The sequence below is a fragment of the Pseudomonas viciae genome, from assembly GCF_004786035.1.
Taxonomy (GTDB): domain Bacteria; phylum Pseudomonadota; class Gammaproteobacteria; order Pseudomonadales; family Pseudomonadaceae; genus Aquipseudomonas; species Aquipseudomonas viciae.
In genome coordinates, this window is record NZ_CP035088.1 from 1,010,687 (window position 1) to 1,065,250 (window position 54,564).

At 61.4% G+C, this 54,564-nt stretch carries 58 protein-coding genes (2 of these 58 only partly in view); 31 read left to right on the top strand and 27 right to left on the bottom strand.

Features of this window, described 5'->3' with window-relative positions:
• Both gatA and gatC read right to left on the bottom strand, forming a co-directional pair.
• A protein-coding gene (gene gatA / locus EPZ47_RS04395) for an Asp-tRNA(Asn)/Glu-tRNA(Gln) amidotransferase subunit GatA (protein WP_135843688.1) crosses the window boundary here: on the bottom strand, nt 1-47 show its 5' end (the start). Its footprint begins 1,405 nt before the window's first position; the window shows 47 of its 1,452 coding nt (coding positions 1-47); the start codon lies at nt 45-47; its stop codon lies beyond the left edge, outside the window.
• 16 nt (nt 48-63) lie between these two features.
• Nucleotides 64-351, bottom strand: coding sequence for an Asp-tRNA(Asn)/Glu-tRNA(Gln) amidotransferase subunit GatC (gene gatC, locus EPZ47_RS04400; RefSeq protein ID WP_003197816.1), 288 nt, complete (start codon nt 349-351; stop codon nt 64-66).
• Nucleotides 352-565: 214 nt separating this feature from the next.
• On the opposite strand from gatC, the gene mreB reads away from it, so the two are divergent.
• The 8 genes from mreB to tldD all read left to right on the top strand — a co-directional run bounded on the left by mreB (nt 566) and on the right by tldD (nt 11,825).
• Nucleotides 566-1,603 carry a rod shape-determining protein MreB gene (gene mreB, locus EPZ47_RS04405; protein WP_002555108.1) on the top strand — a complete coding sequence of 346 codons (1,038 nt, stop codon included), beginning with the start codon at nt 566-568 and terminating at the stop codon, nt 1,601-1,603.
• Between the two features lie 142 nt (nt 1,604-1,745).
• Entirely contained in the window at nt 1,746-2,879 is a 1,134-nt protein-coding gene (mreC, locus tag EPZ47_RS04410; RefSeq protein ID WP_135843689.1) for a rod shape-determining protein MreC, read from the top strand.
• The gene (gene mreD, locus EPZ47_RS04415; protein WP_003197820.1) at nt 2,876-3,364 is read left to right on the top strand and encodes a rod shape-determining protein MreD; all 489 of its coding nucleotides are present in this window, start codon (nt 2,876-2,878) and stop codon (nt 3,362-3,364) included. The genes mreC and mreD overlap by 4 nt, the downstream gene beginning before the upstream one ends.
• A gap of 37 nt (nt 3,365-3,401) precedes the next feature.
• Complete coding sequence (locus tag EPZ47_RS04420) at nt 3,402-3,998, top strand: Maf family protein (RefSeq protein WP_135843690.1); 597 nt, start codon at nt 3,402-3,404, stop codon at nt 3,996-3,998.
• Nucleotides 3,999-4,053: 55 nt separating this feature from the next.
• Nucleotides 4,054-5,511, top strand: a complete 1,458-nt coding sequence (rng, locus tag EPZ47_RS04425) for a ribonuclease G (protein WP_025211842.1) — start codon at nt 4,054-4,056, stop codon at nt 5,509-5,511.
• Nucleotides 5,512-5,571: 60 nt separating this feature from the next.
• On the top strand, nt 5,572-9,375 hold the full coding sequence (locus EPZ47_RS04430) for a YhdP family protein (RefSeq protein ID WP_135843691.1): 3,804 nt from the start codon (nt 5,572-5,574) through the stop codon (nt 9,373-9,375).
• A 138-nt stretch (nt 9,376-9,513) separates the two neighbouring features.
• Complete coding sequence (locus tag EPZ47_RS04435; RefSeq protein WP_135843692.1) at nt 9,514-10,377, top strand: carbon-nitrogen hydrolase family protein; 864 nt, start codon at nt 9,514-9,516, stop codon at nt 10,375-10,377.
• Between the two features lie 5 nt (nt 10,378-10,382).
• Nucleotides 10,383-11,825 carry a metalloprotease TldD gene (tldD, locus tag EPZ47_RS04440; protein WP_135843693.1) on the top strand — a complete coding sequence of 481 codons (1,443 nt, stop codon included), beginning with the start codon at nt 10,383-10,385 and terminating at the stop codon, nt 11,823-11,825.
• A gap of 45 nt (nt 11,826-11,870) precedes the next feature.
• Here tldD and yjgA read toward each other — a convergent pair whose 3' ends face one another.
• Nucleotides 11,871-12,395, bottom strand: a complete 525-nt coding sequence (yjgA, locus tag EPZ47_RS04445) for a ribosome biogenesis factor YjgA (protein WP_135843694.1) — start codon at nt 12,393-12,395, stop codon at nt 11,871-11,873.
• A 108-nt stretch (nt 12,396-12,503) separates the two neighbouring features.
• Between yjgA and pmbA the strand changes: the two genes are divergently transcribed.
• The 6 genes from pmbA to EPZ47_RS04475 all read left to right on the top strand — a co-directional run bounded on the left by pmbA (nt 12,504) and on the right by EPZ47_RS04475 (nt 17,797).
• Nucleotides 12,504-13,850, top strand: a complete 1,347-nt coding sequence (pmbA, locus tag EPZ47_RS04450) for a metalloprotease PmbA (protein ID WP_135843695.1) — start codon at nt 12,504-12,506, stop codon at nt 13,848-13,850.
• A 179-nt stretch (nt 13,851-14,029) separates the two neighbouring features.
• Entirely contained in the window at nt 14,030-14,425 is a 396-nt protein-coding gene (locus EPZ47_RS04455; RefSeq protein ID WP_135843696.1) for a FagA protein, read from the top strand.
• Nucleotides 14,418-15,794, top strand: a complete 1,377-nt coding sequence (locus EPZ47_RS04460; protein ID WP_135843697.1) for a class II fumarate hydratase — start codon at nt 14,418-14,420, stop codon at nt 15,792-15,794. The genes EPZ47_RS04455 and EPZ47_RS04460 overlap by 8 nt, the downstream gene beginning before the upstream one ends.
• Nucleotides 15,795-15,820: 26 nt before the next feature.
• On the top strand, nt 15,821-16,261 hold the full coding sequence (locus EPZ47_RS04465) for a hypothetical protein (protein ID WP_135843698.1): 441 nt from the start codon (nt 15,821-15,823) through the stop codon (nt 16,259-16,261).
• 2 nt (nt 16,262-16,263) lie between these two features.
• The gene (locus tag EPZ47_RS04470) at nt 16,264-16,887 is read left to right on the top strand and encodes a superoxide dismutase (protein ID WP_135843699.1); all 624 of its coding nucleotides are present in this window, start codon (nt 16,264-16,266) and stop codon (nt 16,885-16,887) included.
• Between the two features lie 19 nt (nt 16,888-16,906).
• On the top strand, nt 16,907-17,797 hold the full coding sequence (locus EPZ47_RS04475) for a ZIP family metal transporter (RefSeq protein WP_135843700.1): 891 nt from the start codon (nt 16,907-16,909) through the stop codon (nt 17,795-17,797).
• Between the two features lie 193 nt (nt 17,798-17,990).
• On the opposite strand, the gene EPZ47_RS04480 is transcribed toward EPZ47_RS04475, so the two are convergent.
• The 10 genes from EPZ47_RS04480 to EPZ47_RS04525 form a co-directional block, all read right to left on the bottom strand.
• Nucleotides 17,991-18,266 carry an HPr family phosphocarrier protein gene (locus EPZ47_RS04480; RefSeq protein ID WP_135843701.1) on the bottom strand — a complete coding sequence of 92 codons (276 nt, stop codon included), beginning with the start codon at nt 18,264-18,266 and terminating at the stop codon, nt 17,991-17,993.
• Nucleotides 18,267-18,281: 15 nt separating this feature from the next.
• Nucleotides 18,282-19,139: an RNase adapter RapZ gene (rapZ, locus tag EPZ47_RS04485; RefSeq protein ID WP_135843702.1), complete on the bottom strand. Its 858-nt coding sequence runs from the start codon at nt 19,137-19,139 to the stop codon at nt 18,282-18,284.
• A gap of 2 nt (nt 19,140-19,141) precedes the next feature.
• Nucleotides 19,142-19,606 (bottom strand): PTS IIA-like nitrogen regulatory protein PtsN, encoded by a 465-nt coding sequence (ptsN, locus tag EPZ47_RS04490; protein ID WP_135843703.1) that lies wholly within the window; start codon nt 19,604-19,606, stop codon nt 19,142-19,144.
• Between the two features lie 12 nt (nt 19,607-19,618).
• Nucleotides 19,619-19,927, bottom strand: coding sequence for a ribosome hibernation-promoting factor, HPF/YfiA family (gene hpf, locus EPZ47_RS04495; RefSeq protein WP_135843704.1), 309 nt, complete (start codon nt 19,925-19,927; stop codon nt 19,619-19,621).
• 76 nt (nt 19,928-20,003) lie between these two features.
• A complete protein-coding gene (locus EPZ47_RS04500) occupies nt 20,004-21,497 on the bottom strand; it encodes an RNA polymerase factor sigma-54 (RefSeq protein WP_135843705.1) in 1,494 nt (497 codons plus the stop codon).
• A 164-nt stretch (nt 21,498-21,661) separates the two neighbouring features.
• A complete protein-coding gene (gene lptB / locus EPZ47_RS04505) occupies nt 21,662-22,387 on the bottom strand; it encodes an LPS export ABC transporter ATP-binding protein (RefSeq protein WP_135843706.1) in 726 nt (241 codons plus the stop codon).
• The gene (gene lptA, locus EPZ47_RS04510; protein WP_135843707.1) at nt 22,387-22,935 is read right to left on the bottom strand and encodes a lipopolysaccharide transport periplasmic protein LptA; all 549 of its coding nucleotides are present in this window, start codon (nt 22,933-22,935) and stop codon (nt 22,387-22,389) included. Before lptA ends, lptB begins: the two co-directional genes overlap by 1 nt.
• On the bottom strand, nt 22,922-23,491 hold the full coding sequence (gene lptC / locus EPZ47_RS04515) for an LPS export ABC transporter periplasmic protein LptC (protein ID WP_135843708.1): 570 nt from the start codon (nt 23,489-23,491) through the stop codon (nt 22,922-22,924). The genes lptA and lptC overlap by 14 nt, the downstream gene beginning before the upstream one ends.
• Nucleotides 23,492-23,498: 7 nt before the next feature.
• A complete protein-coding gene (locus EPZ47_RS04520) occupies nt 23,499-24,023 on the bottom strand; it encodes a KdsC family phosphatase (RefSeq protein WP_135843709.1) in 525 nt (174 codons plus the stop codon).
• On the bottom strand, nt 24,024-24,998 hold the full coding sequence (locus EPZ47_RS04525; protein WP_135843710.1) for a KpsF/GutQ family sugar-phosphate isomerase: 975 nt from the start codon (nt 24,996-24,998) through the stop codon (nt 24,024-24,026).
• A 275-nt stretch (nt 24,999-25,273) separates the two neighbouring features.
• On the opposite strand from EPZ47_RS04525, the gene EPZ47_RS04530 reads away from it, so the two are divergent.
• The 10 genes from EPZ47_RS04530 (at nt 25,274) to hisC (ending at nt 33,324) form a co-directional block, all read left to right on the top strand.
• The gene (locus tag EPZ47_RS04530; protein ID WP_135843711.1) at nt 25,274-26,083 is read left to right on the top strand and encodes an ATP-binding cassette domain-containing protein; all 810 of its coding nucleotides are present in this window, start codon (nt 25,274-25,276) and stop codon (nt 26,081-26,083) included.
• Entirely contained in the window at nt 26,083-26,880 is a 798-nt protein-coding gene (gene mlaE, locus EPZ47_RS04535; protein ID WP_135843712.1) for a lipid asymmetry maintenance ABC transporter permease subunit MlaE, read from the top strand. The genes EPZ47_RS04530 and mlaE overlap by 1 nt, the downstream gene beginning before the upstream one ends.
• Nucleotides 26,880-27,347 (top strand): outer membrane lipid asymmetry maintenance protein MlaD, encoded by a 468-nt coding sequence (mlaD, locus tag EPZ47_RS04540; protein WP_135843713.1) that lies wholly within the window; start codon nt 26,880-26,882, stop codon nt 27,345-27,347. Before mlaE ends, mlaD begins: the two co-directional genes overlap by 1 nt.
• A gap of 11 nt (nt 27,348-27,358) precedes the next feature.
• On the top strand, nt 27,359-28,012 hold the full coding sequence (locus tag EPZ47_RS04545; RefSeq protein ID WP_135843714.1) for an MlaC/ttg2D family ABC transporter substrate-binding protein: 654 nt from the start codon (nt 27,359-27,361) through the stop codon (nt 28,010-28,012).
• 8 nt (nt 28,013-28,020) lie between these two features.
• Nucleotides 28,021-28,326, top strand: coding sequence for an STAS domain-containing protein (locus tag EPZ47_RS04550; RefSeq protein ID WP_135847949.1), 306 nt, complete (start codon nt 28,021-28,023; stop codon nt 28,324-28,326).
• Nucleotides 28,327-28,515: 189 nt separating this feature from the next.
• Complete coding sequence (locus tag EPZ47_RS04555) at nt 28,516-28,755, top strand: BolA family protein (protein WP_135843715.1); 240 nt, start codon at nt 28,516-28,518, stop codon at nt 28,753-28,755.
• A gap of 22 nt (nt 28,756-28,777) precedes the next feature.
• Complete coding sequence (murA, locus tag EPZ47_RS04560; RefSeq protein WP_025211869.1) at nt 28,778-30,043, top strand: UDP-N-acetylglucosamine 1-carboxyvinyltransferase; 1,266 nt, start codon at nt 28,778-28,780, stop codon at nt 30,041-30,043.
• Nucleotides 30,044-30,172: 129 nt separating this feature from the next.
• Nucleotides 30,173-30,808 carry an ATP phosphoribosyltransferase gene (hisG, locus tag EPZ47_RS04565; protein WP_135843716.1) on the top strand — a complete coding sequence of 212 codons (636 nt, stop codon included), beginning with the start codon at nt 30,173-30,175 and terminating at the stop codon, nt 30,806-30,808.
• A 123-nt stretch (nt 30,809-30,931) separates the two neighbouring features.
• On the top strand, nt 30,932-32,275 hold the full coding sequence (hisD, locus tag EPZ47_RS04570; RefSeq protein WP_135843717.1) for a histidinol dehydrogenase: 1,344 nt from the start codon (nt 30,932-30,934) through the stop codon (nt 32,273-32,275).
• The gene (gene hisC, locus EPZ47_RS04575) at nt 32,272-33,324 is read left to right on the top strand and encodes a histidinol-phosphate transaminase (protein ID WP_135843718.1); all 1,053 of its coding nucleotides are present in this window, start codon (nt 32,272-32,274) and stop codon (nt 33,322-33,324) included. Before hisD ends, hisC begins: the two co-directional genes overlap by 4 nt.
• A gap of 151 nt (nt 33,325-33,475) precedes the next feature.
• On the opposite strand, the gene EPZ47_RS04580 is transcribed toward hisC, so the two are convergent.
• From EPZ47_RS04580 to algW, 3 genes are all read right to left on the bottom strand, one after another.
• Nucleotides 33,476-34,195, bottom strand: a complete 720-nt coding sequence (locus EPZ47_RS04580) for a DUF4198 domain-containing protein (RefSeq protein ID WP_135843719.1) — start codon at nt 34,193-34,195, stop codon at nt 33,476-33,478.
• 11 nt (nt 34,196-34,206) lie between these two features.
• Nucleotides 34,207-36,309, bottom strand: coding sequence for a TonB-dependent siderophore receptor (locus EPZ47_RS04585; RefSeq protein ID WP_135843720.1), 2,103 nt, complete (start codon nt 36,307-36,309; stop codon nt 34,207-34,209).
• Nucleotides 36,310-36,468: 159 nt separating this feature from the next.
• Nucleotides 36,469-37,629 carry a Do family serine endopeptidase AlgW gene (algW, locus tag EPZ47_RS04590; protein ID WP_135843721.1) on the bottom strand — a complete coding sequence of 387 codons (1,161 nt, stop codon included), beginning with the start codon at nt 37,627-37,629 and terminating at the stop codon, nt 36,469-36,471.
• Between the two features lie 104 nt (nt 37,630-37,733).
• Between algW and EPZ47_RS04595 the strand changes: the two genes are divergently transcribed.
• From EPZ47_RS04595 to cysN, 3 genes are all read left to right on the top strand, one after another.
• Entirely contained in the window at nt 37,734-38,492 is a 759-nt protein-coding gene (locus EPZ47_RS04595) for a Nif3-like dinuclear metal center hexameric protein (RefSeq protein ID WP_135843722.1), read from the top strand.
• Between the two features lie 252 nt (nt 38,493-38,744).
• Nucleotides 38,745-39,662, top strand: coding sequence for a sulfate adenylyltransferase subunit CysD (gene cysD, locus EPZ47_RS04600; protein ID WP_003178041.1), 918 nt, complete (start codon nt 38,745-38,747; stop codon nt 39,660-39,662).
• A 9-nt stretch (nt 39,663-39,671) separates the two neighbouring features.
• Nucleotides 39,672-41,570 carry a sulfate adenylyltransferase subunit CysN gene (gene cysN, locus EPZ47_RS04605; protein ID WP_135843723.1) on the top strand — a complete coding sequence of 633 codons (1,899 nt, stop codon included), beginning with the start codon at nt 39,672-39,674 and terminating at the stop codon, nt 41,568-41,570.
• A 118-nt stretch (nt 41,571-41,688) separates the two neighbouring features.
• Here the strand turns inward: cysN and EPZ47_RS04610 are convergent, their stop codons facing one another.
• From EPZ47_RS04610 to EPZ47_RS04620, 3 genes are read right to left on the bottom strand one after another with little or no spacing between them, the layout of a single operon-like run.
• The gene (locus tag EPZ47_RS04610) at nt 41,689-42,597 is read right to left on the bottom strand and encodes an acyltransferase (protein WP_135843724.1); all 909 of its coding nucleotides are present in this window, start codon (nt 42,595-42,597) and stop codon (nt 41,689-41,691) included.
• The gene (gene pta, locus EPZ47_RS04615; protein WP_135843725.1) at nt 42,598-44,697 is read right to left on the bottom strand and encodes a phosphate acetyltransferase; all 2,100 of its coding nucleotides are present in this window, start codon (nt 44,695-44,697) and stop codon (nt 42,598-42,600) included.
• 58 nt (nt 44,698-44,755) lie between these two features.
• Nucleotides 44,756-45,094 (bottom strand): DUF3565 domain-containing protein, encoded by a 339-nt coding sequence (locus EPZ47_RS04620; RefSeq protein ID WP_135843726.1) that lies wholly within the window; start codon nt 45,092-45,094, stop codon nt 44,756-44,758.
• On the opposite strand from EPZ47_RS04620, the gene EPZ47_RS04625 reads away from it, so the two are divergent.
• The 3 genes from EPZ47_RS04625 (at nt 45,063) to EPZ47_RS04635 (ending at nt 47,451) form a co-directional block, all read left to right on the top strand.
• Nucleotides 45,063-45,548 (top strand): FKBP-type peptidyl-prolyl cis-trans isomerase, encoded by a 486-nt coding sequence (locus EPZ47_RS04625; RefSeq protein ID WP_003178049.1) that lies wholly within the window; start codon nt 45,063-45,065, stop codon nt 45,546-45,548. The two genes, EPZ47_RS04620 and EPZ47_RS04625, sit on opposite strands and share 32 nt — an antisense overlap.
• Before the next feature lie 113 nt (nt 45,549-45,661).
• The gene (locus EPZ47_RS04630) at nt 45,662-46,144 is read left to right on the top strand and encodes a glutathione peroxidase (RefSeq protein ID WP_135843727.1); all 483 of its coding nucleotides are present in this window, start codon (nt 45,662-45,664) and stop codon (nt 46,142-46,144) included.
• Nucleotides 46,145-46,347: 203 nt separating this feature from the next.
• Nucleotides 46,348-47,451 carry an NADH:flavin oxidoreductase gene (locus EPZ47_RS04635; RefSeq protein ID WP_135843728.1) on the top strand — a complete coding sequence of 368 codons (1,104 nt, stop codon included), beginning with the start codon at nt 46,348-46,350 and terminating at the stop codon, nt 47,449-47,451.
• 118 nt (nt 47,452-47,569) lie between these two features.
• On the opposite strand, the gene EPZ47_RS04640 is transcribed toward EPZ47_RS04635, so the two are convergent.
• Complete coding sequence (locus tag EPZ47_RS04640; RefSeq protein ID WP_135843729.1) at nt 47,570-48,766, bottom strand: glycosyltransferase family 4 protein; 1,197 nt, start codon at nt 48,764-48,766, stop codon at nt 47,570-47,572.
• Between the two features lie 40 nt (nt 48,767-48,806).
• Nucleotides 48,807-49,562: a sulfate transporter CysZ gene (gene cysZ, locus EPZ47_RS04645; protein ID WP_135843730.1), complete on the bottom strand. Its 756-nt coding sequence runs from the start codon at nt 49,560-49,562 to the stop codon at nt 48,807-48,809.
• A 312-nt stretch (nt 49,563-49,874) separates the two neighbouring features.
• Here cysZ and trxB point away from each other — a divergent pair, with 312 nt between their 5' ends.
• Nucleotides 49,875-50,837: a thioredoxin-disulfide reductase gene (gene trxB / locus EPZ47_RS04655; RefSeq protein WP_135843731.1), complete on the top strand. Its 963-nt coding sequence runs from the start codon at nt 49,875-49,877 to the stop codon at nt 50,835-50,837.
• Between the two features lie 88 nt (nt 50,838-50,925).
• Here trxB and EPZ47_RS04660 read toward each other — a convergent pair whose 3' ends face one another.
• The 6 genes from EPZ47_RS04660 to folM all read right to left on the bottom strand — a co-directional run.
• Nucleotides 50,926-52,176 carry a 2-aminoadipate transaminase gene (locus EPZ47_RS04660; RefSeq protein ID WP_135843732.1) on the bottom strand — a complete coding sequence of 417 codons (1,251 nt, stop codon included), beginning with the start codon at nt 52,174-52,176 and terminating at the stop codon, nt 50,926-50,928.
• 299 nt (nt 52,177-52,475) lie between these two features.
• Nucleotides 52,476-52,814 carry a HopJ type III effector protein gene (locus tag EPZ47_RS04665; protein WP_135843733.1) on the bottom strand — a complete coding sequence of 113 codons (339 nt, stop codon included), beginning with the start codon at nt 52,812-52,814 and terminating at the stop codon, nt 52,476-52,478.
• A complete protein-coding gene (locus EPZ47_RS04670) occupies nt 52,807-53,103 on the bottom strand; it encodes a DUF1244 domain-containing protein (protein ID WP_076383573.1) in 297 nt (98 codons plus the stop codon). The genes EPZ47_RS04665 and EPZ47_RS04670 overlap by 8 nt, the downstream gene beginning before the upstream one ends.
• A 104-nt stretch (nt 53,104-53,207) precedes the next feature.
• Nucleotides 53,208-53,579, bottom strand: coding sequence for a dihydroneopterin triphosphate 2'-epimerase (gene folX / locus EPZ47_RS04675; protein WP_135843734.1), 372 nt, complete (start codon nt 53,577-53,579; stop codon nt 53,208-53,210).
• A complete protein-coding gene (gene folE, locus EPZ47_RS04680; RefSeq protein WP_135843735.1) occupies nt 53,580-54,140 on the bottom strand; it encodes a GTP cyclohydrolase I FolE in 561 nt (186 codons plus the stop codon).
• Nucleotides 54,141-54,160: 20 nt separating this feature from the next.
• Nucleotides 54,161-54,564: the 3' portion of a dihydromonapterin reductase gene (gene folM / locus EPZ47_RS04685; RefSeq protein WP_135843736.1), read on the bottom strand. 307 nt of this gene lie beyond the right edge of the window; 404 of the gene's 711 nt are visible here — the last part of the coding sequence; the start codon falls outside the window, past its right edge; it ends in the stop codon at nt 54,161-54,163.

Genomic DNA, 54,564 nt, shown 5'->3' on the forward strand with positions numbered 1-54,564 from the left:
TTATCGGCGAGTCCGCGGGCGATCTCGGCCAGGGTCATGTGATGCATGAGAGGCTCTTTCCCTTTAGTCGATGACTTTCGGAACCAGGTACAGGCCGTTTTCGACCGCTGGTGCGATGGACTGGTAGGCCTCGCGGTGATTGGACTCGGTCACGACGTCGGCGCGCAGGCGCTGGCTGGCTTCCAGTGGGTGGGCCAGGGGTTCGATGCCGTCGGTATTGACCGCCTGCATCTCGTCGACCAGCCCCAGAATGCTGTTCAGGGCAGAAGTGATATGTGGAAGATCGGCTTCATTGAGGCCCAGACAGGCCAGATGAGCGATTTTTTCCACGTCGGAGCGTTCAAGCGCCATGGGATTCTCCAGTGGAAAACAAAACGGACGCAGTCTGTCCGTGTGTTAGATTGTCGGAACACTACCGCATTTCTACGGCCTTACGGCCGCGATTGTGGGGTTTGGTGCACAGAAAAGCGGCCAATTTAACATATTGGCGCCTTGCCCAAAATCCCTGTCGTTGTTAGAGTTTGCCGCACTTTTTTACCCACGCGTTGCCTAGGGTCCCTTTCCCATGTTCAAGAAACTGCGTGGCATGTTTTCCAGCGATCTCTCCATTGACCTGGGCACTGCCAACACCCTTATTTACGTGCGCGAGCGCGGTATCGTCCTGAATGAACCCTCGGTCGTGGCCATCCGCACCCACGGTAACCAGAAAAGTGTCGTGGCTGTCGGCACCGAAGCCAAGCGCATGCTGGGCCGTACACCGGGCAATATTGCCGCCATTCGTCCGATGAAGGACGGCGTGATCGCCGACTTCAGCGTCTGCGAAAAAATGCTGCAGTACTTCATCAACAAGGTTCACGAAAACAGTTTCCTGCAGCCCAGCCCTCGTGTGCTGATCTGTGTTCCCTGCAAATCCACCCAGGTGGAGCGTCGCGCCATCCGTGAATCGGCCCTCGGTGCCGGTGCCCGTGAAGTGTTCCTGATCGAAGAGCCGATGGCCGCTGCCATCGGTGCCGGCCTGCCGGTCGAAGAGGCGCGCGGCTCGATGGTTGTCGACATCGGTGGCGGTACCACCGAGATCGCCTTGATCTCCCTGAACGGTGTGGTCTACGCCGAATCCGTACGTGTGGGCGGCGACCGTTTCGACGAAGCGATCATCACTTACGTGCGTCGCAACTACGGCAGCCTGATCGGCGAGTCCACCGCCGAGCGCATCAAGCAGGAAATCGGCACGGCCTACCCGGGCGGTGAAGTGCGTGAAGTCGACGTTCGCGGCCGTAACCTGGCCGAAGGCGTTCCACGGGCCTTCACCCTCAACTCCAACGAAGTGCTCGAAGCGCTGCAAGAGTCGCTGGCGACCATCGTCCAGGCGGTCAAGAGCGCCCTGGAGCAGTCGCCGCCGGAACTGGCCTCGGATATCGCCGAGCGCGGCCTGGTGCTGACCGGTGGTGGCGCGCTGTTGCGTGACCTCGACAAACTGCTGGCCCAGGAAACCGGCCTGCCGGTGATCGTGGCTGAAGACCCGCTGACGTGCGTTGCCCGCGGCGGTGGCCGTGCATTGGAAATGATGGACAAGCACACCATGGACCTGCTCTCCAGCGAATAAATGTTGCTGGAGTGGTCTATGTTGTTCGCTCCCGGGCAGCACTTTGCAGTGCTGCCCGTTGGCGTTTATCTTCTGTCATTCGTATCCAGGCCGGTCTGATGCCGTATGAATAAAGAGAACATTTGCCTGGGAGGAGCGGCCTATTAAACCGCTTTTCGCCAAAGGCCCCTCATTGGGTGTGCGCCTGCTGGTGCTGACCGTGCTATCGGTCGCGCTGATGGTGGTCGATGCCCGCTTCACGCTGCTCAAGCCAGTGCGCAGCCAGATGTCGCTGGTGTTGATGGAGTCCTACTGGATCACCGACCTGCCGCAGCGCTTGTGGCAAGGTGTGGCCAGCCAGTTTGGCAGCCGGACCGAACTGGTCGCCGAAAACGAAAAACTCAAGACCGAAAACCTGCTGTTGCAGGGGCGCATGCAGAAGCTCGCGGCCCTCACCGAGCAGAATGTGCGGCTGCGTGAGTTGCTCAATTCTTCGGCGCTGGTCAATGAGAAGGTCGAAGTGGCCGAATTGATCGGCATGGACCCCAACCCCTTCACCCACCGCATCATCATCAACAAGGGTGAGCGCGACGGCGTGGTTCTCGGCCAGCCGGTTCTCGACGCCCGGGGCCTGATGGGCCAGGTGGTGGAGTTGATGCCCTACACCTCCCGGGTGCTGTTGCTGACTGACACTACCCACAGCATTCCCGTGCAGGTCAATCGCAACGGTTTGCGCGCGATTGCCAGCGGCACCGGCAACCCGGAGCGCCTGGAACTGCGGCACGTGGCCGACACCGCGGACATCAAGGAAGGCGACCTGCTGGTCAGCTCCGGCCTCGGTCAGCGGTTCCCGGCCGGTTATCCGGTGGCGACGGTCAAGGAAGTCATCCATGACTCCGGCCAGCCGTTCGCCATCGTCCGCGCGGTGCCGACGGCTGCGTTGAATCGCAGCCGTTACCTGCTGCTGGTATTCAGCGACAACCGCACACCCGAGGAGCGCGCCAACGACGCGGCCGTGGCCCAGGAAGCCCAGGACCGCCAGGGCGGCGAGTCGGCCACCCCGGCTACGGCTAGCCCGGCGCCAGTCCCTGCCACCGTGCCCAAACCGCAAGTGCCTGCACCGGCCGCGGCAGCTCCGGCGACAACGCCGGCGGCTGCACCCGCCGCCACGCCTGCTGCGAAACCGACCCGCTCGACCACTCACGCGCCGGCGTCCCAGCCTGCCCGGCCCGCCGCGAACCCACCTGTCGCCACGCCGGCCGCCGCGCCAGCCACCAGGGGAGCACGAGAAGAATGAGCAGTACTCAATCCGGAAATGGCTGGATGGTCTGGCTGACCTTCGCCATCGGCCTGTTGCTCAGCGTTTCGCCGCTGCCGCAGTTCATGGAAATCCTGCGGCCACTGTGGCTGGCCCTGCTGCTGGCCTTCTGGGCGCTGGCACTGCCGCACAAGGTCGGCATGGTCACCGCCTGGTGCCTGGGCCTGGCCGAGGACGTGCTTTATGGCACGTTGCTGGGGCAGAACGCGCTGATCCTGACGCTGATTACGTTCCTGGTGCTGTCGTTGCAACAACGCCTGCGGATGTTCCCCATGTGGCAACAGTGCCTGGTGATCCTGGTGATCTTCGGCCTGGCGCAACTGGTGCAATTGTGGCTCAGCGCGCTGACCGGCAATCGTCAGCCGACCCTGGCCCTGGTGCTGCCAGCGCTGGTCAGCGCCTTGCTCTGGCCTTGGGTCAGCTTCGGTTTGCGTGGCCTGCGCCTGCGTTTCAAAATTAACTGATTCGGTCAGGCATTGGCCTTGATAGGGAGATGTCTTGATGAAACCGCTTTACCTCGCCTCAGGCTCGCCGCGTCGGCGTGAACTGCTCACGCAGATCGGCGTGCCGTTCACCGCCGTCAGCGCGGACATCGACGAAACCCCCTTGGATCACGAAAGCCCTTCGGCCTATGTCGAGCGCCTGGCGCGCGGCAAGGCCGAGGCTGGATGGCGCGCCCTGGAAACCGACGTGGATGGCTGCGTGCTGGGGGCTGACACCGCCGTGGTGTTGGACGGGCAGATTCTCGGCAAGCCACTGGACCAGACCGATTCCATGGCGATGCTCTTGAGCCTGTCCGGTCGCGAGCATGAAGTATTGACCGCCATTGCCCTACTGGATGGGCAGCGTTGCGAATCCCGCGTTGTCCGCAGCCGGGTGCGCTTTCGCTCCATCACTGAACAAGAAGCGGCGGCCTACTGGGCCAGCGGTGAACCCCGGGACAAGGCCGGCGGCTATGGCATCCAGGGTTTGGGCGCGGTGTTTGTCGCCGGGTTGGACGGCAGTTATTCGGCCGTGGTCGGCCTGCCGCTGTGCGAAACCGCAGAACTGCTGGGCCATTTCGGCATACCCTGTTGGCAAACCTTGAGCGCGCGCTGAGCGCCGTCTGACTGATGCGGCCATAATCGTGAATATGCCTGAACGAGACCCTGCCATGAGTGAAGAGATCCTGATCAACATCACGCCGATGGAATCGCGCGTGGCGGTGGTTGAAAACGGTGTGCTGCAAGAGGTCCACGTCGAGCGCACGCAAAAGCGCGGTATCGTCGGCAATATCTACAAAGGCAAGGTGGTGCGGGTGCTGCCGGGCATGCAGGCGGCCTTCGTCGACATCGGCCTTGACCGGGCGGCATTCATTCACGCCTCGGAAATTTCCATGCGCGAAGGGCCAGCGGTGGAGAGCATCAGCGCGCTGGTCCATGAAGGCCAGAGCCTGGTGGTGCAGGTCACCAAGGACCCCATCGGTTCCAAGGGCGCGCGCCTGACCACCCAGCTGTCGATTCCGTCGCGCTACCTGGTGTACATGCCGCGTACCGCCCACGTCGGCATTTCCCTGAAGATCGAAGACGAAGCCGAGCGCGAGCGCCTCAAGCAGGTGGTCAGCGACTGCGTGGAAAAAGAAGGCATCAAGGAAGCCGGTGGTTTCATCCTGCGTACCGCCGCCGAAGGGGCCGGGGCCGATGAAATCCTCATGGACATCCGCTACCTGCGAAGGCTCTGGGACCAGATCGCCGCGCAGATCAAGACCATCGCTACCCCCAGCGTGATCTATGAAGACCTGGGCCTGGCGCTGCGTACGCTACGGGACCTGGTCAGCCCCAAGATCGAAAAGATCCGCATCGACTCCCGGGAAACCTTCCAGAAAACCACCCAGTTTGTCGCCGAGCTGATGCCGGAAATTGCCGATCGCCTTGAGCATTACCCTGGCGAACGGCCGATTTTCGACCTGTACGGCGTCGAGGATGAAATCCAGAAGGCCCTTGAACGCAAGGTGCCGCTCAAATCTGGCGGTTACCTGGTGGTTGATCCGGCCGAGGCCATGAGCACTATCGACGTCAATACCGGGGCGTTCGTCGGCCATCGCAACCTCGAAGAAACCATCTTCAAGACCAACCTGGAGGCGGCCACCGCCATCGCCCGCCAATTGCGCCTGCGCAACCTGGGCGGGATCATCATCATCGACTTCATCGACATGGAGCATGAAGAGCACCAGCGCCAAGTGTTGCGGACCCTGGAAAAACAACTCGAGCGTGACCACGCCAAGACCAACATCATCGGCATCACCGAGCTGGGCCTGGTGCAGATGACCCGCAAGCGCACCCGCGAAAGCCTTGAGCAGGTGCTGTGCGAGCCGTGCAGCAGTTGCCAGGGCCGGGGCAAACTCAAGACCCCGGAAACCGTGTGTTACGAAATCTTCCGGGAAATTCTCCGGGAGGCGCGCGCCTACCAGGCCACCGGCTATAGAGTGTTGGCCAACCAGAAAGTGGTGGATCGCCTGCTCGATGAAGAGTCGGGCAATGTCGCCGAACTGGAAGCTTTTATCGGCCGTACGATTCGTTTTCAGGTGGAAACCATGTATTCCCAGGAACAATACGACGTGGTGTTGCTCTGAAGGGCCTGGGAAGCGGCGGGCCCGCAGATTTGACCGGCTTTGCCAAGGGAGCCCACTGACATGGAGCGTTTGACTCGTATTTTGGCCGCGCTGACCCGCTGGGGGCTGGGCCTGTGTGCGCTCCTTCTGGTGCTGCTGGCCTTATATGTCAGCCTCGGTCGGGAGTTGGTCCCACTGGTGGCCGAATATCGTGCCGAGGTCCAGGCCCGGGCCGGCCAAGCGCTGGGCCTGCCCGTGCACATCGGCAGCCTCGAAGGTAGCTGGGGCGCTTTGGCGCCGATCCTGGCGGCGCGCGACGTGGTGGTCGGCGAGGGCGCCAATGCCTTGCACCTGGATCAGGTGCGGGCCGTGCCGGACTTGTGGGGCAGCCTGCTGGCGCGTCAGGTGCGTATTGCTCACCTGGAGCTCAGCGGCCTGAAGATCAGCCTCAAGGAGGACGTCGACGGCAAGTGGGCCTTGGAAGGCCTGCCGGTGCAGGATGATCAGCCCCTCGATCCGCAGCAACTGCTCGATCGCATGCAGGTGGTTTCCAAGCTGTCGCTGCTCGATAGCCAAGTGACCTTGCAACCCCTTGAACAAGCACCGTTGACCCTGACCTACGTCGGCTTGAGCTTGCGCACCGGCGCCACCCGCCAGCGCCTGGACGCGCGCCTGACCCTGCCCGACGGCCAGCCCGTGGCGATCAACCTGCGCACCCGCATCCGCGCCAGCGATTGGAAGAACGGCCAGGCCGACGCTTACCTGAGCCTGCCGCAAAGCGACTGGTCCAAATGGCTGCCGAAACGCCTGACCCGGCAATGGAATTTTTCCCGGATCAAGGCCGGTGGCGAGTTCTGGCTGAGCTGGGGTGACGGTACGCTGCAAAGCGCGGCCATGCGCTTGGACGCCCCTGACATCCAGGGTGCCTACGCCGAGCGCAAGCCGGTGCAGATCCACAACCTGGCCCTCAATGGCTATTTCCAGCGTGGCAGCCAGGGATTTACCGCAACCTTCGATTCCCTGGCGATGAACCTGGGCGAAACCCGCTGGGAATCACGCCTGCAGCTGCAACAGAGCAGCGCCACTGAAAAGACCGAAGAACTTTGGCACTTGCAAGCCGATCGCCTTGACCTGGCGCCGCTGACCCCATTGCTGCATGCCCTGGCGCCACTGCCTGAAGGCGTCGCGACGACCATCGACCGGCTCAAGGTCACCGGCGGCCTGCGCAACGTACTGGTGGATTACCGACCGCAGAACAGCGGTGATCAAAAAATCAGTTTCGCCACGAATCTGGACACGGTGGGTTTCGACGCCTACCGCGGCGCCCCCGCGGCACGCAATGTATCGGGGAGCCTGAGTGGCGACCTCGGCGGCGGCGAGCTGCGCATGGACAGCAAGGATTTTTCCCTGCACCTGGACCCGATCTTCGCCAAACCCTGGCAATACCTGCAGGCCAATGCTCGGCTGACCTGGAAGCTGGACAAGCAAGGCTTCACCCTGATCGCCCCGTACTTGAAGGTGCTGGGGGAGGAGGGCCGGATTGCCGGCGATTTCCTGATCCGCCTGCATTTCGACCACAGCCAGGAAGACTACATGGACCTGCGGGTCGGCCTGGTGGATGGCGACGGCCGCTACACCGCCAAGTACTTGCCCGCGGTCCTGAGCCCGGCGCTGGATGAGTGGCTGCGCACGGCAATCGTCAAAGGCGCGGTGGATGAGGGTTTTTTCCAGTACCAAGGCTCGCTGAATAAAGGTGCCGAGGACGCGGCTCGCAGTATCAGTCTGTTTTTCAAGGTACATGACGCCGAACTGGCGTTCCAGCCGGGCTGGCCGTCGGTCAGCAAGGTCAGCGGCGATGTCTTCGTCGAAGACAGCGGCGTGCGCATCTATGCCAGCCAGGGGCAACTGCTGGAGACCCAGGTCAAGGATGTCTCGGTGAACATTCCCCATGTACCCAGTGGGCAGAGTTCCCACCTGCTACTGGACGGCGGGTTCGCCGGAGGATTGGGCGACGGTCTGAAGATTCTCCAGACGGCACCGATTGGCACCGCCGAGACGTTCGCCGGCTGGGAGGGCGAGGGCGCGCTGCAAGGCAACGTGAAACTCGATATTCCGCTGGTCAAAGGCGAGCAGCCGAAGATCCTGGTGGACTTTGCCACCGACCAGGCCCGGCTCAAACTCAGTGAGCCGGCGCTGGAACTGACCCAGCTCAAAGGCGACTTCCGTTTCGACAGCAACAAAGGGTTGAGCGGCAAGGGCATCAGCGCCCGGGCCTTCGACCGCCCGGTGACGGCGCAGATTTTCGCCGAGGGCCGCGCCGGTGCGCTCAACACGCGGGTCGCGGCGTCCGGGCAGGTAGAGATCAAAACACTCACCAGTTGGTTGAACGTCACCCAGCCGCTGCCGGTATCCGGGGTGGTGCCGTATCAGTTGCAGGTGATCCTTGACGGCGCCGACAGCCAGTTATCGGTCAAGTCCAGCCTCAAGGGCGTGGCGCTGGACCTGCCAGCGCCCTTCGGCATGACCGCCGATGCCGGGCGTGACACGGTGTTTCGCATGACCTTGCAAGGGCCGGAGCGGCGTTACTGGGTCGATTATGGCGACCTGGCCAGCTTCACCTACGCAGCCCCGAGCGGAAAACTGGCCGACGGTCGCGGCGAGCTGTTGCTGGGGAGCGGCGATGCTGTCCTGCCAGGGACCAAGGGGTTGCGACTGCGCGGGACACTGTCGGAGCTGGACGTCAGCCCGTGGCAGAAGTTGGTGAGCAAGTACGCCGGCCAGGACCCGGGCAGCAGCGCCAAGCAGTTGCTCAGCGGTGCTGATCTGAAGATCGGCAAGCTCACGGCCATGGGCACGACCCTGGACCAGGCTTCGGTTCAGCTTGATCGTAAGCCGGACGCCTGGGGCCTGCGGCTCGACAGCCAGCAGGCCAAGGGTAGCGTCAGCCTGCCAGACGCGAAAGCCGCCCCGATTGGTATCAAGCTTGACTATGTACGCCTGCCGGCCGTGGACCCGACGGTGCAGGCCGACGAAAACGCCCCGGACCCGCTGGCTTCGGTCGACCCCACTGCCATTCCGGCGATGGATGTCGCCATCGACCAGTTGTTCCAGGGCCCGGACCTGATCGGTGCCTGGTCGTTGAAGGTGCGCCCGACCGGCAAAGGCATCGCGCTGAATAATCTGGATATGGGCCTCAAGGGCATGGTGTTGAAGGGCAACGGTGCCTGGGAAGGTGCGCCCGGTGCGACCAGCAGTTGGTACAAGGGCCGCATTGGCGGCAAGAACCTGGCTGATGTGCTCAAGGGCTGGGGCTTTGCACCGAGCGTCACCAGCCAGTCGTTCCACCTGGACGTCGATGGTCGCTGGCCAGGTTCGCCGGCGTGGGTCGCGACCAAGCGTTTTTCCGGCAGTCTCGATGCGTCGCTGAGCAAGGGCCAGTTCGTCGAGGTCGAAGGCAGCGCCCAGGCATTGCGGGTATTCGGCCTGCTGAATTTCAACTCCATCGGCCGGCGCTTGCGCCTGGACTTCTCCGACCTGTTCGGCAAGGGCCTGAGCTACGACCGGGTCAAGGGGCTGCTGGTGGCGAGCGACGGTGTGTACGTGACCCGTGAGCCCATTACCCTGACAGGGCCTTCCAGCAACCTGGAGCTCAACGGAACGCTGGACATGGTGGCCGACCGGGTCGACGCCAAGCTGCTGGTGACGCTCCCGGTGACCAACAACCTGCCGATTGCCGCGCTGATCGTCGGCGCTCCGGCGGTGGGTGGCGCGCTGTTTTTGATCGACAAACTGATCGGCGACCGCGTGGCGCGCTTCGCCAGCGTAAGATACGACGTCAAGGGCCCGTGGAAAGAGCCGAAGATTACCTTCGATAAGCCGTTCTAATGGACGATGGGTATCCCTTTTGTGGGAGCGGGCTTGCTCGCGAAAGCGTCGGCACTTTCAATATTGATGTGACAGACACACCGCTTTCGCGAGCAAGCCCGCTCCCACAGGGAACTATGCAAAAGTGAGGGAAGCACCATGCCAGTCGCAGTGATTCAAATGGTCAGCCAGAGCGATGTGCTCGCCAACCTGGCCCGTGCCCGGGTGCTGCTGGAGCAGGCTGCCGCTGGTGGCGCACGGCTGGCGGTGCTGCCAGAGAACTTCGCGGCCATGGGACGACGGGACATCGCCGACATTGGTCGTGCCGAAGCCTTTGGTCAGGGACCGATCCTGCCCTGGTTGAAACAGGCCGCTCGCGACCTCAAGTTATGGATTGTGGCTGGTACGTTGCCGTTGCCACCGGTGGACCAGCCCGAGGCCAGGTCCCATGCCTGTTCGTTGCTGGTCGACGATCAGGGCCAGATCGTCGCGCGCTACGACAAGCTGCACCTGTTCGACGTGGACGTGGCGGACAACCGCGGGCGCTATCGTGAGTCTGATGACTATGCTTATGGCGGCAATGTAGTGGTCGCCGATACACCGGTGGGCCGGGTTGGCCTGACGGTTTGCTATGACTTGCGTTTTCCGGAGCTCTATAGCGAGTTGCGGGCTGCCGGGGCCGAGCTGATCACGGCGCCCTCGGCGTTCACCGCGGTGACCGGCGCGGCCCATTGGGAAGTGCTGATCCGCGCCCGGGCCATCGAGACCCAGTGCTATGTGCTGGCGGCCGCCCAGGGTGGCGTGCATCCGGGGCCACGGGAAACTTTTGGCCATGCCGCGATTGTCGACCCATGGGGCCGTGTGCTGGCGCAACAGGATCAAGGCGAGGCCGTGCTGCTGGCCGAACGCGACAGCAGCGAACAGGCGTCCATCAGGGCGCGCATGCCGGTGGCCAGCCATCGGCGCTTTTTCTCGCAGGGCGCTCGACAGCGGCCTGTTCAAGACGACGAATTCAAGGCGTAAAACATATGAGCGGGTTGTTGTCCTCAGTCAGTGAACACCTTTTAGCCCCCGGTGGCGTAACCCTGGATAGCCTGCAAGGCGTGCTGGGCGACCTGGCCGGCCCGGGCATCGATGCCGCCGACCTGTATTTCCAGGGGCAGATCTCCGAGTCCTGGTCGCTGGAAGACGGCATCGTCAAGGAAGGCAGTTTCAACCTTGATCAAGGCGTGGGCGTGCGGGCCCAATCCGGGGAAAAAACCGGCTTCGCCTACAGTAACGCGATTACCCTCGAGGCCCTCGGCGCCGCTGCCCGTGCCGCCCGCTCGATCTCCCGGGCCGGGCAGAACGGCACGGTCCAGGCGTTCAGCAGCCAGGACGTGGCGCAGCTGTATGCACCGGACAACCCGTTGGAAGTCATGAGCCGCGCCGAAAAAGTCGAGCTGCTCAAGCGCATTGACGTTGCCACCCGCGCTCTGGACCCGCGTATCCAGCAAGTCACGGTGAGCATGGCCGGGGTCTGGGAACGGATCCTGGTGGCCTCCACCGACGGTGGCCTGGCGGCGGACGTGCGGCCATTGGTGCGGTTCAACGTTAGCGTGATCGTCGAGCAGAATGGTCGCCGTGAGCGCGGTGGCCATGGCGGCGGTGGGCGCACCGATTACCGTTATTTCCTCAGCGAAGATCGCGCCATGGGTTACGCCCGCGAAGCGTTGCGCCAGGCGCTGGTCAACCTGGAAGCGATCCCGGCCCCGGCTGGCACGTTGCCAGTGGTGCTCGGTTCCGGCTGGTCCGGCGTGCTGCTGCACGAAGCGGTGGGCCACGGTCTGGAAGGCGATTTCAACCGCAAGGGCAGTTCAGCCTACAGCGGGCGCATGGGCGAAATGGTTGCCTCGAAACTCTGCACCATCGTCGATGATGGCACCCTGGCCGGACGTCGCGGATCCCTGAGCGTCGACGACGAAGGCACGCCGACCGAGTGCACCACGCTGATTGAAAACGGCGTACTCAAGGGCTACATGCAAGACAAACTCAACGCCCGGCTGATGGGTGTGGCCCGCACCGGCAACGGTCGTCGCGAGTCTTATGCGCACCTGCCGATGCCGCGCATGACCAACACCTACATGTTGGGTGGCCAAAGTGATCCGGCGGAAATCATTGCCTCGGTAAAAAAAGGCATCTATTGCGCCAACCTCGGCGGCGGCCAGGTGGACATCACCAGCGGCAAATTCGTCTTCTCCACCAGCGAGGCCTACCTGATCGAAGACGGCAAGATCACCGCACCGGTCAAGGGCGCGACCCTGATCGGCAACGGGCCGGAGGCGATGAGCAAGGTGTCGATGGTCGGTAACGACCTGGCCCTGGACAGTGGCGTGGGGACGTGCGGCAAGGACGGGCAATCGGTGCCAGTGGGCGTGGGCCAACCGACCCTGAAGATCGATGCGATTACCGTGGGCGGCACGGGCGCATGACGGGAGCGTCGGGTGGAGTGCAGGGCCTCCACCCGCGGGCGTTACTCAGCGCAGGCCGCGTTGAGTCTCGTCCAGCTCACGGATGTACTTGAAGATTTTACGGCTCGAGGCCGGTGGCTTGTTTTGCGCCAACTCGTGCTGGGCCTGACGGATCAGGGAGCGCAGTTGCTGGCGATCAGCGTCCGGGTAGTCGATGACGAATTTTTCCAGCACACCGTCATCGCCTGCGATCAAGCGATCGCGCCAGCGCTCCAGGTTATGGAAGCGTTCGTTGTACTGCCGGGTGGAGGCATCGAGTTGATCGAGCAGAGTCAAGATGGCGTCAGTGTCCTGGTCGCGCATCAGTTTGCCGATGAATTGCAGGTGCCGTTTACGCGCGATATTCGCGGTGTGCTTGGGCGCATCGGCCAGGGCCCGGCGCAAGGCGTCGGTCAGGGGCAGTTTGGCCAGCAAGTCAGGCTTGAGTGTTGTCAGGCGCTCGCCGAGGTCAACCAGAGCATGCAGCTCGCGTTTGACCTGGGATTTGCTTTTTTCACCCTCGTAGAGGGAGTCGTCGTAAGAATCAACCATGGTGGCAGTCCGCAAAGAAACGCCGCCATGATAACCAGTCGGGGGCCGCTTGTCCGGCCCGGTCGCTCGAAGGCCATCACCGAAAGCAGAATTTGAGTGGAGAACACCATGAGTGCAGTTCAGAGCGTCGGCCCGCAAGCATTGCCGGCACTGCAGGAACAAGTCGAGCAGATCCTTGCCGAGGCCAAGCGACAGGGGGCCAGCGCCTGTGAGGTGGCGGTGTCGCTGGAGCAGGGCCTGTCGACCTCGGTGCGCCAGCGCGAGGTGGAAACCGTCGAATTCAACCGCGACCAGGGCTTTGGCATCACCTTGTACGTGGGCCAGCGCAAGGGCTCGGCCAGCACTTCGGCCAGTGGCCCGGACGCCATTCGCGAAACCGTCGCCGCCGCACTGGCGATTGCCAAGCACACCTCCGAAGACGAAGCCTCGGGCCTGGCCGATGCCGCGCTGATGTGCAAGGAGTTGCGGGACTTCGACTTGTTCCACGCCTGGGACATCACCCCTGAACAGGCCATCGAGCAGGCACTGCGTTGCGAAGCGGCGGCGTTCGATGCCGACCCGCGGATCAAGAATGCCGACGGCACGACGCTCAATACCCACCAGGGCTGCCGGGTCTACGGTAACAGCCACGGTTTCATCGGCGGTTATGCATCGACCCGTCACAGCCTCAGTTGCGTGATGATCGCCGAAGCCAACGGGCAGATGCAGCGCGATTACTGGTACGACGTGAGCCGCCAGGGCACGCTGTTGGCTGACCCGGTGAGCATCGGCCAGAAAGCTGCGCAACGGGCGGCCAGCCGCTTGGGCGCACGGCCAGTGCCGACTTGTGAAGTGCCGGTGCTGTTTTCTGCCGAGCTGGCCGGTGGTTTGTTTGGCAGCTTCCTGTCGGCGGTGTCCGGCGGCAACCTGTACCGCAAGTCGTCGTTTCTCGAAGGGGCGCTGGGCCAGAAACTGTTCCCGGAATGGATGACCATCGATGAACGTCCGCACCTGATGCAAGCCATGGGCAGTTCGGCGTTCGACGGCGATGGCCTGGCGACCTACGCCAAGCCGTTCGTGGAAAACGGTGAACTGGTGTCCTATATCCTCGGCACCTATTCGGGTCGCAAGCTCGGCATGCCGAGCACCGCCAATGCTGGCGGCGTGCACAATTTGTTCGTCACCCATGGCGAAGAAGACCAGGCCGCCCTGCTGCGACGCATGGGCCGCGGCTTGCTGGTGACCGAACTGATGGGCCATGGCCTGAACATGGTCACCGGGGATTACTCCCGTGGTGCGGCGGGGTTCTGGGTCGAGAACGGCGAGATTCAATTTGCGGTCCAGGAAGTGACCATCGCCGGTAACATGCGCGACATGTTCAAGCAGATCGTGGCCGTGGGTAACGACCTGGAGCTGCGCAGCAACATCCGCACCGGCTCGGTGTTGATCGAGCGGATGACGGTGGCGGGGAGCTAACGCTCATCGCGTAAAAAAGGCGCGTCATTCGTTTGGATGGCGCGCCTTTTTTGTGCCCGCAGAAACCTTGTGGGGAGGGCGCTTGCTCCCTCGCCACGATGAATTTGTGTGGCCTCGCTGTTGTGTTGCTTCTTATTATCATCTAATAATGAATCTCATTTGCCGAATGAGCCCCGGTCATGAGTTCTGCCCTGCACGAGCAACCCTACCTTGAAAGCTGGCGTTGGATGAGCCGCCAGATTCGCTGCGCGATGAGCCCCGACGAGCCGCGGCTGATCGAGCATTACCTGGCCGAGGGCCGCTACCTGGCCTGCTGCACCGCCACTTCGCCGTGGATGATTTGCGAAACGACCTTTCGCTTACTGCTCGACACCGCCTCGGATGTCGCGTTGCCCTGGCACTGGCGCACGCTCTGCCTCGACCAGGCCTGGCGCCCATTGCGCGACCTCGAACGACAAGCACTGTGCCGCTGCCGCCTCAAGCGCTGGCAGAGCCATGCCTGGGCGTTGGCGACCTGCGCCCTGGAGCCGTCGATTCCTCTTATTGAACTGGTGCAAGGAACTCCCGATGAGTAATACCCGTATCGAACGCGACAGCATGGGCGAACTTCAAGTCCCGGTGGACGCCCTTTACGGCGCGCAGACCCAGCGTGCTGTGGATAACTTCCCGGTCAGTGGCCAGCGCATGCCAGCGCAGTTCATTCGCGCGCTGATCCTGGCCAAGGCCGCTGCCGCCCGGGCCAACGTAGAGCTTGGGCAAATCAGCGCGGCCCAGGGCAAGGCCATCGTCGACGCGGCCCAGGGGCTGCTCGAAGGCCAGTTCATGGAGCATTTTCCGGTGGATATCTTCCAGACCGGCTCCGGCACCAGCTCCAACATGAACGCCAATGAAGTGATCGCTACCCTGGCCAGTCGTCTGCTGGGAGAGACGGTCAACCCGAACGATCACGTTAACTGCGGTCAGAGCAGCAACGACATCATTCCCACCAGCATTCATGTCAGCGCTGCACTGGCCTTGCATGAGCAGTTGCTGCCGGCGCTGCTGCACCTGGTGCAGGTGATCGAGCGCAAGGCCGAAGAGGTTCACCCGTTCATCAAGACCGGTCGCACCCATTTGATGGATGCCATGCCGGTGCGCTTGAGCCAGGTGCTCAATGGATGGGCGCAGCAACTCAAAGCCAATATCGGTCACTTGCAGGACTTGCTGCCGAGCCTGCAAGCCCTGGCCCAGGGCGGTACGGCAGTCGGCACAGGGGTCAACGCCCATCCCCGCTTTGCCGAGTTGTTCAGCCAACAACTGACGCAACTGACCCAAGTGCAATTTACCCCGGGCAAGAATCTGTTCGCGCTGATCGGCTCCCAGGACACCGCCGTGGCGGTTTCCGGACAGCTCAAGACCACGGCGGTGTCGCTGATGAAAATCGCCAACGACCTGCGCTGGATGAATTCCGGGCCGCTGGCAGGCCTGGGAGAAATCGAACTCGAAGGCCTGCAGCCGGGCTCCTCGATCATGCCCGGCAAGGTCAACCCGGTCATTCCCGAAGCCACTGCGATGGTGGCGGCCCAGGTGATCGGCAATGACACGGTGATCACCATCGCCGGTCAATCGGGCAACTTCGAATTGAACGTCATGCTGCCGATCATCGCCCAGAATCTGCTGAGCAGTATCGCCTTGATGTCTACCGCCAGCCGCTTGCTGGCCGACAAGGCCATCGCCACGTTCAAGGTCAACGAGGCCAGGCTCAAGGAAGCGTTGTCGCGCAACCCGATCCTGGTCACCGCACTGAACCCGATCATCGGTTACCAGAAGGCCGCTGAAATCGCCAAGAAGGCTTATCAGCAGGGCCGGCCGGTGATTGATGTCGCCCTGGAACACACTGATCTGACGCGCGGCGAACTGGAGATCCTGCTGGACCCGGAAAAGCTCACCGCTGGCGGTGTGTAACCCGACACCTCTGTGGAGGAATCACCATGGAACATTGGAAACGCACGATCGAACGGGCCAATCGCTGCTTCATGCTCGGCGAGCTGGTGGACGCTCGCGAAGGTTATCTGCAAGCGCTGGCCCTGGCCCAAGTGCTATTTGAGCGTTGGCCAGACGCCGATGAGGCGGTGGCCGCCTGCGTCGTTTCTCATCACAACCTGGCGGATCTGCACTTGCGGCTGAACCAGCCGGAGGAGAGCGCCGAGTATCTGTGTGCCATCCATCAGAGGTTGCTGCAGACGATGCAGGACGAGCGCCAGGCGCCGGCGTTGCGTGCGGCGGCGATGCGCCAGAGCCACAAGACCTATGTCGAACTGCTGAGTTTCATCAGCGAGCACGGTGAGTACCCGCGCACCCAACGCTTGTTGCACTGCAACGCCGCTTCGCCGCGGCCGAGCAATGCCCCTCTTCATTATGGAGTTCATTGAGAATGGCTTTCACCTTGCCTGCATTGCCCTACGCCTACGACGCCCTGGAGCCGCACATCGATGCGCAAACCATGGAGATCCACTACACCAAGCATCACCAGACTTACATCAACAACCTCAACGCCGCAGTACAAGGCACGGAATACGCCGAATGGCCGGTCGAAAAACTGCTGTCCAGCGTGGAGCAATTGCCGCAAGGCCTGAGGGCCGCCGTCATCAACCAAGGTGGTGGGCATGCCAACCATTCGTTGTTCTGGGAGGTCATGTCACCCCTGGGCGGCGGTCAACCTGATGGTGTCCTGGCGGCGGCGATCGAGGCGCAACTAGGTGGTCTGGAACAGTTCAAGGAAGCCTTCACTAAAGCGGCACTGACCCGTTTCGGCAGTGGCTGGGCCTGGTTGAGCGTGACCGCGCAAAAAACGCTGGTGGTGGAGAGCAGCGGTAATCAGGACAGCCCGTTGATGAACGGCAATACGCCGATTCTTGGCCTCGACGTGTGGGAGCACGCGTATTACCTGCTGTACCAGAACCGTCGGCCCGAATACATCAACGCTTTCTATAACGTGATCAACTGGCCTGAAGTCGCGCGCCGCTATCAGGCTGCGCTGGCCTTGAATCCTCTATAAAAACCATCCAAGGCTGACTATGGATACTGAAACACTGGCGATAGGAAGTGGGCGGCTGTTTCGCTATGCCTTGGGATCGCTGTTGCTGTTGGCCGGGATGACATTGTTGGTGGCTCAGGGCCTGGCGTGGCTGGACCTGGAGCCGAAACTGTTGCGTGCGCTGCAGGGCGGGAGCCTTTGCGCCTTGGGTACGGCGTTGGGCGCCGTGCCGGTGTTGGTCATCCGGCGCATGCCCCAGGCCGTGAGCGATTCGCTGCTGGGCTTCGGCGCAGGCGTGATGCTGGCCGCTACGGCATTTTCGCTGATCGTGCCGGGCATTACCGCGGCCGAACAGCTGGGGCTTACACCTTGGGCGGCCAGCGGGCTGATCAGCTTCGGTATCCTGCTGGGGGCATTCGGGCTGTATCTGGTGGATCGCAAGGTGTCAGCCAGTCCCGAGCGGCTGGTGGCGGCGCCGGGACGTCCGATCATTGCACCGAGGATCTGGTTGTTTGTGTTTGCCATTGTGGCTCACAACATCCCCGAAGGGATGGCCGTCGGCGTGTCGGCGGGCGGCGGCATGCCCGATGCCGACAGCCTGGCGATGGGCATCGCTTTGCAGGATGTGCCTGAGGGACTGGTGATCGCACTGGTACTGGCCGCAGCGGGGATGTCGCGGATCAAGGCCTTTATGATTGGCGCCGCGTCCGGGTTGGTCGAGCCGCTGTTCGCGCTGTTGTGCGCCTGGCTGGTCAGCCTGGCCGAGATGCTGTTGCCCCTGGGCCTGGCGCTAGCGGCCGGGGCGATGCTGTTGGTGGTGACTCACGAGGTCATTCCCGAATCGCGTCGCAATGGTCATGACAAGCTGGCGAGTTTGGGGTTGCTGGTGGGGTTTTGCTTGATGATGGTGATGGATACGGCGTTGGCGTGACAAATGACGGGGCGCGAACACAGCCGCCTGTGGTGATGTGATTTATCTGTGGAGAGGGGATCTGTGGAAGCAAGGCTTGCCCGCGATGCAGGCGCTGCGATTGTGCAGGTTGGCCGAGTTATCGTTCATCGCGAGCAAGCTTTGCTCCCACAAAAAACCTCGCCACAATGAGTCCGCCTTGAACCTGGGCCAGTTACTCGCCTTCGTCGAAATAGTTGTTGATCAGCGCCACCAACGCATCCAATGCCTCTTGCGCCTGTTCCCCTTCAGTTTCCAGGTGGATCCTGGTGCCCTTGCCGGCGGCGAGCATCATCATCGCCATGATACTTTTACCGTCGATCGTGGACTCAGGCGTGCGCCCGACCCGGATGGTGGTGTCCTTGAATTGGCCAGCAATCCCAACGAACTTGGCCGACGCGCGGGCATGCAATCCCAGCTTGTTGATGATTTCGATTTCCAGAGCAGGCATCGCGATGTGAATCCTTTAGCTGAGGTCGCGGTGGCGAACCTGGACGTTCTTCAGGGACTGTTGCAGGAGCTGACCCAGGCGTTCGGTCAGGTAGACAGAGCGGTGATGGCCACCGGTGCAGCCGATGGCGATCGTGACGTAGGCACGGTTGCTCGCGGCAAAGCGGGGCAGCCATTTGAGCAGGTAGGTGGAGATATCCTGGAACATTTCCTCGACATCCGGCTGGGCGGCCAGGTAGTCGACCACTGGCTGGTCAAGCCCGGACTGCTCACGCAATTCCGGTTTCCAGTAAGGGTTGGGCAGGCAGCGCACGTCGAACACCAGGTCGGCGTCTACCGGCATGCCACGCTTGAAGCCAAACGACTCCACCAGGAACGCCGTGCCTGGCTCCGGCTGGTTCAGCAGGCGCAACTTGATGGTGTCGCGTAGCTGATACAGGTTCAGGTGCGTGGTGTTGACCTTCAGGTCCGCCAAGTCGGCGATCGGGCTCAGCAGTTGGCTTTCGTCTTGGATGGCTTCGGCCAGGGAACGGCTGGCGTTGCTCAGCGGGTGGCGTCGGCGGGTCTCGGAAAAACGCTTGAGCAACGTCTCTTCATCGGCATCCAGGTACAGCACATCGCACTGGATATGCCGGCTGCGCACTTCCTCGAGCAGTTCAGGAAAGCGCGACAGATGGCTCGGCAGGTTGCGTGCATCAATGGACACCGCCACCAGTGGCTGCGCCAGTTCGGTGTGGATCAATGCACGCTCGGCCAGCTCTGGCAGCAGGCCGGCCGGCAGGTTGTCGATGCAATAGTAGCCGCTGTCCTCAAGGACATTGAGCGCCGTGCTTTTACCGGAGCCGGAGCGGCCACTGACGATGATCATGCGCATGTTTAATGACCGTTCTGCTCGTCCAGGACAACCTGATACAAGGCTTCGTTGCTCGGTGCGCTGCGCAGTTTTTCGCGAACTTCCTTGCGGTCCAGCATGCTGGCGATCTGGCGCAGCAGCTCAAGATGCGCATCGGTCGCCGCTTCCGGGACCAGCAGTACAAACAGCAGGTCGACCGGGGCGCCGTCGATGGCGTCGAAATCTATGGGGGCTTCAAGGTGCAACAGGGCGCTGATGGGCGCACTACAACCCTTGAGGCGGCAGTGGGGAATGGCGATGCCGTTGCCAAAACCGGTAGAACCGAGTTTTTCACGGGCAACCAGGGCCTCGAAGACGTCCTGCATTTCCAGATCCGGCACTTCGCGGTGGATCAGGTTGGCGATTTGTTCGAGGGCTTTCTTTTTACTGCCACCCGGCGCGTTCACCAAGGAACGGCCGGGGGTCAGGATGGATTCTAGTCGGATCATGGATTGGGGGGGTTAACGACCGGTTGCGCCCTGGAGGAGGCTCTGGGTCTTTTCCTTATGCTTTTTAAGTTGGCGATCCAGCTTGTCGGTCAGCAGGTCAATTGCGGCATACATGTCTGAATGCTCCGCGTTGGCAACCACTTCTCCGCCGGGGATATGCAGCGTGGCTTCGATTTTCTGCAGCAGCTTTTCGACGTTCATCGTCACTTGCACGTTGGTGATCTTGTCGAAATGCCTCTCCAATCGTTCGAGTTTTTCGCCGATGTAGGTGCGCAGAGGTTCGGTCACTTCCAGTTGGTGTCCACTGATGTTGACTTGCATACAGCTTCTCCTTCGTTGCCAGTGCATAAAGCGGCAGGCAGAAATGCCTGCCACTGGAACGCTGTGGCGTGGCCCTTTACATCAACCGCTTGCGTTCGCTCGAAGGTGCGATCCCGAGGGATTCGCGGTATTTGGCGACGGTACGGCGGGCCACCTGAATGCCTTGTGCCTCCAGTAAACCAGCGATCTTGCTGTCACTCAACGGCTTTTTCTGATTTTCCGCAGCCACCAGTTTTTTGATGATCGCGCGGATGGCCGTGGATGAGCATTCGCCGCCTTCGGAGGTGCTGACGTGGCTGGAGAAAAAATATTTCAATTCATAGATACCCCGGGGGGTATGCATGAATTTCTGGGTGGTTACCCGGGAAATCGTCGACTCGTGCATGCCTACCGCCTCGGCGATGTCATGCAGGACCAACGGCTTCATCGCTTCGTCGCCGTACTCCAGGAAACCGCGCTGGTGCTCGACGATCTGGGTGGCGACTTTCATCAGGGTTTCGTTGCGGCTTTGCAGGCTCTTGATGAACCAGCGCGCTTCCTGCAACTGGTTGCGCATGAAGGTGTTGTCGGCGCTGGTGTCGGCGCGCCTGACGAAGCCGGCGTATTGGGCATTGACCCGCAGCTTGGGCACCGATTCCTGGTTGAGCTCCACCAGCCAGCGGTCGTTGTGCTTGCGCACGATCACGTCCGGGACTACGTATTCGGGTTCGGTGGACTCAATTTGCGAGCCCGGGCGCGGGTTGAGGCTCTGGACCAGTTCGATGACCTGGCGCAGTTCATCTTCCTTGAGCTTCATGCGGCGCATCAGCTGGCTGTAGTCGCGACCGCCCAACAGGTCGATGTAGTCGGTGACCAGTCGCTTGGCTTCGGTCAGCCAAGGTGTCTTGGCGGGCAGTTGGCGCAGCTGCAGCAGCAGGCATTCACCCAGGTTGCGGGCACCGATACCGGCCGGTTCGAATTGCTGGATGCGGTGCAGGACGGCTTCGATTTCGTCCAGCTCGATATCCAGTTCGGGGTCGAAGGCTTCGAGGATTTCCTCGAGGGTCTCGTCCAGGTAGCCCTGGTTGTTGATGCAGTCGATCAGGGTCACGGCGATCAGGCGATCGGTGTCGGACATCGGCGCAAGGTTCAGCTGCCACAGCAGGTGGCTTTGCAGGCTCTCGCCGGCAGAGGTACGGGTGGTGAAGTCCCACTCGTCGTCGTCACTGCTTGGCAGGTTGCTGGCGCTGGTCTGGTAGACGTCTTCCCAGGCTGTGTCCACGGGCAGGTCGTTGGGGATGCGTTCGTTCCATTCGCCATCCTCGAGGTTATCCACCGTCGGGGCGGCTTCCTGGTAGGACGGTTCCGGGATTTCGGTGTTGGTTTTCTGTTCGGCGTTGTCGGCCAGCGGGTCGGCGTTATCGAAGTCGTCGCCTTCTTCCTGGCGCTCGAGCATCGGATTGGACTCCAAGGCCTCCTGGATTTCCTGTTGCAGGTCCAGGGTCGACAATTGGAGCAGGCGGATGGCCTGTTGCAGCTGCGGTGTCATCGTCAGCTGCTGGCCCATTCTCAAGACTAGCGATGGTTTCATGGCAGGGGCTTAACACCTTATTCGCCGGCGCACATGCGCCATCCACTACAAGGGCGCCGAAGCGCCAAACTTAAGCAAATTATATGCCTGAAACTGGAGTGTTTGCCTAGGGCGTCGCCGTAATAAAATTAAACGACGCCCAGGCGCTTCGCCAGACTCTTTGCTTACAGGCGGAACTCATGGCCCAGATACACTTCCTTGACCAGGTCGTTGGCCAGGATGGCTGCGGAGTCGCCTTCGGCGATCAACTGGCCGTCATTGACGATGTAGGCGGTTTCGCAGATATCCAGCGTTTCACGCACGTTGTGGTCGGTGATCAGCACGCCGATCCCCTTGGCCTTGAGGTGGTGGATGATCTGCTTGATGTCGCCCACCGAAATCGGGTCCACGCCGGCGAACGGTTCGTCGAGCAGGATGAATTTCGGCGAGGTGGCCAGGGCGCGGGCGATTTCCACGCGGCGCCGTTCGCCACCGGACAGGCTCATGCCCAGGTTGTCGCGAATGTGGCTGATGTGGAACTCCTGTAAAAGGCTTTCCAGCTCCTGGCGACGGCCGGCCTTGTCGAGTTCCTTGCGGGTCTCGAGGATGGCCATGATGTTGTCGGCTACCGACAGCTTGCGGAAGATCGATGCTTCCTGTGGCAGATAGCCGATGCCAGCCTTTGCCCGACCGTGCATGGGCTGGTGGCTGACGTCCAGGTCGTCGATCAGCACACGGCCCTGGTCGGCCTGGACCAGGCCGACGATCATGTAGAAGCAGGTGGTCTTGCCCGCGCCGTTAGGGCCGAGCAGGCCGACGATCTGGCCGCTGTCGATGGACAGGCTGACATCACGCACGACTTGGCGGCTCTTGTAGCTCTTGGCCAGGTGCTGAGCTTTCAGAGTTGCCATTACTGGGCCTTCTGCTCGTCGGTTTTCTTTTTCGGCTGGATCACCATGTCGATGCGAGGGCGGGACTCAGTGACTTTACTGCCCGTGGCACGACCGGCGCTGGCCAGCTTTTTGTTGGTGTCGTAGACGATTTTCTCGCCTTGGGTCACGTTGTTGTCCTTGTCGACGACCTTGGCGCGGTCGATCAGCACGACACGGTCCTGGGATGCGTGATACTGGATGGTCACCCCGTAACCTTGCACAGGCTTGGTGTCGCCCGCGGTCTGGAGTTGTTCGAAGTAGGCCAGGTTGCCCACCGAGGTCACCACGTCGATATCGCCGGACGGGGTGCGGGTGATGGTCACGGTGTTGCCAGTGACCTTCATCGAGCCCTGGGTGATGATCACGTCACCCTTATAGGTGGCGACACCATTCTTGTCGTCCAGTTGCGCGTCGTCGGCCTGGATGCGGATAGGTTGATCGCGATCGTTGGGAAGGGCCCAGGCGCTCGCGCTTCCCAGTGCTGCGCCCAGACTGAGCAAAATAGGGAGGGTTTTAGCGAGCTTCATACTGTCCTCTTACGTTCGATAGCAGGTGTATCCTGCTTTCCTTCAAATACGCTTTCATTCCCGTGCCGGTCGATACACCCCCGGCGCCGTCGATTCTAACGGGTTGCTCGGTCTGCGCATATTCTTGCTGTGGGAACACGGTCATACGACTGCTGGTAATGATGGTCGTACGATTTTTTTCATCGGTTCGGGCTACGCGTACCGAGTCGATCAGCTCCACTTCGGTGCCCCCGGAGTTGACTTCGGCGCGCAGGCTCTGCACATGCCACGGAAACTCGGTGCCGCGGAACATGTTCAGGTCCGGTTTGGTCACCAGCGTAATATCGGTGGCCTTTACGTGGTCGACCTTGTCGGACGTCATCTCATACTGCACTTTGCCATCGGGCAGGTATTGCAGGGTATGCGTGTTGGTTGCGTACCAGTCGATATTCTCTTCAACCGTGGCCGCCGGTTGGTCGAGAAAGCGTTCCGGGCTGATGTTCCAGTAACCCACCGCCGCGAAAATCGCCGCGATGCTGGCGAACACCACGACGGTGCGAATCTTTTTGCTCAGCATAAATGGCTCACAGGTACGCGGCGTTGGCCGCTTCAAGGTGGCCCTGGGCGCGCAGGATCAGTTCGCAGAATTCACGGGCCGCGCCTTCGCCGCCGCGTGCCGTGGTAATGCCGTGGGCGTGCTCGCGTACGAAAGCCGCGGCGTTGGCGACCGCCATGCCCAGGCCTACCCGGCGAATCACTGGCAGGTCTGGCAAGTCGTCACCGAGGTAGGCGACCTGTTCATAGCTTAGGTTGAGTTGGCCCAAAAGTTCGTCCAGTACCACCAGTTTGTCTTCGCGACCCTGATAAAGGTGTGGAATACCGAGGTTCTTCGCGCGCCGCTCGACCACCGGGGTCTTGCGGCCGCTGATGATAGCGGTCTGTACGCCGGCGGCCATCAGCATCTTGATGCCCTGGCCGTCGAGGGTATTGAAGGTCTTGAACTCGCTGCCATCTTCGAGGAAGTACAGGCGACCGTCGGTCAGAACGCCGTCCACATCGAACACCGCCAGCTTGATGGCTTTGCCCCGTTGCAACAGGTCTGTGTTCATTTACATGACTCCCGCACGCAGCAAGTCGTGCATATTCAGGGCGCCCACCGGGCGGTCTTCGTCGTCGACCACCACCAGGGCGCTGATCTTGTGGTCTTCCATGATTTTCAAGGCCTCGGCGGCGAGCATCTCGGCACGGGCTGTCTTGCCGTGGGCCGTCATGACTTGCTCGATGGTCGCGCTATGGATGTCGATGGTGCGGTCCAGGGTGCGACGCAGGTCGCCGTCGGTAAAGATCCCGGCAAGCGTGCCGTCGGCTTCGAGCACTACCGTCATGCCCAGTCCCTTGCGGGTCATCTCTAGGAGTGCGTCCTTGAGCAGCGTGCCACGCAGTACCTGCGGCAACTCCTGGCCTGAGTGCATCACGTTTTCGACTTTCAGCAGCAGGCGGCGGCCCAGGGCTCCACCGGGATGGGAGAAGGCAAAGTCCTCAGCGGTGAACCCCCGGGCTTCCAGCAGGGCGACGGCCAGGGCATCGCCCATGACCAGGGCTGCGGTAGTGGAGGAGGTTGGCGCCAGGTTCAACGGGCAGGCTTCGTGCTCGACATGGACGTTGAGGTTTACTTCAGCGGCCTTGGCCAGCGGCGAATCCGGGTTGCCGGTAACACTGATCAACTGGATGCCCAGGCGTTTGATCAGGGGCAACAAGGTGATGATCTCGTTGGTGGAGCCGGAGTTGGACAGGGCCAGGATGACGTCATCCCGGGTGATCATGCCCATGTCGCCGTGGCTGGCTTCGGCCGGATGGACGAAAAATGCCGTGGTGCCGGTGCTGGCCAGGGTGGCGGCGATCTTGTTGCCGATGTGCCCGGACTTGCCCATGCCGACCACGACCACGCGGCCCTTGCTGGCCAGAATCATCTCGCAGGCGCGTACGAAATCAGCGTCAATATGGGGCAGCAAGCCTTGTACGGCTTCGAGCTCGAGGCGGATGGTACGTTGTGCCGATTGAATCAGGTCGCTGGATTGGCTCATGTCAGAAATCGTATAGCCCGATGAAAAGGCGGCGATTATAGCGGTAATGAACAATTCCCTCACGTTAGTTCGTCATGCTTTGTTCGAACGGTGCTCAAGGTTCGACTCAGCATGTGACCTTTTAGCTTAATCCAGGCTTAACGGGCGGGGCTTGGGCCTTGGGCGCTTCGCTGTTGCAGTGATATAGTTCGCCGCCGGTTCGCATGCCCGGCGGTCCCGGCGTTTGTCGGCTGGCCAGGGCATTCGAATGTGAGGCTGCATCGCAAGGAGTTTAGATGAGTGCCGACAACGCCTACGCGGTCGAGCTGAAGGGACTGTCCTTCAAGCGAGGGACGCGCAGCATTTTCAATGACATCGATATTCGCATTCCGCGCGGCAAGGTGACCGGCATCATGGGGCCTTCCGGGTGTGGCAAGACCACGCTGTTGCGTCTGATGGGCGCACAGCTGCGTCCCAGTGCCGGCGAAGTCTGGGTCAATGGCCAGAATCTTCCCGAATTGTCGCGCAGCGACCTGTTCGATGCGCGCAAGCACATGGGTGTGCTGTTCCAGAGCGGCGCGCTGTTTACCGATCTCGACGTGTTCGAGAACGTGGCGTTCCCGCTGCGGGTCCATACCGACCTGCCGCAAGAGATGATCCGCGACATCGTCCTGCTCAAATTGCAGGCGGTCGGGCTGCGTGGCGCCCTCGATTTGATGCCGGACGAGCTGTCCGGCGGCATGAAGCGCCGGGTCGCGCTGGCGCGGGCGATTGCCCTCGATCCGAAAATCCTCATGTACGACGAACCCTTCGTCGGGCAGGACCCGATCGCCATGGGCGTGCTTGTGCGCCTGATCCGCCTGCTCAACGATGCGCTGGGCATCACCAGCATCGTGGTGTCCCACGACCTGGCTGAAACCTCGAGTATCGCGGACTACATCTATGTAGTCGGTGATGGCCAGGTGCTGGGGCAGGGCACGCCCCAGGAGTTGAAGGACTCGGACAACCCGCGCATTCGCCAATTCATGAAAGGTGATCCGGACGGCCCGGTGGCGTTCCATTTTCCGGCCACGGATTACCGTACCGATCTGCTGGGGAAGCGCTGATGCGCAAGAAGTCATTGTTAGAAAGAATTCGCCTGTTCGGCCGTTCCGGCATCGACGTGGTGGCGGTGCTGGGGCGTTCCTCGCTGTTTTTGATGCACGCCTTGCTGGGGCGCAACTCGACGGGTGGCGGTTTCGGCCTGCTGGTCAAGCAGTTGCACTCGGTGGGTGTGATGTCCCTGGTGATCATTGTGGTCTCGGGGATCTTCATCGGCATGGTGCTGGCGCTGCAGGGCTTCAGTATCTTGTCCAGCTACGGTTCGGAGCAGGCGGTCGGGCAGATGGTTGCGCTGACTTTGCTGCGCGAACTCGGGCCCGTGGTAACCGCGCTGCTGTTCGCCGGGCGTGCCGGTTCGGCGCTGACGGCCGAAATCGGTAACATGAAGTCCACCGAGCAGTTGTCCAGCCTGGAAATGATCGGTGTCGACCCACTCAAGTACATCATTGCCCCGCGCCTGTGGGCCGGCTTCATATCCCTGCCGGTGCTGGCGATCATTTTCAGCGTCGTGGGAATCTGGGGTGGCTCATGGGTAGCCGTCGACTGGCTGGGGGTCTATGAAGGTTCCTACTGGTCCAACATGCAGAACAGCGTCGACTTTCTCGACGATGTGCTCAACGGCGTAATCAAAAGTGCCGTATTCGCTTTCGTGGTGACCTGGATCGCCGTGTTTCAAGGCTATGACTGTGAGCCCACGTCAGAGGGGATCAGCCGTGCCACAACCAAGACCGTGGTGTACGCCTCGCTGGCGGTCCTGGGCCTTGACTTTATTCTGACCGCCTTGATGTTTGGAGATTTCTGATGCAAAACCGCACCCTGGAAATCGGTGTCGGCCTTTTCTTGCTGGCTGGCATCCTGGCTTTGCTGCTCCTGGCCCTGCGAGTCAGTGGCCTGGCGCCGACGGCAAGCACCGATACTTATAAACTTTATGCTTATTTTGACAATATCGCCGGTTTGACGGTCAGAGCCAAGGTGACCATGGCCGGTGTAACCATCGGCAAGGTCACGGCAATCGATCTGGATCGTGACAGTTTCACTGGCCGGGTGACGCTGCAGCTGGAAAAGCGCGTGGATAACCTGCCGACTGACTCCACTGCATCTATCCTCACGGCTGGGTTGCTGGGCGAGAAATACATCGGGATCAGCGTGGGCGGGGAAGACAACCTGCTCAAGGATGGCGGGACCATCCACGATACGCAGTCGTCGCTGGTGCTCGAGGACCTGATCGGTAAATTCCTGCTCAATACCGTTAGCAAAGACGCCAAATGAGGAGCTTTTGAATGATCTCTATCTTGCGACGTGGCCTGTTGGTGTTGCTCGCAGCGCTGCCGCTGATGGGTAATGCCATGGCTGCGCCTTCGGCCCACGAAATCATCCAGGACACCACGACCCGGTTGCTGGCCGATCTTGCCGCCAACAAAGAGAAGTACAAGCAGGATCCGAGCGCGTTCTATAACGCGTTGAACGGTATCGTCGGCCCGGTGGTGGACGCCGACGGCATCTCCAAGAGCATCATGACCGTCAAGTACTCGCGCAAGGCGAGCCCTGAGCAGATGACTCGCTTCCAGGAGAACTTCAAGCGCAGCCTGATGCAGTTCTATGGCAACGCCTTGCTCGAATACAACAACCAGGGCATCACCGTTTCGCCGGCCAAGGACGAAAACGGCAACCGTACCAGCGTCGACATGCAGGTCAAGGGCAGCAACGGCGCGGTCTACCCTGTGTCCTACACACTCGAGAAAATCAACGACGAGTGGAAAGTGCGCAACGTGATCATCAATGGCATCAACATCGGCAAGCTGTTCCGCGATCAGTTCGCCGACGCGATGCAACGCAATGGCAACGACCTGAACAAGACCATCGATGGTTGGGCCGGTGAAGTCGCCAAGGCCAAGGAAGTGACCGAAGAAGCCAAAGAGAAGCAGGAACAATGATCGAGTCGGTGAGTGAGTCGGCCGTTCGTCTGGGTGCTGCCGGCGAGCTGATGCTCAGCGGCGTGCTGGACTACCGCACCGGCCCGGCCTTGCGCAAGCAGGGCCAGGCGCTGATCAAGTCCGCCAAGAACACCGAGCTGGTCATTGATTGCTCAGGCGTCGAGAAGTCCAGCAGTGTCGGCTTGTCGCTGCTGCTGTGCTTCATGCGTGACGCCAAGGCTGCCGGTAGAACGTGGAGCATCCGAGGGATGCCCGAAGACATGCGCGAGATTGCCCAGGTCAGTGAACTGACCGAGCTGCTTGTGCACCCCTGACCCCAACCTGTGAACGCCTGTGGCGAGGGAGCTTACTCCCATTGGGGCGAGTCCCCTCGCCACGAAGATGCGAGCAAGCCCAAGTGGGCAGCGTTACTCGTCAGAGTCCTGCTTCGCGGGGTTCGCAGGTGCGGGGCTTTTTTGTATGATGTGCGACCCGTGCGCACAGGGCGCCGATAGAGGTTGAGCATGCAGGCCGTAGAAGTGAAGAGCTTCCTTGAAGGAAAGCTGCCCGGAACTGTCATTGAAGTTGAGGGCGAAGGCTGCAACTTTCAGCTGAACGTGATTAGCGATGAACTGGCGGCATTAAGCCCAGTCAAGCGTCAGCAGAGCATCTATGCCCATTTGAACCCGTGGATCGCCGATGGCAGCATCCATGCGGTCACTATGAAATTTTTCAGCAGCGCGGCCTGGGCCGAGCGCACCTGAGCCCAAGGGCGTCGAGATTCTTATGGATAAACTGATTATTACCGGCGGCGTTCGTCTTGATGGCGAAATCCGCATCTCCGGGGCAAAGAACTCCGCCCTGCCGATCCTGGCCGCAACCTTGCTGTGCGATGGTCCGGTGACTGTGGCCAACCTGCCGCACCTGCACGACATCACCACGATGATCGAGCTGTTCGGTCGCATGGGTATCGAGCCGGTGATCGACGAGAAGCTCAGCGTCGAGATCGACCCGCGCACCATCAAGACCCTGATCGCCCCGTACGAGCTGGTGAAAACCATGCGTGCGTCGATCCTGGTACTGGGTCCGATGGTCGCTCGCTTCGGTGAGGCTGAAGTTGCACTGCCTGGCGGTTGCGCCATCGGTTCGCGTCCGGTGGACCTGCACATTCGCGGCCTGGAGGCCATGGGTGCGGTAATCGACGTCGAAGGCGGCTACATCAAGGCCAAGGCGCCTGAGGGCGGCTTGCGTGGCGCGAACTTCTTCTTCGATACCGTCAGCGTGACCGGTACCGAGAACATCATGATGGCGGCGGCACTGGCCAAGGGTCGCAGCGTGTTGCAAAACGCCGCGCGCGAGCCTGAAGTGGTCGACCTGGCGAACTTCCTGATCGCCATGGGCGCCAAGATCAGCGGTGCTGGCACCGACACCATCACCATCGACGGCGTCGAGCGTCTGCATTCGGCCACTTACAAAGTGATGCCGGACCGGATTGAAACCGGCACCTACCTGGTGGCTGCTGCCGTCACCGGTGGCCGCGTCAAGGTCAAGGACACCGATCCGACCATCCTCGAAGCCGTCCTGGAAAAACTCAAGGAAGCCGGTGCTGAAGTCACCTGCGGCGAAGACTGGATCGAAGTGAACATGCACGGCAAGCGGCCAAAAGCCGTCAACGTGCGGACCGCTCCGTACCCGGCGTTCCCGACTGACATGCAGGCCCAGTTCATCTCCCTCAACGCCATTGCCGAAGGCACCGGTGCGGTGATCGAGACGATCTTCGAAAACCGCTTCATGCACGTGTACGAACTGCACCGCATGGGCGCCAAGATCCAGGTCGAAGGCAACACGGCCATCGTCACCGGTACCGAGAAGCTCAAGGGCGCGCCAGTGATGGCCACCGACCTGCGGGCTTCGGCCAGCCTGGTGATCTCGGCCCTGGTTGCCGAAGGCGATACCCTCATCGATCGCATCTACCACATTGACCGTGGCTACGAGTGCATCGAAGAGAAACTGCAGATGCTCGGCGCCAAGATCCGTCGCGTACCGGGCTAGTTGTGGTTGCAGGGGCGCAGGGACGCGTCCGTTGATTTCGTTTCAGGTCGGGGGTGTCTACACCCTCGATGTGTGTCCGGCGCCGTTTGCGACCGGGCATGAGTACCTTGATAAGGACTGACGTTTCCCATGTTGACCATCGCACTGTCCAAGGGCCGCATCCTTGACGACACCCTGCCGCTTCTGGCTGAAGCGGGCATCGTGCCGACCGAGAATCCGGACAAGAGCCGCAAGCTGATCATCCCCACGACCCAGGCCGATGTGCGCTTGTTGATCGTGCGTGCCACCGATGTGCCGACTTACGTGGAACATGGCGCCGCCGACCTGGGCGTTGCCGGTAAAGACGTGCTGATGGAATACGGCGGCCAGGGCTTGTACGAGCCCCTGGACCTGCAAATTGCCCGCTGCAAGCTGATGACCGCCGGTAAAGTCGGTGCGCCAGAGCCCAAGGGGCGCCTGCGGGTGGCGACCAAATTCGTCAACGTTGCCAAGCGTTACTACGCCGAGCAAGGCCGTCAGGTCGATATCATCAAGTTGTACGGTTCGATGGAGCTGGCGCCGCTGATCGGCCTGGCGGACAAGATCATCGACGTGGTCGACACCGGCAATACCCTGCGGGCCAATGGCTTGGAGCCCCAGGATTTCATCGCTGACATCAGCTCCCGGCTGATCGTCAACAAGGCATCGATGAAAATGCAGCACGCCCGTATCCAGGCTTTGATCGATACCCTGCGCAAGGCAGTGGAATCGCGACACCGCGGCTGATTCACCTGCGCGACCTTGAGTCGCGCCCGTCTATCCGTGTCATAGCCAATTTTCTCAGGTGCCCACGCGAATGGACTGGTAGCTTAGGGCGCCTGAGCATTTGCCATTAATGAGGCCCTCGCTATGACCGCTCCCACTTCGATTCGCCGACTCAACGCTGCCGACCCGGATTTCGCACATCATCTGGATCATCTGCTGAGCTGGGAAAGTGTGTCTGACGACTCGGTCAATCAGCGGGTGCTGGACATCATCAAGGCCGTGCGCGAGCGTGGCGATGCAGCATTGGTGGAATTCACCCAGAAATTCGACGGCCTGCAAGTGGCGTCCATGGCCGACCTGATCCTGCCGCGTGAGCGTCTGGAGCTGGCCCTGACCCGCATCACCGTGCCTCAGCGCGAAGCCCTGGAAAAAGCCGCATCGCGGGTGCGCGACTACCACGAAAGGCAGAAACAGGAGTCCTGGAGCTACACCGAAGCCGACGGCACGGTGCTGGGCCAGAAGGTCACGCCGCTGGACCGCGCCGGCCTGTACGTGCCGGGTGGCAAGGCGTCCTATCCGTCCTCGGTGCTGATGAACGCGATCCCGGCCAAGGTCGCCGGCGTGACCGAGGTGGTCATGGTGGTCCCGACCCCGCGCGGTGAAATCAACGAGCTGGTGCTGGCCGCCGCCTGCATCGCTGGCGTGGACCGGGTGTTCACCATCGGCGGCGCCCAGGCCGTTGCCGCGCTGGCCTATGGCACTGAAAGCGTGCCACGGGTCGACAAAGTGGTCGGGCCGGGCAACATCTATGTCGCCACTGCCAAGCGCCACGTGTTCGGCCAGGTCGGCATCGACATGATTGCCGGCCCTTCGGAAATTCTCGTGGTGTGCGACGGCCAGACCGATCCGGACTGGATCGCCATGGACCTGTTTTCCCAGGCCGAGCACGACGAAGACGCCCAGGCGATCCTGGTCAGCCCGGACGCCGAGTTCCTCGACAAGGTGGCCGCCAGCATCGATAAGCTGCTGCCGACCATGGATCGCGCCGAGATCATCAACACCTCGATCAACGGCCGTGGCGCGTTGATCAAGGTCGAGAACATGGAACAGGCGATCGAGGTCGCCAATCGCATCGCGCCGGAACACTTGGAACTGTCGGTCGCCGACCCACAGGCCTGGCTGCCGCAGATCCGCCATGCCGGTGCGATCTTCATGGGCCGCCACACCAGCGAAGCCCTGGGTGACTATTGCGCAGGTCCCAACCACGTGTTGCCGACGTCCGGCACCGCGCGCTTCTCGTCGCCGCTGGGGGTGTATGACTTCCAGAAACGTTCGTCGATCATTTTCTGCTCCGAGCAGGGTGCGTCCGAACTGGGCAAGACCGCTTCGGTGCTGGCCCGTGGCGAATCGCTGAGTGCCCACGCCCGCAGCGCCGAATACCGCATTCTCGATGAACGCTCCATTGAAGAGCAGGGGAAACTGAAATGAGTAAATTCTGGAGCCCGTTCGTCAAGAATCTGGTGCCCTACGTGCCGGGCGAACAGCCGAAGCTGACCCGCCTGGTCAAGCTCAACACCAACGAGAACCCCTACGGGCCATCGCCCAAGGCGCTCGCGGCGATGCAGGCCGAGCTGAACGACAACCTGCGCCTGTACCCGGACCCCAACAGCGATCTGCTGAAAAACGCCGTGGCCCGCTATTACGGCGTGCAGAGCAACCAGGTGTTCCTCGGCAACGGTTCGGATGAAGTATTGGCGCACATTTTTCACGGCCTGTTGCAACACGACCAGCCGTTGCTGTTCCCGGACATCAGCTACAGCTTTTATCCGGTGTACTGCGGGTTGTACGGGATCAAGTTCGATGCGGTACCGCTGGATGCGCAGTTCCAGATCGACCCGGCAGACTACGCCAAGCCGAACGGCGGGATCATCTTCCCCAACCCGAACGCCCCGACCGGCTGCCTGCTGGCGCTGGAGGCGGTCGAGCAGATCCTCAAGGCCAGTCCGAACTCGGTGGTGGTGGTCGATGAAGCCTATATCGACTTCGGCGGCGAGACGGCCATCAGCCTGGTGGACCGTTACCCGAACCTGCTGGTGACCCAGACGTTGTCCAAGTCCCGCTCATTGGCGGGGCTGCGGGTGGGCCTGGCGGTGGGGCATCCGGACCTGATCGAAGCGCTGGAGCGGATCAAGAACAGCTTCAACTCCTACCCGCTGGATCGCCTGGCGAATGTCGGCGGTGCCGCCGCGTTCGACGACCGCGAGCACTTCGACCAGACCTGCCGGTTGGTCATCGAGCACCGGGAATGGGTCGTGGCGCAATTGCAGGCCAAGGGCTTTGAAGTGCTGCCCTCGGCCGCCAACTTCATCTTCGCCCGTCACCCCCGCCACGATGCGGCAGGATTGGCGGCGAAAGTGCGCGAGCAAGGGGTGATCGTGCGGCACTTCAAACAGGAGCGGATCGCCCAGTTCCTGCGAATCAGCATTGGCACGCCGGAGCAGAACCAGGCGCTGATCGAAGCCCTGGGTGAACTCTAAAAGCCCTGTGAAAATCCCTGTGGGAGTAAGGCTTGTCGGCGATGGTGGTGGTTCAGTCAGCATTTAAGTTGACTGACACTGCGCTATCGCGGGCAAGCCTTGCTCCCACAGGTCAATCTTTCCCACTGATTAATGTGCCTATCAGTGTGGGTTACTCGTGATGCTCTTCACCGAGGAATGTCAGCGAAGTAAACACCCCCCGCGTCGCCACGTCCTTGTTGTCCTTGAGCGCCATTTCCATCTGCGCGGCAATCACATTCAGCCCTTCATTGCGCACCAGCACCTTGGCCCGCCCTTCGGCATCGGTTTCAGTCGACACGGTGTTCGGCGCGCTGCGGTAATCGCCCACCAACTTCACCCCAGCCGCCGGTTTACCGTCGAGCAGTACCCGGACGGGCAATGACTGGCCCGGGCCTACGGTCAGTGGGTCGACTTCCGGCAGGATCAGAAACTTGACCTGATCGAGCTTGGGCAGCTTCGCCCCAGGCTCGTAGATCGCCAGGCTGTACTTGAAGGTGTGGGTTGATTCAATCGCGCCGGGTACCTTGCTGCGACCTTCGTTGATCCACTTCTTGTCGGCGGTCTGCGACCACATGCCGTTGTCCAGCGCTACCGCCATGACAGCCGGCGGCTTGAGGGGTTGCAAGCGGGCGTGGTCTGGCAGGCGCTCAACAGTCACCGGGATCATGTTGCCGCCCAGGTCATAGGCCCAGGCCCCGCTGATTTTCTGCGCCTTGAACGCGTTGTCTTCGGCGCCGTGGCCGTAGATCACTTCGATATTCCCGCGCCGTTGTTCGGTCCACAGGCCGTGGGCCGATACGTGTGTGGCCAGGAGCAGGCCGAGCAGGGCGAAGGTCTTGGGGTATTTCATGCTGACTTCCTTTACAGATCGAGGGTGAGGCTGACGGTAAAGTTGCGCGGCTCGCCGGGGGTGACCCAGTAGTTGCTGTAGGAGCGCTCGTAGTATTTTTCGTCGAAGACGTTGTTCAGGTTCAGGCCGACGGTGACGTCGTCGCTGGCCTTGTAATGGGCCAGTAGATCCACGGTGTGGTAGGCCGGCAGTTCGAAATCCTTGCCGGCTTCGCCCGAGCGATCCCCGACATAAGTGAACGCCGCGCCGACATCCGAGCCACGCAGATGTCCGTCCTGGAATTCGTAGATGCCGAGCAGGCTGCCACTGCGCTTGGCGACACCGAGGATCCGGCTGCCGGTGGGAATGGTTTCGTCACCCTCGGTCACTTCTGCGTCGATGTAGGCGAAGGCCCCGATCACCCGAATGGCGTCGGTCAGTTGCCCGGTCACTTGCAAATCGAAACCCTGGCTGCGGGCCTTGCCCATGGCGCGGTTGGTATTGGTAGCCGGGTCCAGCGCCAGGACGTTTTCCTTCTCGATATGAAACGCTGCCAGGGTGGTACTCAAGCGATCGTCGAGCAGTTCGCTCTTGATCCCCACTTCATAGCCGACACCTTCCTCCGGATCGAAGGTGGCGCCGCCGGCAGCCAAACCGTTGTTGGGCTTGAACGAGGTGGAGGCGTTGGCGAACAGTCCGACCTCGGGTGTCAGTTGGTACAGCAGGCCGGCCCGTTGGGTGAAGGCGTCATGACGTTGGCGGCTGGTGAGCTGTGTGGTGTGATCGTCGATGCTCTGCTCGAAATGCTCATAACGCACGCCGATCATCCCCCGCAGTTTTTCGGTGAAGACGATCTGGTCCTGGAGGTTCAGGGCCCGGCTTTGCACACGCTCGAAGAAGTCTGTGCCGGAAGGCGTGCCGGTGGGTTTTGGCTGGCCGTAGACCGGCTGATAGATATCGATGGGATAAGCGCCGGCGATGTTGGTCACGCGCTCGTTCTTGCGGTAATCCTCGTATTCAGTGCCGATCAACAATTCATGCTGCCAGGGGCCGAGGTCGAACAGCCCACGCAATTCCAGTTGGGTGATGCTGTCGTGCCAATTGTTGTCGCGCTCGCGGTAGCGGCGGTTCACCGTACGGCCGTCGGCGTTCAATGGCCGAGCTTCGGAAGCGAAGCCCCAGAGTTCGCCCTGCTTGTAATGGCTGGCCAGGCGCAGTTGCCAGGCGTCGTTGAGTTGATGTTCGAGGGCCGCCTGGAGCATGTTGTTGTGGTTGTCGATGTCGCCGTCGTTGGGTTCGCCCAAAAAGGTCGAGCGGGAAACGCCGCTCCAGCGGTTGTTCGGTGCGACGATGCCGCGGTCGAAGGTCGAGCTGTGGCGCACGATTTCGCTTTCCACCAGCAGGCGCGTGTCGGGGCTCAGTTGCCAACTGATGGACGGCGCGACGAAGACGCGCTTGCTTTCGACGTGATCGCGAAAGCTGTGATTGTCCTCGACCGCCAGATTGACCCGCGACAGCAGATTGCCTTCGGCGTCCAGCGGTGTGTTGACGTCCAGCGCGGTGCGGTAGCGATCCCAACTGCCGGCGCTGGTTTGCAAGGTGGTGAAGGCTTCGGGTTGGGGTTTCTTGGTGACGATGTTCACCGTGCCGCCCGGATCGCCGCGTCCATACAGGCTGGCGGCCGGGCCCTTCAACACTTCAATGCGTTCGATGTTGGCCGCGTCCGGCGTGCTCGGATAGCCCCGGTTGGCACTGAAACCGTCCTTGTAGAACTCCGAAGTCGTGAAGCCGCGCACGCTGTATTCATAGAGTGTCAGGCCGCCGAAGTTGTTTTGTTTCGATACCCCGCCGGCGTATTCCAGCGCCCGTTCGACGTTGGTGCTGCCCAGGTCCTTGAGGACGCTGGCGGGAATCACGCTGATCGATTGCGGGATGTCGCGCAGGGCCGTGTCGGTTTTGGTGGCGCTGGCAGAGCGGGTGGCGCGATAGCCCGTCACGGGGCCGGTGGGTGATTCGTACTCGGAGGTGACGCTGATGGCATCCAGTTCCAGTGGTTGGATTTCTTCGGCGTAGGCGGGATCAGCCAGCAGGCCGAGGGCCAGACTGGCGAAGGAAATCCGTTTCAGAGGCGGCATGTTATGTTGTTCCAATTCTTAGAATAGAAACAATATAACACTACTAATGAGAATTTATGCTATCTATAATTTCAGGATAAGTAGAGCCGGACGCTGTTTCTGTGGCAAGGGAGCAAGCTCCCTCGCCACAGGGGATTTTGGAAGGCTGTTATGACCGGCCTACTGTTCTTCCTTCACCGCCACCGGTGCCGGCGGTGGGCGCAGGCCTATTTCCGCGGTGAGCTTGAGCTCCTTGCCATTGCGCATCACCTGGATGGTGACTTTGTCGGTGGGCTTGATCCGCGCCACCTGGTTCATCGAGCGGCGACCATCGCCGGCCGGTTCGCCGTCGATGCTCAGGATCACGTCGCCCAGTTGCAGGCCGGCTTTTTGCGCCGGGCCGTCGCGGAAAATCCCCGCCACCACGATCCCGGGACGACCGGAGAGACCGAAGGATTCCGCCAGTTCCTGGGTCAGCGGCTGCACTTCAATGCCCAACCAGCCACGAATCACTTGGCCGTGTTCAATGATGGACTTCATCACTTCCATGGCCAGTTTCACCGGAATGGCGAAACCGATGCCCTGGCTGCCGCCGGACTTGGAGAAGATCGCCGTGTTGATCCCGGTGAGGTTGCCGTTGGCATCCACCAGCGCACCGCCGGAGTTGCCGGGGTTGATCGCGGCATCGGTCTGGATGAAGTCTTCGTAGTTGTTCAGGCCCAACTGGTTGCGCCCGGTGGCGCTGATGATACCCATGGTCACGGTCTGGCCGACGCCGAACGGGTTGCCGATGGCCAGGGTCACGTCGCCGATGCGGATGCTGTCGGAGCGGCCGATGGTAATGGCCGGCAGGTTCTTGAGGTCGATCTTCAGCACCGCGAGATCGGTTTCCGGGTCGCTGCCGATCACCCGGGCCAGGGTTTCACGACCGTCCTTGAGGGCTACCACGATCTGATCGGCACCGCTGGTGACGTGGTTGTTGGTCAGGATATAACCTTCCGGGCTCATGATCACGCCCGACCCCAGGCTCGACTCCATGCGCTTCTGCTTGGGCGAGTTGTCGCCGAAGAAACGCCGGAATTGCGGGTCTTCGAACAGCGGATGGCTGGGTTTGTTGATGACCTTGGTGGTGTACAGGTTCACCACGGCCGGCGCGGCGGTGGTTACGGCATCGGCGTAGGACACCGGCCCCTGTTGCACCGCCTTGGTTTGCGGCGCCTGCTGCAAGTTGACGTCGAGGCTCGGCAGCCCGACCCATTCCGGGTAACGCTGGATAATCAGTAGAGCGACAAGCACGCCGGCCAACAGCGGCCAGCCGGAAAAACGCAGCGCCTTGAGCATTAAGCACGTCCTACAAAGGTTGCAGGCGGGATGAGACCGCCCATAATGACGCGCATTATACGAGGCCGCGCGCGCCTCTGAACGGGATATTTAGGAGTCTTTTCATGGCCGTAGCCCTGAGCACCCTGGTCGAAGAAGCGGACCGTTACCTGGCAAGCAGCCGGATTGCCGATTATTGCCCCAATGGCCTGCAGGTCGAAGGCGCGCCCCAGGTGACGCGCATCGTCAGTGGCGTCACCGCCAGCCAGGCGCTGCTCGATGCCGCCGTAGAGGCCGACGCCGACCTGATACTGGTGCATCACGGCTACTTCTGGAAGGGCGAGAACCCCTGTGTCACTGGCATGAAGCAGCGTCGCCTGAAAACGTTGCTCAAGCATGACATCAGCCTGCTGGCCTATCACTTGCCGCTGGATCTGCATGCTGAGGTGGGCAACAACGTGCAACTGGCCCGCCAGTTGGACATCACCGTCGAGGGGCCGCTGGATCCGGAGAATCCCAAGATTGTCGGCCTGGTCGGTTCCCTGTCCGAACCGATGACGCCCCGGGATTTCGCCCGCAAGGTCCAGGAAGTCATGGGCCGCGAGCCGTTGTTGATCGAAGGCGAGCAGATGATCCGCCGGGTCGGCTGGTGCACTGGCGGCGGCCAGGGCTATATCGATCAGGCGGTGCTGGCCGGGGTGGACCTGTACCTCAGCGGCGAGGCATCGGAGCAGACCTTCCACAGCGCCCGGGAAAACGGCATCAGCTTCATCGCCGCCGGGCACCACGCGACTGAGCGCTACGGTGTGCAGGCATTGGGTGATTACCTGGCGCGACGCTTTGCCCTGGAACACATCTTTATTGATTGCCCGAATCCAATCTGACTAACGCTGAACTGAATGTGGGACCGGGCCTGTGGGAGCAACGCTTGCTCGCGATGACGTCGGCACATGCAACACTGCTATCGCGAGCAAGCTTTGCTCCCACAGAGTCTACGCGCAACGCCCGAACCACCAGGCATATCCATATGCTGTTTCGATCTAGTTGGCGCCCTGATTAGAAGAGGTCGCTGTGCTAGGATTCCCCGCTCGAACACGGCCCGCTGGCCGTTCATAAGAAAGTTTTCGTGAGTAGCCATGGTCGACAAACTGACGCATCTGAAACAGCTGGAGGCGGAAAGCATCCACATCATCCGCGAGGTGGCCGCCGAGTTCGATAACCCGGTGATGCTGTACTCCATCGGTAAAGACTCCGCCGTGATGCTGCACCTGGCACGCAAGGCGTTCTTCCCCGGCAAGCTGCCGTTTCCGGTGATGCACGTCGACACCCGCTGGAAATTCCAGGAAATGTACAAGTTCCGCGATCGCATGGTCGAAGAGCTGGGCCTGGACCTGATCACCCATGTGAACCCGGACGGCGTGGCGCAGGGCATCAACCCGTTTACCCACGGCAGTGCCAAGCACACCGACATCATGAAGACCGAAGGCCTCAAACAGGCTTTGGACAAATATGGTTTCGACGCAGCGTTCGGCGGTGCCCGTCGCGATGAAGAGAAATCCCGCGCCAAGGAGCGTGTGTATTCGTTCCGCGACAGCAAGCACCGCTGGGACCCGAAGAACCAGCGCCCGGAGCTGTGGAACGTCTACAACGGCAAGGTCAACAAGGGCGAGTCGATCCGCGTATTCCCGCTGTCGAACTGGACCGAGCTGGACATCTGGCAGTACATCTACCTCGAAGGCATCCCGATCGTGCCGCTGTACTTCGCCGCCGAGCGTGAAGTGATCGAGAAGAACGGCACGCTGATCATGATCGACGACGAGCGCATCCTCGAGCACCTGTCCGACGAAGACAAAGCCCGCATCGTCAAAAAGAAAGTGCGTTTCCGTACCCTTGGCTGCTACCCGTTGACGGGCGCGGTGGAGTCCGAGGCTGAAAGCCTGACGGACATCATCCAGGAAATGCTCCTGACGCGAACTTCCGAGCGCCAGGGCCGGGTCATCGACCACGATGGCGCAGGCTCGATGGAAGATAAAAAACGTCAAGGTTATTTCTAAGGGGTTGTCATGTCGCATCAATCTGATTTGATCAGCGAGGACATCCTCGCCTACCTGGGCCAGCACGAGCGCAAAGAGCTGCTGCGTTTCCTGACCTGCGGTAACGTCGACGACGGCAAGAGCACCCTGATCGGGCGCCTGCTGCACGACTCCAAGATGATCTACGAAGATCACCTGGAAGCGATCACCCGCGATTCGAAAAAAGTTGGCACCACCGGTGATGACATCGACCTGGCGTTGCTGGTCGACGGCCTGCAGGCCGAGCGCGAGCAAGGCATCACCATCGATGTCGCGTACCGCTATTTTTCTACCGCCAAGCGCAAATTCATCATCGCCGATACCCCGGGCCATGAGCAGTACACCCGCAACATGGCCACCGGTGCGTCCACCTGTGACCTGGCGATCATCCTGGTAGACGCCCGCTACGGCGTGCAGACCCAGACCCGTCGCCACAGCTTCATCGCCTCGTTGCTGGGCATCAAGCACATCGTCGTGGCCATCAACAAGATGGACCTCAAGGACTTCGACCAGGGCGTGTTCGAGTCGATCAAGGCCGACTACCTGAAGTTCGCCGAAGGCTTGAAGATGAAGCCTACCAGCATGCACTTCGTGCCGATGTCTGCCCTCAAGGGCGACAACGTGGTGAACAAGTCCGAGCGCTCGCCGTGGTACACCGGTCAGTCGCTGATGGAAATCCTCGAGACCGTGGAAGTGGCGGGCGACCGCAACTTCACCGACCTGCGTTTCCCGGTGCAGTACGTCAACCGTCCGAACCTGAACTTCCGCGGTTTCGCCGGCACCCTCGCCAGCGGCATCGTGCACAAGGGCGACGAAGTGGTGGTACTGCCGTCGGGCAAGAGCAGCCGGGTGAAATCCATCGTCACCTTCGAAGGCGAGCTGGAGCATGCCGGTCCTGGTCAAGCGGTGACGCTGACCATGGAAGATGAGATCGACATCTCCCGTGGCGACCTGCTGGTGCATGCCGACAATGTGCCGCCGGTGACCGACAGCTTCGAAGCGATGCTGGTATGGATGGCTGAAGAGCCGATGCTGCCGGGCAAGAAATACGACATCAAGCGCGCCACCAGCTATGTGCCGGGCTCGATTGCCAGCATCGTCAACAAAGTCGATGTGAACACCCTGGAAGAAGGTCCTGCCAGCGCGTTGCAGCTCAACGAAATCGGCAAGGTGAAGATCGCCCTGGATGCGCCGATCGCCCTGGACGGTTACGAGAGCAATCGCACCACTGGCGCGTTCATCATCATCGATCGCCTGACCAATGGCACGGTCGGTGCCGGCATGATCGTCGCCCAGCCGCTGGCTCACGGCAGCAGCACGCACCACGGCAAACTGGCCCATGTGTCGGTGGAAGAGCGCGCCCAGCGCTTCGGCCAGCAACCGGCCACGGTGCTGTTCAGTGGCCTGTCGGGCGCTGGCAAAAGCACGCTGGCTTATGCGGTGGAACGCAAGTTGTTCGACATGGGCCGTGCGGTCTTCGTCCTCGATGGCCAGAACCTGCGCCATGACTTGAACAAGGGCCTGCCACAGGACCGTGCCGGGCGTACCGAGAATTGGCGTCGTGCGGCCCATGTCGCGCGTCAGTTCAACGAAGCCGGCCTGCTGACCCTCGCCGCGTTCGTTGCGCCGAATGCCGAAGGGCGTGAACAGGCCAAAGACCTGATCGGCCGGGAGCGTCTGCTGACGGTCTACGTCCAGGCCTCGCCAACGGTCTGCGCCCAGCGTGATCCGCAAGGGCTGTACGCCGCTGCTGGCGACAACATCCCGGGCGAATCCTTCCCGTACGACGTGCCGTTGGATGCCGATCTGGTGATCGACACCCAATCGCTGACGCTGGAAGAAAGCGTCAAGCAGGTACTGGATCTGCTGCGCAAGCGCGGGGCGATCTAACCAACGCTGCTGTCAGTAAAAAGCCCGCAGGTGAGCAATCATCTGCGGGCTTTTTCATTTATCTGGACTTCAACGCGGTCAACTGTGGGAGCGAGCAAGCCCGCTCCCACAGGGGAAGTTAGTGGCGGTCTGGATACTCGCGATGCATCTGCCCAAGCAACGCATCCTTGTCCTGCCACAACTGGTTGATCCAGCCCTGGAACTCCAGGCGATACGCCCCGTCCTGGTCGTAGTTTTTCCCGATGAACTGCGGCGGGATCGGCAGTTCCTGGAAATGCACCACCACCTCATCCACGTTGCCGCAGAGCAAATCCCAATACCCCGGACGACCGCCCGGATAATGAATCGTCACGTTGATGATCGACTCCAACTGCTCACCCATGGCGTCGAGCACAAACGCGATGCCCCCGGCCTTGGGCTTGAGCAGGTAGCGAAACGGTGACTGCTGCTGGGCATGCTTGCCCTCGGTAAAGCGTGTGCCTTCGACGAAGTTGAAGATGCCCACCGGGTTGTTGCGAAACTTCGCGCAGGTCTTGCGGGTGGTTTCCAGGTCTTTGCCTTTCTTTTCCGGATGCTTCTCCAGGTAAGCCTTGGAGTAACGCTTCATGAACGGGAAGCCCAGTGCCCACCAGGCCAGGCCGATCACGGGCACCCAGATCAGTTCCTGCTTGAGGAAGAACTTCAACGGGCGGATGCGCCGGTTCAGCACGTACTGCAACACCATGATGTCGACCCAGCTCTGGTGATTGCTGGTGATCAGGTACGAGTGCTGGTAGTCCAGGCCTTCCAGGCCGCTGAGGTGCCAGCGGGTGCGGCGCAGCAGGTTCATCCAGGCCTTGTTGTTGCTGATCCAGGCTTCGTGGATGTGGCCCATCAGCCAGTCGGTGCAGCGCTGGGCGGCGGGGAAGGGCAGTAGCAGTTTGAAAATCGCCACGATGAACAACGGCGTGCAGCAGGCGATGGTGTTGAGCGCCAACAGCAGCGAGGCAATCACGCCGCGCAGTGGGGCAGGCAGGAAGTCCAGCATTTAAGTATCCATGGGTCGGTTGGCGGCTTGGATCGCGGTCAGGGCGATGGTGTACACGATGTCGTCGACCTGGGCGCCGCGCGGCAAGTCGTTCACCGGTTTGCGCAGGCCTTGCAGCATCGGCCCGAGGCTGACGCAATCGGCGCTGCGTTGCACGGCCTTGTGGGTGGTGTTGCCGGTGTTCAGGTCCGGGAAGATGAAGACCGTCGCGCGGCCGGCCACCTGACTGTTGGGTGCCAGTTGCCGCGCCACGGTTTCGTTGGCGGCGGCGTCGTATTGCAGTGGGCCGTCGATCAGCAAGCCGTGTTGCGCTTCATGGGCCAGCAGGGTGGCTTCGCGGACTTTCTCCACTTCCTCGCCACTGGCCGACTCGCCGCTGGAATAGCTGAGCATCGCCACCCGTGGCGTGATGCCGAACGCGGCGGCCGAGTCAGCGCTTTGCAGGGCGATTTCCGCCAGTTCCGCCGCGCTGGGGTGCGGGTTCATCACGCAGTCGCCGTAGACCAGTACTTCCTCAGGGAACAGCATGAAAAACACCGAGGACACCAGGGAGCAACCCGGTGCGGTCTTGATCAGTTGCAGGGCCGGGCGGATGGTGTTGGCGGTGGAGTGAATGACGCCGGACACCAGTCCGTCCACCTCATCGAGCGCCAGCATCATGGTGCCGATCACCACGGTGTCTTCCAGTTGCTGCTCGGCCATTGGCGCGTTCAGGCTCTTGCTCTTGCGCAGGCGTACCATGGGTTCGACGTAACGCTCGCGAATCGAATCCGGGTCGAGAATCTCCAGCCCTGGCGGTAATTCGATGCCTTGGGCGCGGGCTACGGCCTCGACGTCGGCCGGTTTGGCCAGCAGCACGCAACGGGCGATGCCCCGGGCCTGGCAAATGGCGGCAGCTTGTACGGTCAGCGGTTCGCTGCCTTCAGGCAGCACGATGCGTTTGTTGGCGGCCTGGGCGCGCTGGATCAGCTGATAACGGAATACCGCGGGCGACAGGCGCATTTCCCGTGGTGTGCCGCAGCGCTGATGCAGCCACTTGGCGTCCAGGTGGCTGGCGACAAAATCGGTGATGATCTCGGCGCGTTCGCGGTCGTCGATCGGGATTTCCTTGTTCAGGCCGTTGAGCAGGTTGGCGGTGTCATAGGAGCCGGTGCTCACCGACAGTACAGGCAACCCGGCCTGCAACGCGCCGCGACACAGGTCCATGATGCGCGGGTCGGGCAGCGTGTCGCTGGTCAGCAGCAGGCCGGCCAGCGGCACGCCGTTGATCGCAGCCAGGCTCACCGCCAGGATGATGTCGTCGCGATCGCCGGGGGTCACCACCAGCACGCCGGGCTTGAGCAGTTCCACGGTGTTGCGCATGGTGCGGGCGCAAATGATGATGTTGCTCATGCGCCGGGTCTCGTAGTCGCCGGCATTGAGCACTTGCGCGCCCATCAGGTCGGCTACGTCGCGGGTGCGCGGGGCGTTGAGTTCGGGGCGGAACGGGATGCAGCCCAACAGGCGGAAATCGCCGCTGCGCAGCAGGGGCGAGTGTTCCTTGAGGCGTGCGGAAAACGCCTCCATGCTTTCGTCGGTGCGGACCTTGTTCAGGATTACCCCGAGGACTTTCGGATCTTTCGGCCCGCCGAACAATTGCGCCTGCAATTCCACCCGGCCGGACAGCTCGGTCAGCACTTCGTTTTCCGGGGCCGACACCAGGATGACCTCGGCGTCCAGGCTCTTGGCCAGGTGCAGGTTGACCCGGGCGGCGTAACTGGCATTGCGGGTCGGGACCATGCCCTCGACGACCAGCACGTCCTTGCCGATGGCGGCCTGCTGGTAAAGGGTGATGATTTCTTCCAGCAGTTCATCGAGCTGGCCGTCGCCAAGCATGCGCTCGACGTGAGCCAGGCCCAGGGGTTGCGGCGGCTTGAGGCCGTGGGTACGGGCCACCAGTTCAGTGGAGCGTTCCGGCCCGGTATCGCCGGGATGGGGCTGGGCGATGGGTTTGAAAAAGCCGACTTTGAGCCCGGCCCGTTCGAGGGTACGCACCAGCCCGAGGCTGATGGAGGTCAGACCCACACCAAAATCGGTGGGCGCGATAAAAAAAGTTTGCATGCGGATTCTCTAAAGGTGCATGGCAAGGGCGAGGCTATAACTGCCGTCTACCGTCAATTCAGTCGCCAAGGTTATCGCTAACCGGGGCCTGTGCGCACCAGCCGCAGTCAAAGGACTGGCCTATTTTTTCAAGACGTTGCGCCGGGTCCAGCACCCAGGCCCGGGATTGCCACGGTGGCTGGTGGCGCAGGTGCTGGGTGTGGCCGCAGGACAGCTCGGCCACCCAATGCCCGTCCTCGTCCTGGTGGAAACCGGTGACCGTCGGTCTGTTCGAGCAAGCCCGTTTGTCCGGGTTCCGTTCGCTTTCGGGCAAATCCTTGTTTAGACTTGTCCGTTCTTCATTCTTATGCAAAAGGTCTCGCCCCATGCTGATCGCCGCCAATAAGGCTGTCTCCATCGACTATACCCTGACCAACGACGCTGGTGAGGTCATCGACAGCTCTGCCGGCGGCGCTCCGCTGGTCTACCTGCATGGCGCAGGCAACATCATCCAGGGTTTGGAAAAAGCCCTGGAAGGCAAAACTGTCGGTGACGACCTCGACGTTACCGTTGAACCGGAAGACGCTTACGGCGAGTACTCCGCCGAACTGGTCAGCACCCTGAGCCGCAGCATGTTCGAAGGCGTGGATGAGCTGGAAGTAGGCATGCAGTTCCACGCATCGGCGCCCGATGGCCAGATGCAAATCGTCACCATCCGCGACCTGGAAGGCGACGATGTCACGGTTGACGGCAACCACCCGTTGGCCGGCCAGCGCTTGAACTTCAAAGTCAAGATCGTCGACATTCGTGACGCCAGCCAGGAAGAAATCGCCCATGGTCACGTCCATGGCGAAGGTGGCCATCACCACTGATTTGTGCGCTACGCTCAAGTGAACTGGAAAGGCGCCATGCGGCGCCTTTTTAGTCGGTTGCTGTTAGCATCATCCGTGGCTGTTTCGAAAAGATCGCAAATCTGGAGTTCGTCATGAGTGCTTTTCACGACCTTAAACTCAAAGCCCTGGATGGTCAGGAGCTTGCTCTGGCGCCTTTCAAGGGGCAAGTCGTGCTGGTGGTCAACGTCGCCTCCAAATGTGGCCTGACGCCGCAGTACGCTGCGCTGGAAAATCTCTATCAGCAATACAAGGCCAAAGGCTTTACCGTCCTGGGCTTGCCCTGCAATCAGTTCGCCGGGCAGGAACCTGGGACCGAGCAGGAAATCCAGGAGTTCTGCAGCCTCAACTATGGCGTGACGTTCCCGCTGTCCAGCAAACTGGACGTCAATGGTCATGATCGTCATCAGTTGTACCGCCTGCTGGCGGGCGAGGGCGCGGAGTTTCCCGGGGACATTACCTGGAACTTCGAAAAATTCCTGCTCGGCAAGGACGGTCGGGTGCTGGCGCGTTTTTCGCCGCGCATGGCGCCGGATGATCCTGTCGTGATCCAGGCGATCGAAAAAGCGTTGGCCTGAAAGCTAGCCAGCAACCCTGTGGCGAGGGGATTTATCCCCGCTGTGGGAGCAAGCTCCCTCGCCACAGATGTTGCGTTTGGGCCATCGCCTCTCCGCTTTCTTCTGATCCTTAATCACCCAAATCAATAGTGCTACCCAGCACTCGGCACTCCCAATATTATCCTCGTCATATCGACCTGCGACTTTGTCCCGTGGAGTGCCTCATGCCTGTAAAAGCCCTGTTCAAACCCTTCCACCTCGGTGCGTTCGAGCTGCCGACCCGGGTAGTGATGGCGCCGATGACCCGTTCTTTTTCGCCGGGCGGCGTGCCAAATGCCAAGGTGGTCGAGTACTACCGTCGCCGCGCGGCGGCCGGGGTCGGCCTGATCATCACCGAGGGCACCACCGTCGGGCACAAGGCCTCCAATGGTTATCCGAACGTGCCGCATTTCTATGGCGAAGCGGCGCTGGCCGGTTGGAAAAAAGTGGTTGATGCCGTGCACGCCGAAGGCGGCAAGATCGTTCCGCAGTTGTGGCATGTGGGCAGTGTGCGTCGCACCGGGACCGAACCGGATGCCAGCGTGCCGGGTTATGGCCCGACCGAGAAGCTCAAGGACGGCCAGGTCGTGGTTCACGGCATGACCCAGGCCGATATCGATGAAGTCATCGCCGCATTCGCCCAGGCAGCGAAAGACGCCCAGAGCGTCGGCATGGACGGCGTGGAGATCCACGGCGCCCACGGCTATCTGGTCGACCAGTTTTTCTGGGCGGGCAGCAACCAGCGCACCGACGGTTACGGCGGCAGCCTGGCCAATCGTTCGCGCTTCGCGATCGAATTGATCCGTGCCGTGCGTGCAGCGGTGGGCGAAGGCTTCCCGATCATTTTCCGTTTCTCTCAATGGAAACAGCAGGATTACACCGCGCGCCTGGTGCAAACCCCGGAAGCCTTGGGCGAGTTTCTCAAGCCGTTGTCCGACGCCGGTGTGGATATTTTCCACTGTTCGACACGGCGCTTCTGGGAGCCGGAATTCGAAGGCTCCGAGTTGAACCTGGCCGGCTGGACCCGCAAGCTCACTGGCAAGCCCACCATCACCGTCGGCAGTGTCGGCCTGGATGGCGAGTTCCTGCAGTTCATGGTCAACACCGACAAAGTCGCACAACCGGCCAGCCTGGAGAAACTGCTGGAGCGCTTGAACAACGATGAGTTCGACCTGGTGGCAGTGGGGCGTGCGTTGCTGGTGGACCCGGACTGGGCGCAGAAAGTGCGTGAAGGGCGTGAGCAGGAGATTCTGCCGTTCAGTCGTGAGGCGTTGATGACGTTGGTTTAAGCGGCGCCTTCCAGGGCCTCATCGCGGGCAAGCCTTGCTCCCACAGGATTATCAGTTGTTCACAAGTAATGTGTTCACTGAAGATCCATGTGGGAGCAAGGCTTGCCCGCGATGCTTTTCAGCGTGGCGACACTGCTTGCGGCAATGGTAATTCGCTCTGACAAACCCCGCGCAACTGCGCCTCGAACTGCTCGATCACCGACGCCCAACCCTGGCGACTGGCATGCTGGCGCGCATTGAGCCGCACGCAGCGCAGCGCCTCGCGCCCCTCCAGCAGCCAACGGGCTGCGTCGCAGAAGGCTTCTTCATCCCCTGGCATCGCCAGCACACCGTTGTAGCCATGGCGGATATGCTGCGCCGCCGCGGCCTGATCGTAGGCCACCACGGCCAGTCCGGACGCCAGCGCTTCCAATACGACATTACCGAAGGTTTCGGTCAGGCTCGGAAAGACAAACACATCCCCGGACGCATAATGGCTGGCCAACGCCTCGCCACGCTGGGAGCCACAAAAGATCGCGTCGGGCAGTGCGTGTTCCAGCGCGGAGCGCAACGGGCCGTCACCGACCACGACCAGTTTCAGCCGCCGCTGTGGGAAAGCGCCGCACAGCGTGTCGAAACTGCGCTTGAGCAGCCCGAGGTTTTTTTCCTGGGCCAGACGCCCGACATGGATCACCGCGATGTCGTCATCGCCCAGGCCCCAGGCTTCACGCAGGCTTGCCGAGCGTTTGACCGGATGAAACAGCTGACTGTCCACACCGCGGGACAACAGCGCTACGCGTTCGAAATGGCGCCGCTCCAGTTCCAGGCGCTGGCTGAGGCTGGGTACCAGGGTCAGGCTGGAGCGGTTGTGGAACCAGCGCAGGTAATGGGTGAGCACGCGACTCAACAACCCGAAGCCGTACTGCTGGGTGTATTGCTGGAAATTGGTGTGGAAACCGCTGACCACCGAGATGCCCAGGCGCCGCGCCGCGCGCAACGCCGACAAACCCAGCGGGCCTTCCGTGGCGATGTACAGCACGTCCGGGCGATGACGTTTCCAGCGCCGCAACAGTTTGTGCACCGAAGCCTGGCCCCACTGCAAACCCGGATACCCCGGCAGCGGCCAGCCCCGGCACAACAACTGATCGTCACTGGCCTGGCGTGGGTCGCCGGCCTGGCGCGGTCGTATCAGTTCCACCTGGTGGCCGCAGGCGCGCAGGCCGTCGTACAGGCGGCCAAGAGTATTGGCCACACCGTTGATTTCCGGTGGGAAGGTTTCAGTGACGAGGGTGATGTGCAGGTGTGTGGTCATGACCCCAGTGTCGACCGGGGCCATTTCGTCATTGTGACGCCAGGATGATGGATTTGTGACCGATTCAGCCCTGGCGGGCCAACGCGGTCTCGGCGCCTTGCTCGCGCACCCAGAACAACGTCGCCCCGGCCACCGCCGCCGGCATCATCAGGATGTTGACCACCGGGATCAGCAGTACCAGGTAAACGCTGCCGCCAAAGCCCAGGCTCTGCCAGCGTTTTTCCCGCAGCCAGGCGAGCATTTCGTTCCAGCCCAGCTTGTGGTTGTCCGCCGGGTAGTCGATGTACTGGATCGCCATCATCCACACACCGAACAGCAGCCACAGCGGTGCGGCGACGAGATTGACCACCGGGATGAACGACAGCACGAACAACCCGAGGGCGCGGGGCAGGAAATAGCCGAGTTTGCGTGCCTCACGGGACAACGTACGGGGAATCATGGCGACCAACTCGCCCCAACTGAAGGCCGGGAAGTCGTCGGTGCCACGGATGACCACTTCGACTTTCTCGGCGAGAAAACCGTTGAATGGCGCGGCGATGATGTTGGCGAGCATGGTGAAGGTGAAAAACACCATCAGCACCACCAGTACCACGAACAGCGGCCAGAGGACGTAGCTGAGGAAGCTCAGCCAGTCCGGCAGCGATGGCATCAGCGTATCGACCCATAGGCTGAACTGATGGCCGGCCAGGTAAATCAATCCGACGAACAGCACCAGGTTGATTACCAGCGGCAGGAGTACAAACAAACGCAGGCCCGGGCTGAGGACCAACTTGAGACCCTCGCGCAAATATTGCGGGCCGGACAGGACGGGGGCGGGCATGACAAGCTCCAAGCGAAGGTGAACGCGCCGACCTTACCGACTTTGCCCGGCGCGGGAAAGCGGCGACACGGCGTGTAACAAAGGTTTATGGGAAGGGACGTCCCTATTAAAAGGCCCGCTGCGGATAGAGCTCACCTATGAGCTGGATTGTTAATCCGTATTTCCTTAATCTTCGCTCCCTCGATACGCTGCACCCAATCTTTTTCAGGACTGTGGAACCCAAGCCTTCCCCAAGTGCATCAACGGTCCTTTTTTATTCGCGCCGCTCACCCGGCGTTCCGGCCCGCAAGGTCCGGTCAACAGGAGCAGGTCATGTCTGAAGTCCGTCATTCGCGAGTGATTATTCTCGGTTCCGGCCCTGCCGGTTACAGCGCTGCGGTTTATGCGGCCCGTGCCAACCTCAAGCCACTGCTGATCACCGGCATGCAGGCCGGCGGTCAATTGACCACCACCACCGAAGTCGACAACTGGCCGGGCGACGTCCATGGCCTGACTGGCCCGGCGTTGATGGAGCGGATGAAGGAACACGCCGAGCGCTTCGAAACCGAGATCGTTTTCGACCATATCAATGCCGTGGATTTTGCCGCCAAGCCGTACACCCTGACCGGCGACAGCGCGACCTACACTTGCGATGCCCTGATCATCGCCACCGGTGCCAGCGCTCGTTACCTGGGCCTGCCGTCGGAAGAAGCTTTCATGGGCAAAGGGGTTTCCGCCTGCGCCACCTGCGACGGTTTCTTCTACCGCAACAAGCCGGTGGCCGTGGTCGGTGGCGGCAACACCGCCGTCGAGGAAGCCCTGTACCTGGCCAACATCGCCAGCACGGTCACCCTGATCCACCGTCGTGAAACCTTCCGCGCCGAGAAGATCCTGATCGACAAGCTCCATGCCCGTGTGGCCGAAGGCAAGATCATCCTCAAGCTCAACGCGACCCTGGACGAAGTGCTGGGTGACAACATGGGCGTGACCGGTGCCCGCCTGAAGAACAACGACGGCAGCTTTGATGAAATCAAAGTCGACGGCGTCTTCATCGCCATCGGCCATACGCCGAACACCTCTTTGTTCGAAGGCCAGCTGGAACTCAAGGACGGCTACCTGGTGGTCAAGGGCGGCCGCGACGGTAACGCTACCGCCACCAGCGTTGAAGGCGTCTTCGCCGCTGGCGACGTGGCTGACCACGTCTACCGCCAGGCTATCACCTCGGCCGGCGCTGGTTGCATGGCGGCCCTGGACACCGAGCGTTACCTGGACGGCCTGCAGAACGCTTCGTTCTGATCCGTCAGGCTTGAAAAAACCGGCTTCGGCCGGTTTTTTTGTGCCTGGAAATCTGCCGGCGAACCCCTGTGGTCAGAAACACCATATTTCAGGCCAGCTTCGCCAGGCACGCCTCGAGAATATCCAAGCCCTCTTGCAACACTGCCGCCTCGGTGGTCAACGGTGCCAGCAGCCGAATGATGTGCCGCGATTTACCGCTGGGCATCAGCAGCAAACCGGACTCCCGGGCCAGGGCCAGCAGTTGGGTCAATTGCGCCGCAGCGGGGGTGCCGTCGGCGTGGGCCAGTTCGATGCCGCGCATGGCGCCGACGCCGGTCAGGCGGCCCAGGTAAGGTGTCAGCCCACGGCTGCGCCAGGATGCGTAGCGGCTGACGATCGCTTCTTCCTGTTGCGTGCCCCACGCTTGCAGGTTCGCGTCGCTCATCTCGTCCAGGGTCGCCAGTGCGGCGGCGCAGGCGATGGGGTTGCCGGAATAGGTGCCGCCGAGTCCGCCCTTGGGCAGGTTGTCCAGCAACGCCTTGCGCCCGACCACCGCGCCGAGGGGCACGCCGCCGGCGATGCTTTTGCCCAGCAGGATCAGGTCGGGCTCGATGCCCAGTCGCGAGAACGCAAAACGCTTGCCGGTGCGGCCGAAGCCGGACTGGATTTCATCGATGATCAGCACGATGCCTTTGTCGTCGCAAAACTGCCGCAGGGCTTGGGCGAAAGACACGTCCATCGCCAGGAAACCGGCTTCGCCCTGCACCGGCTCGACGATGAAACAGGCGACGTCGTTCACGTCGATCTCGACGCTGAACAGCCGCTCCATGGCCTTCAAGGCCTCCGCGCAGGTGACGCCGTTGTCCTGGCTGGGGTAGGGCAGGTGATACACCGGTCCGGGCAATACGCCGACTTTCTGTTTGTAGGGGGCGACCTTGCCGTTGAGGTTGAGGGTGGCCAGGGTGCGACCGTGAAAGGCGCCATCAAACGCAATGACGGCGGTGCGGCCGGTGGCGCCGCGTACGATTTTCAAGGCGTTTTCCGCCGCCTCGGCGCCGCTGTTGGTGAGCATGCCGCTGACCGGGTAATCCACCGGGACAAATGCCGCCAGGCGCTCCATCAACTCAATGTAGGGCGCATGGGGCGCGGCGTTGAACGCGTAGTGGGTCAGCCGGGTGGCTTGTTCACGGATGGCGTCGACGATGCGCGGATGGCAATGGCCGAGGTTCAACACGCCGATTCCGCCGACGAAATCGATGTAGCGCTTGCCATCGGTGTCCCAGACCTCGGCGTTTTTGCCGTGGCTGAGGCTGACGGGGTGCACGATGGAAATCGACTGGCTGATGGTTTCGCTGCTCATGGATAACGGCTCGGACGAAGGAAAGATTTCCTTTATCTAAGCCGCGAGCAGAGGGGCCCGGCAAACGAAATAAAGTTGCCGGGTCAATCTTAAAAGTCGGGATGTGGGCAGGTGTCGCTTACCTGGGAGGCAGCCCGTGGCGAGGGAGCTTGCTCCCGCTGGGGCGCGAAGCGGCCCCGAAGCCTGGCAACCCGGTGCGTCAGGCAAATTGAGTTTGGCTGCTTGGGTCTGCTGCGCAGCCCAGCGGGAGCAAGCTCCCTCGCCACAAAAGCGGGCCTCGCACAGAGCGGGGGCTCAGATCAGCGCCGTTGCAGCGGCTGTGCCTCAAACTTCACACCCGCCAACCCGTGGACCATCAACGCGCGGATATTGCCGTGATCGCTGTCTTGCGGCGTAGCCAGCACTGAGCGGTAATGTTCGCCAAACGCCAGCAACGCTTCTTCATCGCTCAGGCCTTCGAGCAGTGCCAGACCCAGGGTCTTGCAGGAGCCTTCGTTCTGTCCGGCGGCATTTTCCACGCCGCCATTGTTGAAGGCCTGGGGCTGGTAGTCGTAGCCGGCGGCGATAAAGGCCAGGGTGTCGGCAAAGGCGTGTTCGCCACTCTTGAGGCTGGCGCGCAGGGTGTTCAGGTCAAGCATCGGGTTTTCCTTTGGCGAATGCCGCTTGCTGTTCGGCGCTGGCTTCTTGCTGGTATTGGGCTTTCCACTCGGCGTACGGCATGCCGTAAACCACTTCGCGGGCGTCATCGAGGCTGACCTCGATCTGGCGTTCATCGGCGGCGGCCTTGTACCACTTGGACAGGCAGTTGCGGCAGAACCCGGCGAGGTTCATCAGGTCGATGTTCTGCACATCCTTGCGGCTGTCCAGGTGGGCAACCAGCCGGCGGAAAGCGGCGGCTTCAAGTTCGAGGCGTTGTTGATCGTTCATGGTGTTCTCTGACGGACAGCTTCAAGCGGTGCGCTTCAAGCGACGGGATGGATTGCAGTGGTGACAAGTTTACCGCTTGAGGCCTGGGGCTGAAAACGTACAGCTCAGCGACTCGCCGCAAGCGTAATCGACACCGACTCGGCAAATCGCAAGGCGTGGGGCTTGTCGACTTCGACTTCGGCATACAGCACCGACGCATTGGCCATGACCAGATCGAGCAATTCCTGGGTCAGGCGTTCGAGCAGGGCGAAACGGTTACCTTCCACGTGGGCGATGATCGCCTTGGTGATGGTGCGGTAGTTCAGCGCGTGGTCGATGTCGTTGTCGCGCACTGCCTCCTGGGCGGCATAGAGAATGGTCAGGTTGATCAACACATCCTGCTTGTTGAGGATCTCGTCCTCGTTGATGCCGATGAAGGTGCGCAAGCGCAGGTCCTTGACCTTGATGCGTGCCATCGCTGGCTGAAGTTGTGGCATTTACTTGCTCCGTCGAATCAATTGCAGGAACTCCTGGCGGGTGGTGCTGGAATCGCGAAAGGCGCCGAGCATCACCGAGGTGTTCATGGTCGAGTTCTGTTTTTCGACACCGCGCATCATCATGCACATGTGCTGGGCTTCGATCACCACCGCGACGCCAGCGGCTTGGGTGACCTGTTGCACCGCGTCGGCGATTTGCCGGGTGAGGTTTTCCTGGATTTGCAGGCGGCGGGCGAACATGTCCACCAGCCGGGCAATTTTCGACAGCCCCAGGACCTTTCCCGTAGGAATATAAGCCACATGGGCCTTGCCGATGAAGGGCAACAGGTGATGTTCGCACAGGGAATAGAGTTCGATGTCGGCGACGATCACCATTTCATCGCTGTCGGAGGCGAAGAGGGCGCCGTTGACGATCTGCTCGACGCTTTGCTCATAGCCGTGGCAAAGGTACTGCATGGCCTTGGCCGCGCGCATCGGGGTGTCCAGCAAGCCTTCGCGCTCCGGGTTTTCGCCCAGGCCGATGAGGATCTCGCGATAGTTCTGGGGCAGGGATAACGCCATGGGGCATCCTCGAAGCAAGGCTATTTGACGTGCCGCCCGCCGTTGACGGTCAGGGTGGTGCCGGTGACATAGGGGTTGTCCAGCAGATAACGCAGGCTCTGGTAGATCACTTCGCTGCCGGGTTCGATACCCAGCGCCGACTTGGCCAGGGCCTTGGCGCGGTAAGCGGCATCGTCTTCGGGATTGAACAGTAGCAGGGCTGGGGCAATACCGTTGACCTTGATGCCCGGCGCGTACTTGGCCGCAAACGACAGGGTCAGGCTTTCGAGACCGGCCTTGGTGGCGCAATAGGCGATGTGCTTGCTACTGCCCTTGCGCGTGACATCATCGCTGATGTGCACGATATCCGCTGGAGTCGAGCGTTGCAGCAGTTCGGCACAATGCAGGTTGATCAGGTAAGGCGCGAGCATGTGCACGCCAAACA

Excerpts from the sequence above, each read along its gene's own strand:
- gatC (WP_003197816.1), bottom strand. The coding sequence starts at position 351 with ATGGCGCTTGAACGCTCCGACGTGGAAAAAATCGCTCATCTGGCCTGT.
- mreB (WP_002555108.1), top strand. The coding sequence starts at position 566 with ATGTTCAAGAAACTGCGTGGCATGTTTTCCAGCGATCTCTCCATTGAC.
- mreD (WP_003197820.1), top strand. The coding sequence starts at position 2,876 with ATGAGCAGTACTCAATCCGGAAATGGCTGGATGGTCTGGCTGACCTTC.
- EPZ47_RS04420 (WP_135843690.1), top strand. The coding sequence starts at position 3,402 with ATGAAACCGCTTTACCTCGCCTCAGGCTCGCCGCGTCGGCGTGAACTG.
- rng (WP_025211842.1), top strand. The coding sequence starts at position 4,054 with ATGAGTGAAGAGATCCTGATCAACATCACGCCGATGGAATCGCGCGTG.
- EPZ47_RS04430 (WP_135843691.1), top strand. The coding sequence starts at position 5,572 with ATGGAGCGTTTGACTCGTATTTTGGCCGCGCTGACCCGCTGGGGGCTG.
- EPZ47_RS04435 (WP_135843692.1), top strand. The coding sequence starts at position 9,514 with ATGCCAGTCGCAGTGATTCAAATGGTCAGCCAGAGCGATGTGCTCGCC.
- tldD (WP_135843693.1), top strand. The coding sequence starts at position 10,383 with ATGAGCGGGTTGTTGTCCTCAGTCAGTGAACACCTTTTAGCCCCCGGT.
- yjgA (WP_135843694.1), bottom strand. The coding sequence starts at position 12,395 with ATGGTTGATTCTTACGACGACTCCCTCTACGAGGGTGAAAAAAGCAAA.
- pmbA (WP_135843695.1), top strand. The coding sequence starts at position 12,504 with ATGAGTGCAGTTCAGAGCGTCGGCCCGCAAGCATTGCCGGCACTGCAG.
- EPZ47_RS04455 (WP_135843696.1), top strand. The coding sequence starts at position 14,030 with ATGAGTTCTGCCCTGCACGAGCAACCCTACCTTGAAAGCTGGCGTTGG.
- EPZ47_RS04460 (WP_135843697.1), top strand. The coding sequence starts at position 14,418 with ATGAGTAATACCCGTATCGAACGCGACAGCATGGGCGAACTTCAAGTC.
- EPZ47_RS04465 (WP_135843698.1), top strand. The coding sequence starts at position 15,821 with ATGGAACATTGGAAACGCACGATCGAACGGGCCAATCGCTGCTTCATG.
- EPZ47_RS04470 (WP_135843699.1), top strand. The coding sequence starts at position 16,264 with ATGGCTTTCACCTTGCCTGCATTGCCCTACGCCTACGACGCCCTGGAG.
- EPZ47_RS04475 (WP_135843700.1), top strand. The coding sequence starts at position 16,907 with ATGGATACTGAAACACTGGCGATAGGAAGTGGGCGGCTGTTTCGCTAT.
- EPZ47_RS04480 (WP_135843701.1), bottom strand. The coding sequence starts at position 18,266 with ATGCCTGCTCTGGAAATCGAAATCATCAACAAGCTGGGATTGCATGCC.
- rapZ (WP_135843702.1), bottom strand. The coding sequence starts at position 19,139 with ATGCGCATGATCATCGTCAGTGGCCGCTCCGGCTCCGGTAAAAGCACG.
- ptsN (WP_135843703.1), bottom strand. The coding sequence starts at position 19,606 with ATGATCCGACTAGAATCCATCCTGACCCCCGGCCGTTCCTTGGTGAAC.
- hpf (WP_135843704.1), bottom strand. The coding sequence starts at position 19,927 with ATGCAAGTCAACATCAGTGGACACCAACTGGAAGTGACCGAACCTCTG.
- EPZ47_RS04500 (WP_135843705.1), bottom strand. The coding sequence starts at position 21,497 with ATGAAACCATCGCTAGTCTTGAGAATGGGCCAGCAGCTGACGATGACA.
- lptB (WP_135843706.1), bottom strand. The coding sequence starts at position 22,387 with ATGGCAACTCTGAAAGCTCAGCACCTGGCCAAGAGCTACAAGAGCCGC.
- lptA (WP_135843707.1), bottom strand. The coding sequence starts at position 22,935 with ATGAAGCTCGCTAAAACCCTCCCTATTTTGCTCAGTCTGGGCGCAGCA.
- lptC (WP_135843708.1), bottom strand. The coding sequence starts at position 23,491 with ATGCTGAGCAAAAAGATTCGCACCGTCGTGGTGTTCGCCAGCATCGCG.
- EPZ47_RS04520 (WP_135843709.1), bottom strand. The coding sequence starts at position 24,023 with ATGAACACAGACCTGTTGCAACGGGGCAAAGCCATCAAGCTGGCGGTG.
- EPZ47_RS04525 (WP_135843710.1), bottom strand. The coding sequence starts at position 24,998 with ATGAGCCAATCCAGCGACCTGATTCAATCGGCACAACGTACCATCCGC.
- EPZ47_RS04530 (WP_135843711.1), top strand. The coding sequence starts at position 25,274 with ATGAGTGCCGACAACGCCTACGCGGTCGAGCTGAAGGGACTGTCCTTC.
- mlaE (WP_135843712.1), top strand. The coding sequence starts at position 26,083 with ATGCGCAAGAAGTCATTGTTAGAAAGAATTCGCCTGTTCGGCCGTTCC.
- mlaD (WP_135843713.1), top strand. The coding sequence starts at position 26,880 with ATGCAAAACCGCACCCTGGAAATCGGTGTCGGCCTTTTCTTGCTGGCT.
- EPZ47_RS04545 (WP_135843714.1), top strand. The coding sequence starts at position 27,359 with ATGATCTCTATCTTGCGACGTGGCCTGTTGGTGTTGCTCGCAGCGCTG.
- EPZ47_RS04555 (WP_135843715.1), top strand. The coding sequence starts at position 28,516 with ATGCAGGCCGTAGAAGTGAAGAGCTTCCTTGAAGGAAAGCTGCCCGGA.
- murA (WP_025211869.1), top strand. The coding sequence starts at position 28,778 with ATGGATAAACTGATTATTACCGGCGGCGTTCGTCTTGATGGCGAAATC.
- hisG (WP_135843716.1), top strand. The coding sequence starts at position 30,173 with ATGTTGACCATCGCACTGTCCAAGGGCCGCATCCTTGACGACACCCTG.
- hisD (WP_135843717.1), top strand. The coding sequence starts at position 30,932 with ATGACCGCTCCCACTTCGATTCGCCGACTCAACGCTGCCGACCCGGAT.
- hisC (WP_135843718.1), top strand. The coding sequence starts at position 32,272 with ATGAGTAAATTCTGGAGCCCGTTCGTCAAGAATCTGGTGCCCTACGTG.
- EPZ47_RS04580 (WP_135843719.1), bottom strand. The coding sequence starts at position 34,195 with ATGAAATACCCCAAGACCTTCGCCCTGCTCGGCCTGCTCCTGGCCACA.
- EPZ47_RS04585 (WP_135843720.1), bottom strand. The coding sequence starts at position 36,309 with ATGCCGCCTCTGAAACGGATTTCCTTCGCCAGTCTGGCCCTCGGCCTG.
- algW (WP_135843721.1), bottom strand. The coding sequence starts at position 37,629 with ATGCTCAAGGCGCTGCGTTTTTCCGGCTGGCCGCTGTTGGCCGGCGTG.
- EPZ47_RS04595 (WP_135843722.1), top strand. The coding sequence starts at position 37,734 with ATGGCCGTAGCCCTGAGCACCCTGGTCGAAGAAGCGGACCGTTACCTG.
- cysD (WP_003178041.1), top strand. The coding sequence starts at position 38,745 with ATGGTCGACAAACTGACGCATCTGAAACAGCTGGAGGCGGAAAGCATC.
- cysN (WP_135843723.1), top strand. The coding sequence starts at position 39,672 with ATGTCGCATCAATCTGATTTGATCAGCGAGGACATCCTCGCCTACCTG.
- EPZ47_RS04610 (WP_135843724.1), bottom strand. The coding sequence starts at position 42,597 with ATGCTGGACTTCCTGCCTGCCCCACTGCGCGGCGTGATTGCCTCGCTG.
- pta (WP_135843725.1), bottom strand. The coding sequence starts at position 44,697 with ATGCAAACTTTTTTTATCGCGCCCACCGATTTTGGTGTGGGTCTGACC.
- EPZ47_RS04625 (WP_003178049.1), top strand. The coding sequence starts at position 45,063 with ATGCTGATCGCCGCCAATAAGGCTGTCTCCATCGACTATACCCTGACC.
- EPZ47_RS04620 (WP_135843726.1), bottom strand. The coding sequence starts at position 45,094 with ATGGAGACAGCCTTATTGGCGGCGATCAGCATGGGGCGAGACCTTTTG.
- EPZ47_RS04630 (WP_135843727.1), top strand. The coding sequence starts at position 45,662 with ATGAGTGCTTTTCACGACCTTAAACTCAAAGCCCTGGATGGTCAGGAG.
- EPZ47_RS04635 (WP_135843728.1), top strand. The coding sequence starts at position 46,348 with ATGCCTGTAAAAGCCCTGTTCAAACCCTTCCACCTCGGTGCGTTCGAG.
- EPZ47_RS04640 (WP_135843729.1), bottom strand. The coding sequence starts at position 48,766 with ATGGCCCCGGTCGACACTGGGGTCATGACCACACACCTGCACATCACC.
- cysZ (WP_135843730.1), bottom strand. The coding sequence starts at position 49,562 with ATGCCCGCCCCCGTCCTGTCCGGCCCGCAATATTTGCGCGAGGGTCTC.
- trxB (WP_135843731.1), top strand. The coding sequence starts at position 49,875 with ATGTCTGAAGTCCGTCATTCGCGAGTGATTATTCTCGGTTCCGGCCCT.
- EPZ47_RS04660 (WP_135843732.1), bottom strand. The coding sequence starts at position 52,176 with ATGAGCAGCGAAACCATCAGCCAGTCGATTTCCATCGTGCACCCCGTC.
- EPZ47_RS04665 (WP_135843733.1), bottom strand. The coding sequence starts at position 52,814 with ATGCTTGACCTGAACACCCTGCGCGCCAGCCTCAAGAGTGGCGAACAC.
- EPZ47_RS04670 (WP_076383573.1), bottom strand. The coding sequence starts at position 53,103 with ATGAACGATCAACAACGCCTCGAACTTGAAGCCGCCGCTTTCCGCCGG.
- folX (WP_135843734.1), bottom strand. The coding sequence starts at position 53,579 with ATGCCACAACTTCAGCCAGCGATGGCACGCATCAAGGTCAAGGACCTG.
- folE (WP_135843735.1), bottom strand. The coding sequence starts at position 54,140 with ATGGCGTTATCCCTGCCCCAGAACTATCGCGAGATCCTCATCGGCCTG.